At 55.5% G+C, this 55,335-nt stretch carries 28 protein-coding genes; 21 read left to right on the top strand and 7 right to left on the bottom strand.

Annotation, left to right across the window (positions count from 1 at the left end):
- Positions 1–875 precede the first annotated feature (875 nt).
- From SALLO_RS0114115 to SALLO_RS18330, 11 genes are all read left to right on the top strand, one after another.
- Positions 876–2,357, top strand: a complete 1,482-nt coding sequence (locus tag SALLO_RS0114115; RefSeq protein ID WP_022836946.1) for a hypothetical protein — start codon at positions 876–878, stop codon at positions 2,355–2,357.
- Positions 2,358–2,416: 59 nt separating this feature from the next.
- Positions 2,417–4,594, top strand: coding sequence for a BREX-5 system phosphatase PglZ (pglZ, locus tag SALLO_RS0114110; RefSeq protein ID WP_022836945.1), 2,178 nt, complete (start codon positions 2,417–2,419; stop codon positions 4,592–4,594).
- A gap of 59 nt (positions 4,595–4,653) precedes the next feature.
- Positions 4,654–7,551, top strand: coding sequence for a helicase-related protein (locus SALLO_RS0114105; RefSeq protein ID WP_022836944.1), 2,898 nt, complete (start codon positions 4,654–4,656; stop codon positions 7,549–7,551).
- A gap of 27 nt (positions 7,552–7,578) precedes the next feature.
- Entirely contained in the window at positions 7,579–8,868 is a 1,290-nt protein-coding gene (locus SALLO_RS17475) for a metallophosphoesterase family protein (RefSeq protein WP_022836943.1), read from the top strand.
- A 59-nt stretch (positions 8,869–8,927) separates the two neighbouring features.
- Positions 8,928–12,473, top strand: coding sequence for an ATP-binding protein (locus tag SALLO_RS0114090; protein ID WP_157621538.1), 3,546 nt, complete (start codon positions 8,928–8,930; stop codon positions 12,471–12,473).
- A gap of 2,004 nt (positions 12,474–14,477) precedes the next feature.
- Positions 14,478–14,783, top strand: coding sequence for a hypothetical protein (locus SALLO_RS18570; RefSeq protein WP_157621536.1), 306 nt, complete (start codon positions 14,478–14,480; stop codon positions 14,781–14,783).
- A 422-nt stretch (positions 14,784–15,205) separates the two neighbouring features.
- Positions 15,206–15,457, top strand: a complete 252-nt coding sequence (locus tag SALLO_RS18565) for a hypothetical protein (RefSeq protein ID WP_157621534.1) — start codon at positions 15,206–15,208, stop codon at positions 15,455–15,457.
- Positions 15,458–15,652: 195 nt separating this feature from the next.
- On the top strand, positions 15,653–17,041 hold the full coding sequence (locus SALLO_RS17470; RefSeq protein ID WP_169577943.1) for a GTPase family protein: 1,389 nt from the start codon (positions 15,653–15,655) through the stop codon (positions 17,039–17,041).
- Between the two features lie 549 nt (positions 17,042–17,590).
- On the top strand, positions 17,591–18,262 hold the full coding sequence (gene parA, locus SALLO_RS0114070) for a ParA family partition ATPase (protein ID WP_022836937.1): 672 nt from the start codon (positions 17,591–17,593) through the stop codon (positions 18,260–18,262).
- Positions 18,228–18,458 (top strand): plasmid partition protein ParG, encoded by a 231-nt coding sequence (locus SALLO_RS17465; protein WP_022836936.1) that lies wholly within the window; start codon positions 18,228–18,230, stop codon positions 18,456–18,458. Before parA ends, SALLO_RS17465 begins: the two co-directional genes overlap by 35 nt.
- 1,050 nt (positions 18,459–19,508) lie before the next feature.
- Entirely contained in the window at positions 19,509–21,605 is a 2,097-nt protein-coding gene (locus SALLO_RS18330) for a competence protein CoiA (protein ID WP_084696350.1), read from the top strand.
- Between the two features lie 49 nt (positions 21,606–21,654).
- Here SALLO_RS18330 and SALLO_RS0114045 read toward each other — a convergent pair whose 3' ends face one another.
- Positions 21,655–22,752, bottom strand: coding sequence for a tyrosine-type recombinase/integrase (locus tag SALLO_RS0114045; RefSeq protein WP_022836935.1), 1,098 nt, complete (start codon positions 22,750–22,752; stop codon positions 21,655–21,657).
- Between the two features lie 680 nt (positions 22,753–23,432).
- On the opposite strand from SALLO_RS0114045, the gene SALLO_RS0114040 reads away from it, so the two are divergent.
- Positions 23,433–25,448 carry a hypothetical protein gene (locus SALLO_RS0114040; protein WP_022836934.1) on the top strand — a complete coding sequence of 672 codons (2,016 nt, stop codon included), beginning with the start codon at positions 23,433–23,435 and terminating at the stop codon, positions 25,446–25,448.
- A gap of 98 nt (positions 25,449–25,546) precedes the next feature.
- On the opposite strand, the gene SALLO_RS0114035 is transcribed toward SALLO_RS0114040, so the two are convergent.
- From SALLO_RS0114035 to SALLO_RS0114015, 5 genes are all read right to left on the bottom strand, one after another.
- Positions 25,547–26,767: a macro domain-containing protein gene (locus tag SALLO_RS0114035; RefSeq protein WP_022836933.1), complete on the bottom strand. Its 1,221-nt coding sequence runs from the start codon at positions 26,765–26,767 to the stop codon at positions 25,547–25,549.
- Positions 26,768–26,851: 84 nt separating this feature from the next.
- The gene (locus SALLO_RS0114030) at positions 26,852–32,290 is read right to left on the bottom strand and encodes an ATP-binding protein (protein ID WP_022836932.1); all 5,439 of its coding nucleotides are present in this window, start codon (positions 32,288–32,290) and stop codon (positions 26,852–26,854) included.
- Positions 32,291–32,725: 435 nt separating this feature from the next.
- Positions 32,726–33,763: a helix-turn-helix domain-containing protein gene (locus tag SALLO_RS0114025; RefSeq protein WP_022836931.1), complete on the bottom strand. Its 1,038-nt coding sequence runs from the start codon at positions 33,761–33,763 to the stop codon at positions 32,726–32,728.
- Complete coding sequence (locus tag SALLO_RS18560) at positions 33,747–34,346, bottom strand: DUF6036 family nucleotidyltransferase (RefSeq protein ID WP_157621532.1); 600 nt, start codon at positions 34,344–34,346, stop codon at positions 33,747–33,749. The genes SALLO_RS0114025 and SALLO_RS18560 overlap by 17 nt, the downstream gene beginning before the upstream one ends.
- A gap of 2,229 nt (positions 34,347–36,575) precedes the next feature.
- Entirely contained in the window at positions 36,576–37,067 is a 492-nt protein-coding gene (locus SALLO_RS0114015; RefSeq protein WP_022836929.1) for a hypothetical protein, read from the bottom strand.
- A 386-nt stretch (positions 37,068–37,453) separates the two neighbouring features.
- On the opposite strand from SALLO_RS0114015, the gene SALLO_RS0114010 reads away from it, so the two are divergent.
- Entirely contained in the window at positions 37,454–38,227 is a 774-nt protein-coding gene (locus tag SALLO_RS0114010) for a hypothetical protein (protein WP_022836928.1), read from the top strand.
- A 1,051-nt stretch (positions 38,228–39,278) separates the two neighbouring features.
- Here the strand turns inward: SALLO_RS0114010 and SALLO_RS0114005 are convergent.
- Complete coding sequence (locus tag SALLO_RS0114005) at positions 39,279–40,898, bottom strand: hypothetical protein (protein ID WP_022836927.1); 1,620 nt, start codon at positions 40,896–40,898, stop codon at positions 39,279–39,281.
- Between the two features lie 1,401 nt (positions 40,899–42,299).
- Here SALLO_RS0114005 and SALLO_RS0114000 point away from each other — a divergent pair.
- From SALLO_RS0114000 to SALLO_RS0113965, 8 genes are all read left to right on the top strand, one after another.
- Positions 42,300–43,778 carry a hypothetical protein gene (locus SALLO_RS0114000; RefSeq protein ID WP_022836926.1) on the top strand — a complete coding sequence of 493 codons (1,479 nt, stop codon included), beginning with the start codon at positions 42,300–42,302 and terminating at the stop codon, positions 43,776–43,778.
- 209 nt (positions 43,779–43,987) lie between these two features.
- Positions 43,988–44,176, top strand: coding sequence for a hypothetical protein (locus SALLO_RS18555; RefSeq protein ID WP_028567288.1), 189 nt, complete (start codon positions 43,988–43,990; stop codon positions 44,174–44,176).
- Between the two features lie 6 nt (positions 44,177–44,182).
- Positions 44,183–44,383, top strand: a complete 201-nt coding sequence (locus SALLO_RS18020; protein ID WP_028567287.1) for a hypothetical protein — start codon at positions 44,183–44,185, stop codon at positions 44,381–44,383.
- A gap of 151 nt (positions 44,384–44,534) precedes the next feature.
- Positions 44,535–45,344 carry a BrxA family protein gene (locus tag SALLO_RS18325; RefSeq protein WP_084696349.1) on the top strand — a complete coding sequence of 270 codons (810 nt, stop codon included), beginning with the start codon at positions 44,535–44,537 and terminating at the stop codon, positions 45,342–45,344.
- Positions 45,345–45,428: 84 nt separating this feature from the next.
- The gene (locus SALLO_RS0113980) at positions 45,429–49,172 is read left to right on the top strand and encodes a hypothetical protein (protein ID WP_040606398.1); all 3,744 of its coding nucleotides are present in this window, start codon (positions 45,429–45,431) and stop codon (positions 49,170–49,172) included.
- A complete protein-coding gene (locus tag SALLO_RS0113975; protein ID WP_022836923.1) occupies positions 49,169–49,774 on the top strand; it encodes a BREX protein BrxB domain-containing protein in 606 nt (201 codons plus the stop codon). Before SALLO_RS0113980 ends, SALLO_RS0113975 begins: the two co-directional genes overlap by 4 nt.
- A gap of 58 nt (positions 49,775–49,832) precedes the next feature.
- Positions 49,833–53,186, top strand: coding sequence for a hypothetical protein (locus SALLO_RS0113970; RefSeq protein WP_157621530.1), 3,354 nt, complete (start codon positions 49,833–49,835; stop codon positions 53,184–53,186).
- A 166-nt stretch (positions 53,187–53,352) separates the two neighbouring features.
- Positions 53,353–55,335 (top strand): Eco57I restriction-modification methylase domain-containing protein (locus SALLO_RS0113965; protein WP_028567286.1); only part of this gene is annotated, 1,983 nt, incomplete at its 3' end.

Genomic DNA, 55,335 nt, shown 5'->3' with positions numbered 1-55,335 from the left:
CGAAGGAGCGCTCCTTTCTCCATGCAGCTTACGTGGATGCCTTCGAGAACGATATTCAGCGGAGGTATGTGCGTCCTCTGAGCGAATTTGAAATGATTCCAGGTGCGTCGCTGTCGTATTGGGTGCCGCTGGATCTTCGAAAACTGTATCAGACTGAGTTCTGCATTGAGGCACGGGAAGGTGACGACCGAAAATCTGTTGGCGTAGTCCGGCAGGGAATAGCTACTGGTAAGGACGACCGATACGTACATCTTTTCTGGGAGCATAGCAACGAAGGTTGGACACCCTTTTCCAAAGGTGGCGAGGATTCTTGGGTCTTACCACGAGTGCAGCGAGTTTTGCGATGGGGCAGGGACGGTGATGAAATAAAGAGGTTCAGTGGTGGTAATGGGACACCAAGCGAACAACATTACTTCAAACCAGCCATCACGTACAGCACCGTCAAATCGAAGCATGGACGGCGGTTCGGTTTGTTGCAGGATGGCTCCATCTTCGGTCATATCGGCTCAGTAATAATCCCAGATCGCGATGTGATGGAGCTACTGGCATATGCCAACAGCTTAATTGGCACGTATCTGATGCTTGCGCAGAAAACCGAGCGTATATGGGAGGTTGGCGAGGTGTCAAAACTTCCATGGTTTGATCGCCTTGCAGATTCTTCGTTGAAGAATGCGTCGCAGGAAATTATCGCGCTGTTGGCCTCCCTTCGGCAGTTCGAGTTCAACTCGCCCTATTACAGCGGTCCTGTTTTACTTAAATTGCTGGGTCATGCTGACAGTATACCAAGCCATCGCCATCATGCGCATCGTGCCCTGTTAGAGGATGCACGCCTGTCCAAGCCAGCAGAGCTGGCTCCTTCCGCGTCGCTATTTGAGATGGTACAGGCAGCGAAGAGCTTTTGGGAGGAAACCAAGACGAACATCCAAACGCGGGCAGACGGCATCAATCACCGGGTGTTTGATCTGTTAGATCTCGACGAGGGCCAGCAGCACCTCATCAAACAGGAAATACGCATTCGGTACGGAGAGGCCGGACTGCGCCCCTTCTGGAATGAAGAGGACGATGGCCAGGAGGATGAGGGAGAAAGCGACAATCCATTTGATGTTGATAAACTTGTAGAACGCATGCTCCTCCACCTCGTCTTCGAGATATTGGAGGAAGATGACGACGGCATCGTGCTCCTCCGTGCCGTCTCCGACGACGAGGAGGCCGACCTTGTGGTGAAGATGACCCGCAAGTTCGAAGCCATCTGGGGCGAATACGCCACCGACCGCCTGCAGGAAGTCGACCAGGTGCTCGGCAACCGCGCCCCGACCGACGAGCCCTATCCCAACCTGCGCCACTGGCTCGAACACAAACTCTTCGCCTTCCACTGCAGCGAATTCGAGAACACGCCCATCCTCTGGCAGCTCAGCACCGAGCGCCTCGGCGACGGCGATGCGGGCATCACCGGCTTCGCCTGCCTCATCGACTACCACCAGCTCGGCGCCGACGTCTTCGACCGTCTCAGCACGCGCTACCTGGAGACGCGCAAAGCCGCCCTCCGCGAGCGCCAAACCGCCGCTCGCCGCACCGCGGACGACGACAGCGTCGACGCCGCCACGCGCCGCGCGTCTCGCCAAGAGGCTGAGCGCACAGATGCCGCCCTCCGGCAAATCAGCGCGCTGGAAACGAAGATCGCCGAACTCAGCCAGACCCAGCCCCGCCCGTGGGCCGAGGCCGTGCAAGACGACGCCCGCGAACTCGCGCCCAAAGTTCGCCGCTTTCGCGAGCGCCTCGAAGAGCGCCTCCAAACGCTCGACGCCCTCCACGAGGAAGCACCCACGTCGTGGTTCAAAGACCACTTCAGTCCCAAGTTTATGGCGTCGGTCAACGACAACCGCGACGAGTGGATCGACGCGCTGGAGGACCTGGAAGCCGCCTGCGAGCAGTTCGCCCGCCCGGCGGACGAGCCCGTCGAGGCGCACCTGTACGACCTGCTGCCGTACTTCAACAAACTCACCGGCTCCACGCACTACAGCAGCAACGGCATCTTCTTCTTGAACTACTACTTCTCGAAGGGGAAAGACCTCGCCGCCAAGATCGACCAGGGCCAGACGAACGGCGTAACGCGCCGCCAAAAGCTCGTCGCCGCCCTCGCCCGCGAAACCGATGAAGACATCGAGCTGGGCGAAGCCATCAACGTCGCCTGCCAGCGCATGAAAAAACACATGGACAGTGAGTGGCGAAAACGCGCGCTGGAGGAGGTCACGACCGCCGGGTACCGCCCCGTCAAAAAGCACGGCGTAGCCATCAACATCACCCCGTGGGCCGAGAAGAAGATCGTCCCCGAGCTCGTCGACAAGAAGGTGATCTGAGACGGAGGCCGCCCCCCATCTTCACTTGAATTCGCCGCTCCAACCCCTCCCCTAACCGTATGCCTGCACCCAAACACGCTCAACAGTCCCTTCAGGAAGAAGCGGAGGCGCTGCTCCAGGCCGCCTTCAACGATGCCCCCGGCCCGCGGCGTCGTGTACTCTGGTGGGATGCTGGCGGATACCTTCGAAGCGTGGTGGAACGCGCGTGTGAGGCGTTGGGGGTGCCGTTTATCCCGCGCGAGCATCCGCTGGCCTTTCGGGCGTGGGTGGCCGAGCAAGGCGCTACGCCGGAAGACGAGCCCGAGCGCGTCGTCTGGTACGTGCCCGAAGCACAAAACGGCCGCGACTGGTTTCGCGACGTAGCGCACATGGGCAAGGTGATCAAGAAGGGTATCGAAGACCTTGCTGCCGATCTGTATGGTATTTACCCATGGCAGCTCCGTTCATGGGAAGGCGAAGGTGCCGTCAGCCAAAGCATCGCCAACATTCTCAAGGATCAGCTCAGCCGCCGCGATCGGCCCACATTGCAGCGGCTCCAAGCCAGCCTTCTTACCGGCGACGACAGCCTGCCGGTTGAGTACATCTTGCGTGACGGATGGGGCCGCCTGCCCGATGACCCGGATGTCGTTGAGAAAGTCCGTGCACTCCTAAACGATGAACACGTGCCCAACCTGCGCCCGAGCAGTCAGCCCGCAGCCATCGTCAAGGCTGTGCGCCGCTGGGCCGTGGCGGGGTGGCTTCACCACGAAGGCGTACCCCGCGATGCGTTTCCCCGATTCATTGCAACGAGCGATCTTGGCTACGCCCACCGCCGCCTCAAATCGGTGCTTGAAACCGATCAGCAAACGGAGGTCTTGTCCACGTATCAAAAAGCGTACTGGCCGGATGCCATCAAGCAACTCGACGATCCCTGGGTCGCGAGCGCATGCCCGGTAGACGGTGCCCTGGAAGCGTATCTGTGGAAGGTGTGGCTTCAGGATTTCGATGCAGGAGCATTTGCACAGTGTCAGGAGCGAGCCCGCGAACGCACCGAAGCGCTCCGTGCCGCCACCAAGCGAGACGGCGAAGACGTGGGCAAAGCGCGCCCGCCCTGGATTCGCGCGTGGCGCCAGGCCGCTTCACTCGCCGAGCTTGCGCACCGCTACGACACGTGGGCCGACCGCGATGCGCCGGTTCACGCCTTGTACGCCGATCGGGAAGAAGGAAGCTGGCACATCGATGCAGCCGTTCGTCGCATCATCGTCTCCGGCACGCCCGAAGAGGACTTGTCCACCGACCATCCAGCCCGCGAGGCACTGGCCACCTGCCGCGACGCCCTGGTGGGCGATCGGTATCTCGAATACCTGCAAACGCTGGCCGGTAAAATGGAGGCCGCCCTTCAACGCGGCACGCTCCTCGACGACACCTTGCGCCCCAGCGTCACGTTCTGGTCCGATCACAGCGAGGCGCTCAGCGCGGGCAAGGAAGCGGTCTTGTTTTATATCGACGCCCTTCGCCTCGATTTGGCCCGTGCCCTGGCCGACCGCTTGCAGGAACGCTCCGACGATGCTGCAGGCGTACACCTCACGGTTCGCGAGTCGACGCGCCTCGGGGTGCTGCCGTCGGAGACGGCGTTTGGCATGGCGGCCGTACTGCCCGGGCGCGTTCGCGCCTACGAGGTAAAGATGAACGGTGGAAAGCTGCGCGCGCATCGAAGCGGGCGCGCCCTCAATACCACGCGCCGTCACGAGCTGCTCAGGAACGAAGGATGGACCGTGGCTCCGCACGACGCGTCGGCATGGTCCGGCACGCGTGTGGCGTACATGGACACGGAGCTGGACGACATTGGAGAAAACGACCTGGACCAAATCGAAAAGAAACTGGCCGCGCGCATTGACGAACTCGTCCGTCTGATCTTTCAAAAGATGCGCAGTGGCAACTGGAGCCGTGCCTACGTCGTCACCGATCACGGCTTTGTGCTCCTTCCTGAACGAACCACCTTCGAAGCGCTCGCGCCGCCGGAGGGTGACATCAAGCGCCGCCGCGTCGCTGCCGCCGACGCACCCGACAAGGGGCCAGGAGTACGCTTAACGCGCGAACGCATCCCCGATCTGTCGTACCTGGCCTCGCCGGTCCGCATCCTCGTAGATCCTTTGCAACGATTCAAAAAGCAGGGGCTCGCCGACACGCGTTTTTACCACGGCGGCGCCCTTCCGCAAGAGTGCATCTTGAGCTTTTTGACCATCGAGGCCGAGTAGTACCGAACGTGTAGGCTAATCTGCAACATCCTGTATCCTTTCATCACACACTGTCTCAAATGATTGATACGCTAAATCCAGGCGACAAAATTCTTCTCGATGGCCAGCCAGCCGAGGTGATCACAATCACCCAAATGGGAGAGCTGCCCTATCTACGTGTGTACGTAGAAGGGGAAGGCGTCAAGTCCGTTTGCGTTGAGGATGTGAACATTGATCACCGGGGGAGCGACGGATCGGCGGCCGACACGGACGATCTGGACGACCTATCGGCTGATCGGTTTGACCTTCGAACCCAGGCAATGCGCTTTCGCCTGGCGCATCAGCGCGGCCAGCTTTTAAGCATTTCAAATTCGCTGGTACGCTTAGAGCCGTACCAGCTTGCCTGCGTGAACCAAGTCATGCAGCGACTACGGCAGCGCGCGCTCATCGCCGACGATGTGGGGTTGGGAAAGACGATTGAGGCTGGGCTCATCCTAAAAGAGCTCGATGCCCGGCGCCGTGCAGATCGCGTCTTGTTTGTAGTACCGGCCCACCTGCAGAAAAAGTGGGTGCGCGAGATGAAGCGCTTCTTTGACATTCAGCTCAGCGTCGCAGACCGGTACTGGGTAGAAGGGGAGCAGCGTCGTCTTGGGGAAGAAGCCAACGTTTGGAATCAGGACCAGCAACGACTCATTACGAGCCAGGCCTTCATTAGGCAAGGACGATTTGAGGCACCGCTGCAGGAAGCTTTTTGGGATGTTGTTATCGTCGACGAGGCCCACAAAGCCAGTCGGAAAGGAAAAACGCCGAGCAAAACAGCGCGGCGCGTAGAGCAGATCACCAGCCAGTCCGACGCCCTGCTATTGCTCAGTGCAACGCCACATACGGGCAAGGAGCAAAGCTTCCGATCGCTTATCTCGTATGTCGACCCGCTCAAGGTTGCACAAGATCAAGAGCTCACCCGTGAAATCGTCGACGAGGTGATGATTCGCCGCGGAAAGGAAACGATTTTCGATGACGATGGCGAGCGGATTTTTCCGAACCGCGATGTGCAGACGGTCGGCGTTTCCATGACCACTGCAGAGAAAAACTTCTACGAAGCGGTTACCGAGTACGTACGCACCGTTTACAACCGGTCGGAGGTGCTTAATGCCCCGGTGGTTGGCTTTGCCATGGCGCTGATGCAGAAGCGGCTCGTAAGTAGCATCGGGGCCATCCGTTCGACCCTTGAGCGTCGGCTACAGGGATTGCTTGCGCACGATGATCTCGATCTATCGCGCGATGCACGAAGCTATCTCGAAGGAGAGGACCTGGAGGAAGATGAGCAAATTGAGGCCGAGAAAGAGCTGGAGCGCGTGACGGTAACGGCCGATGAAGAGCTGCGAGACGAACTTGAAGCGCTTCGGTCGCTTCTCGAACGAGCCAACGAAATTGCAGTCGACAGCAAAGCCCGAAAGGTTCAGCAGTACATCCAAACCCTTCTTGAGAGAGAACCCAACGAAAAGGTTCTCCTCTTTACCGAGTACCGAGATACGTTGGAATACTTGCTCACGCTTTTTGAGGATGAGCCGTGGTTCGACGAGATCTTGCTGATTCACGGCGATGTGGGGAAAGACGAGCGGGCAAGCATCGAAGACGAATTCAACTATGGCAAGAGCCGACTGCTCTTTGCCACCGACGCAGCTAGTGAAGGGATCGACCTTCAAAAGAGCTGCCATATCATGATCAACTATGAGCTGCCCTGGAACCCCAACCGTCTTGAGCAGCGCATTGGGCGCATCCATCGGTACGGGCAGGAGCGTGAGGTAAAGGTATGGAACTTCCAGTTTGATGGCACCCGTGAAGCCGAAATCTTTGAGCTCCTGCAGGAGAAAGTGGAGGCCATTCGGGCGCGCGTAGGGGCAACAGCGGATGTCTTGGGAATGATCGAGGATCTCAACATCGAGAAATTGATCATGCGCTCCATTCGTGACAATGAGCCTCCATCCGTCACCCAGGAGGAGCTGGAGCGCGAAATCGAGAAGCGACAGCAGACCCTGATGGACTGGTACGAGCGAAGCCTGATTGATTGCTCGACATTCGATGCCGAGAGTCGGCGCCGGATCCAGCAGGTCGTGGACGATTCTGAAGACGTATTCGGCTCATCGCAGGATGTCCAAGGCTTTGTGATTGCAGGTCTTCGAGCATTGGGAGGAACGGTTGAGCAGGTCTCCACCCGTCAGTTCCGTGTAACCGTGCCGGATGTTTTGGCCGCTTCGGTCGACGAGACCTTCGAAGAACAGATGATCACGTTCGATCGCGATCTAGCCATGCGGTTCGAGGGCAAGGTAACGTACCTATCGCCCGATCATCCGCTTGTAGGCGCGCTCGTCGATCATGTGTTTGATGACGAGGATGTCTTTGGCGGAAGAAATGGAGCCAAGGTTTTGCCCTTTGTTCAGGATCCGGGGATCGTCTTCAATTATCGGATTGCATTCGAGGATGGCACAGGAGAAGTTCTCCGTGAGGAGCTTTTCCCCGTCTTTGTGGACGAATTGAATGGCCAGGCACAGCACAACATGGGCGAGCGTATTATCGATGGTGAGTCGCTCTCCGTTTCGCCCGATGCGTCGCTGCTGAAGACGCTACAGGCGCGTAGCGAGGCGCTCAAAGATGCAGCCGAGGCGTATCTGAGTCGCACGGTTCGGCGCATCCGAAAAGAACTGGCCGAAGAGCGTGAGGTGAAGACAGAACAAGAGCTGCAGCGGCTCGACGACTACGCAGCGTCGGAGCGAAAGCGGCTTCAAGCATTTATTAAGCGCTACCGCCGCGAACAAGAAACGGGCAAAGATATGGAGATTGCCATTCGTGGACAAGAGAAGCGGCTGGAAAACCTAAAGGCACGGATCGAAAAGCGAAAAGAAAACGTGCGCGCAAAATCGCGCGTGGTTTCTCTGGCTCCAGACCTCGTGAATCTGTGTTACGCGCTGCCTGCTTAACGTCCTCAATGCCAACAACCGTTCTCTATGCCGTCTCGCTTTCGGATCATCTGCACCGGTGATGTTCATCTTGGGCGTCGCCCGGCCCGTGCGCCGCGCCGCCCCAACGAGCTGTCGGTGCAGCACGTATGGGCACAATGCATCGAAGAGGCGCTCAACCGGAGCGTTGATGCCTTTGTGTTGACGGGTGACATCGTCGACAACGAAAACAAAATGTACGAGGCGTTTGGGCCTCTAGAGCGTGGTATCCGTCGCCTCCTTGAGGCAGGCATCAACGTGGTAGCTGTCGCCGGCAACCACGACTACGATACTTTTCCCCGCTTGGTGCGCAGCATCAACGACGATCGCTTTCATCTGCTGGGGCAGGGCGGAAATTGGGAGGCCGTGATCCTCGAAAACAGCGACGGTGCCCGCGTTCGCTTCATCGGATGGTCGTTCCCAAGCCGGTATGTGCCGCGGTCGCCTCTCGAAGACGGCCATTTGGAGGCCACGTCAATGCCAACCGTTGGCGTGTTGCACTGTGACGCGGGACAAGCGGAAGGGCGGTACGCCCCCGTACGTCGTGAGGCACTGGCCCGTGCTCCTGTCGATGCGTGGTTGCTTGGCCATATTCATGCCCCTAATGAGCATCGCCAAGGTGGGCAGCTTCAGCTCTACACCGGATCGCTACAACCCCTCGATCCCGGTGAAACCGGTACGCATGGGGCGTGGCTGGTGAACGTCGGGCCATCGGATGTAAATGAAGAACGCATTCCGCTTGCAACGCTTCGCTACGACAGGGCCTCGGTTGACGTGTCGGGATTCGATACCGCAGACGACGTCGAGCACGCCGTTATTGAAACGATCCAGGACGGCATGGCGCATGCTGCCCGTACATGGCCCAACGTACGGCATGTTGTCTATCGGCTCGTGTACGATGGCCGCACGGCGCTCCATACGGAAATTGAGCGACAGGCGAAAGACGTCGTTGCTGATCTTGCACCGTCAGCGGGCGAGGTCCACGGATCGATTTACGACTACGAGATTCAAACGCGCCCCGACTACGACCTCGGTGAACTTGCCCGTGGCAACGATCCGGTAGGTGTGCTAGCGGAACTGCTCCTCGATCTTGAAGCAGGGCGCGACACCGATGCTGTTCGAAACGTGATGCAGCAAGCAAAGAAAAACGTCCAGCCGCTCTATCGGTCAACACGCTATGACCCGCTTCAGCGCGACCCTGAGCGAGGAAACGCCCCGTCGTCAGGTGAGATACGCCAATGGGCTATCCGTCAGGGGTACCGGCTCCTTGATGCCATACACACGCCGGCAGATCGGTAGCAAAGAGCCCGTCTTCGCACCTCCCGCTTACTTTCGTTTGCACAGACTGTCTGCTTCTCATGTCTACCCACCCTGAACGGCTTAACGCTGCACCGTTTTCAACCGACGATTCAACGCCGGTGTTGGCTTTTTCTCATATTCAGGTGCACCGCCTCTACGGGCTCAATCACAACCTAAAGGTCGAGGATCTGACAGACGGCGTAAACATCATCTATGGCTCGAATGCTTCGGGAAAAACAACGTTGGCTCGGGCGATCCAGATGATGATCTGGGCGAAGCGTGGAAGCGACGATAGGCCCGTTCTTTCTGGCACGTTCCGCATGGGGGCTTCAGCATGGCACGTTGAGCGTGATGGCAACCGAGTTAAGTATCAGAAAGACGCCCAGGCAGCGCCTCCTCCTTCCGTCCCCCCAGCCTCCTACCACGCGCGGTACCACCTGTACCTCCCAGATCTCCTTGCAGCCACCGACGGAGCCGACGCCTTTGCCAAGCATATCTTAGAAGAAGCGCAAGGCGGCATCGACCTCGAAGGGGCGGGGCGCAACCTGGGCTTTGGTGTTCCGACGCGAAATAAGAACAAGACCGCTCGTGCGGTTGAGGACGCGCGCAGCCAAGTTAGGAAAACGAAAGCAAAGCAGGAAAAGCTGCGTGAAAAGGAGCGTTCGCTCAACGACCTGCGTCGGCAGCACAAAAAAGCGCAGGAGGCTGGCTTGCAGGTCCGTGCGCTCGAACAGGCGATGACCGTTGCTGACGCCCGGAAAAAGCATCGTGAAGCTGTCGATCGCCTCGAAACGTTCTCGGAGGCCCACGAGCATCTGCGCGGTGATGAGGATGAGCAGCTTGATGCGCATCTGGCGACCATCGAAAAAGCCAGGGACGTCGTTGAGCAGCACGAGCGCATCATCGATAAGGCACAAAAGACGCTCGGCGAAAGCATACTGCCTGATGGAGGACTGTCGGCCAGCGAGGTTGAAGCGCTCCGGGCGTTGAAAGATGCGCTCAAAGAGGCTGAGAAACGTGTTGAAGATGCCAAGACGCAGGTTGCCAAAGCGAAAAAGAGGGAGCAAGAAACCTGGAATCGGCTCGATGCCGGCATGGATCGCGAGAAAGCCGCAGCTGTAGGCCTGCCTCAGATCCAGACGGTTGAAACGCACGTTGAGAAGGCGGAGGACCTACGTGGCTCGCAGGAGGCACTGAAGGTAGTTCAGCGTCTGCTAGAGGCAGACGCGCCAACCCCCTCCGCAGAAACGCTGCAGGACGGAGTCCGGGCGCTGCATCGGTGGTTGCAGCAGCCGAACCCCGCGGAAGATAACCGAGGTGTACGCTGGGTCGTCATTGGGAGTGCGGCAGGAGTGGTGTTGCTGGGAAGTTTCGCCTATATCGCTCACGGAGTCTCGCTCTGGATCGCCACAATTGCCGTCGTGCTTGGCCTCCTCATCATCGGGGCAGACGTGCTGCGCGCTCGCGTATCGAACGCAGAAGCAGCAGCGCGCGACGACCGATCTGCCTACGAGCGCAACTTTGAGCGGACCGGGTTGGCAACGCCGCAGTGGACGCGCGCGGCGGTCGAGAAAGCGGCCGACCGTCTGCTCGACGCATTGCGCGGGGCAGCCGTAGAAACAGCAAAAATCGAAGAATGGGAGCGGTTAGCGCCCGAATATAAGAAGCTAGCTAACCGTGAAGAGAAGCTCAAAAGGGAACGCGAACGGCTTTCTGAACGGCTGGGATTCAACGTCGGTATGCGTTCGCTGGCCTGGCTCGTTGAACGCCTATCGGAGTGGCAGACGGCGCGCGAAGAGGCGGAAGCCGCCGAGGCAGCGCGTGATGAAGCCCGTCGCCTTGCCCAAAACGCACTGAACAACCTAAACGAGACGCTTGACGCGCTTAAGCTGGGAGACGCGGCTTCGGCCGCAGAAGCGGCGGGTGCGCTGAAAACGCTGGAGCAGGAGCGCGAGGTGTTTCGGCAAGCCAAGCAAGACCTCGATGGTGCGGAGGCTGAGAAAACGCGTGCCGAGAAAGATATCAAAGAAGCGCAGGACGCGATCAACGAGATCTATGCGTCCACCGGCGTGGAAGTGGGCAACGAGAGTACGCTGCGTGACCTGTGCGATCGGCATGAGGACTACAAGGAGACACAACAAGCCGAATCGAGAGCACAAATGGAGCTGGAAACCGAACGCCGGCAGCTTCATCGCTTGGATGGTCACGAAGCTTGGATGGATGAGGACGTTCGGTCTGAGTTAGCGAAACGTCTTGAAAGCGCCCGCACCTGTGCACGTCGTGAGGAAGAGCTGCGAGAAAAAATTGGTACGATTGAACGTGGTATCGAAGAAGCGAAAGAAGAAGGGACGCTGGAAGAAGCGCGGGCGGCGTACCGGGAAACGGTCGACGCGCTAGCTCGCGAGAGGCATGAAGACTATAACCGTGCCGTCGGTGCTGCCCTATTAAAGTGCGTACAAGCGAAGACACGAGACCAGGGATTGCCGCCGGTTTTCGACCGAGCGCGCGAGCTGTTCGCTGCGATTACGAATCACCGCTACGAGCTCATCCTTGACCGCGACGCAGGCGTGTTTAGGGCACGTGACCGAATCGAAAGCCGAGGATTCGATCTCGATAAGCTATCGAGTGGCACAAAAGTCCAACTTCTTTTAGCTGTGCGGGTGGCATTTGTCGAATCGCAAGAAGAGACGTGTAGGCTCCCGCTCGTGCTAGATGAAACGCTCGCGAACAGCGACGAGGAGAAAGCTACTGCGATCATCGATGCCATACAGGCTGTGTGTGCGTCGGGTCGTCAAGTGTTCTACCTCACGGCGCAGAAGGATGAAGTAATGAAATGGCGTGAGCATATCAGCACGACCAACGTGCCCTGTAAAGTTGTGACGCTTGGAGACATCGCTCCCATTGCGGAGGACTCGCGAGAGAATGATGTAGTAATTCCTGTACCGCCACTTCGCACTGCCCCTATTGAGCTGAAAGGTAAGAGCCATACAGCGCTCCGCGACATACTAAAAGTTCCCGCGTGGACGCCACGTCAGCCGGTATCGAAGCTTCACCTCTGGTATCTAATAGAAGATCCAAAGGGCCTTGCCGACCTCGTACGTCGCGGGACAGAAACCTGGGGGCAGCTTGCATTCCAGTATGAACGTACGGGCAATGCTGCTACGGGGCTTTCATCTGACAAAGATGACTGCATCCGGGCTCGCGCGAAAGCTGTTGAAAGCTGGCAAGACGCTTGGCGGGTCGGCCGAGGCAAGGCGATTGGGCCGGAAGCCCTAAAGGATTGTGGAGCGGTATCGAGTAACTACCTTGAAGACCTCGTCGAGCTCGCCAAAGCGTTGAAGGGCGATGCTGAAAAACTTCTACGTGAGCTTAGGGAGCGCAATGACGAACGCACGAAAGGATTTCATAGCACTAAGGCTGACGAGTTCGAAGACTATTGCTATGAGCATGGCTACATCGACATGCAGGAGACAAACACGCCAACCGAGATGTGGCAGTACGTAACAGCGGATTTAGCACAGGAGCTAAGAGACGGATTAATCACGCGAAGTAACCTGGAGCGGCTTTTTAGAGGCTTTGCAGACGACGCGCCGCACCCTGACTGAGGTGAGCGTTCCACTAGACAGAGTGTGCATCTCAGTGTAGCTTTGGCCCTTGTAAAAATACAGAATGCTAGTCAGTAGCACCTGGGTAAAAGGCGAAGACGCCCGCTTCTCCGTTTAGGTCGCCCAGGATGAGGCATGTCTCGTGCGAGACACGCGAGGAATTTGCTTCACCAGCCGCCTTTGTTGCCGCTTTTTAGCCTCTGCCCATCAATCATCTCAGACTTGAACTGTTACACGGCCCGAAGTGCCGGCCGCCGCTCGTCAAATCGCTGTTTGCGCCACTTGTAGACGCTTGTAAACACTTTATTGAGTTCTTGCAGCGGAAGTCGCGGGCTGTTCTGCTTGTTCCAGCTCCACAGGCGCGTTCGGGCACGCATCGTGGAGGGGGCTTCATCGAGCATCTTATGCGACCAAAACACCGCAGCCCAGTGTCGCCCAACGCACTCGGGGCGCTCAATGTCGCTTCCCCACGGTTCGCCCTCTGCTACGCCCTCTGCAATGCGCCGCAAGACCCCTTTGGGGCGTCGCCTGGCTCCTTCCGCTGGCGCACGATCTGAAGCCAATGTCTCACAGTCGTGATCGGGTGTATGCTGCGTGTCATAGCTGGGTGTAAGGGTCAGGTGTTTGATGAGGTCGGTTGAAGCATCGGTCCCCCGGGGGTGTGGCATGTCGAGGGGAGCGTACTGAAACTGCGGTTCTGAGAGGTACCATAGGTAGTAACAGGGCTTGTCTAAGAACTCATCTCCCGTAGCGCCGACGGTGCGACGGCCAGTGTCTTCGTGAATCCCGCCTATCGCGCGAATTAGCTGGCCTGGGCGAAAGCACGCGTCATCAATGGCTCGCCGAAGTTCTAAGTCATCGCCGCAGAGACGATCGAAAAGAGCCGAAAGGGCATTTATTGCAGCACGGGATGACCGATAGATCGGGCACCCCAAGAGACTGTGAGGGATGCGAACGTGAACTGAGGCATTCCCTGAATACGATACGACTACGTCTTCCAGATCAACGCCGGTGTCTTTCAGCAAATGTAGGAGGCGACGCGCGAGGCGATCCGAAACGCGTTTGCACTTCTCTCCTCCGTCGTTTCGGCCATCAATTTCGGCAATGACCCACGGTACTGTAACCGCGCATTTTGAACGATCGTGGCGTTGTACCTCATCTTTCCGCCAGCGACCAATCGTTAAGTACCGAGGTGACGCCGCTTCGCGGTCTCCGACCCTAGCATGTTTGCGTTCGTAGCGCCGGCCGTGAGCGGTGTAGCGGTTTCCGTAAAGGGAAGAGCACGTCACCGCATGGGTAAAGCGCCTGTGGAGCTTCTGTGAGCGCGCAACGTGCTGTGCTGCCTGTTGCCACACGTCGATATACTCGCTACTGCCACTTGGCGCAAGGCTAAGGCTATCAGCGTCGTTTTCTGCCGGAGGCGTACAGAGAACGAACGGTCGCGGCTCGGCATAGCAATTAGCACCAGCTCGTTTGAGGTTCTCCGACGGCCGCCAGCGACGGCCAAAGCGGTCGGCGTCTCTTTTCCGAACATTCGGAACGGTAGGCCCAATGTTGAACGTCTCGCTCCCGCGCTGCACTGCTTTTTGAAGCCTACGGTACAGACGGTGAAAGTCCTCGTGCGCTAATGGGTTGCCTTGCGGCACTGCCCGTCTGTAGATCCGCGTCCAGATGTCTTCGGTAAACGACTGAATCGACTTGAAGAATTCCCCGCGTCTTCGGTTGACACGCTCGCCGCTATGCATCTCAAAGACCCGGCAGGAGGCGTTGTCGGACTTTCGTGTCAGATGGACGGCCCGACTGTCGAAGAGAAGGTCTAACCGCGGGGTGCTTTGGCGAGTGAGAATGCCGCTGCGACGTTCCACGTAGCCTGCGCGCAGCGGAACGGACCGCGTGAAGGCACTTCGGTAGGCACGATCTGGGCTTCGATCAGGTGCTGTTCTGGAAAAATCCGGAAAAGGAAGCGTTCCCTGCCCCCTTTTTGACGGGATATCCGAAAAAGATTTGATCTTTTCCACTCCAGTGCCGTATGTAGATATTGAATGGCGGTCTTCCGTACCGCTGTTTGACGCATGTGCGTTGCGCATGTGGTTTTTCCTCTGCATCGGCGGTGCCCTGTCAAAAGCAGCCGATTGCAATTTGGGATTTTGCCCGTCCTGGCCACGTGCCGGGACGGGTTTTTTATGTCAAAGCGCCCCGGTGGCCATCGAGGCGATGCTGCATTGCATATTTACTGAACCGCATAAACTCAATATGGAGACAATGGCACCCATTATCAAGGTGTTCTGCCTTCATTTTCAGCATTATTGAAAAGCCGCGCATGTTTGTCTTCGATCCGCCACGGCTAATCCACCACGGCTAAAACGACTTTTCCTTCCGAATGACGGAAGGGCGCAGGCTTAAGCAGATCGCAGCAAGCCAACACGAGAAGAGCTAATCCTTGTACATACGGGGCGGCATGCGAGGAGAGGCAACCCAGTCAGAAACTTGCGACTTATGCAGTGCCGTGCTACGTTGTAATCCAATACCGGGCGACACACGGGCATAGACACCGTCGCCGTGTCGCTCATAATGTGCTATGCCCACTTTGTTGATATAGCAGCGGGCCCGATACACCCGTTGCATTGACCTTCAGGCGTTTGCGCGAAATTATGGATACGTGCTATGTCAAGTGTGTTGATGTAAGTATAGGTTATGAATCCTTTCCACTGAGAAAGTGAGCATCAGTGCAAATGGAAAAAGAAAGCAAATGGAAGTTCGTTCTTTATCATGGCGTTCTCCTCTGGGGTTATCCCTCGGGGCTGTTTGCCAAATCAATAGAGCTATCTCCGCTTGGTGTACACCTTCCGACATTTGACTCGCTGGTGGAAGGTGCAATCTTCTTGGTCGTTTGGACAGTTTCCGGAATTGCGTTTGGCAGTTGGATGTGGTACCACAGAGAGAAAAACCGTAAGTTCGATGGGAAGGCGTCTGAAGCTTCATGATACAGTGTTGCACCTGACAATGAATGCGGGCGACTTAGTTCGCTCGCGCTGCCCGAAAACGCTTTGTCTGTCTGGAGAGTGCCCAAGCTATATCTCCGCAGGTGAACTTAACCGTTATGTGGTGCATGCGCCACATAAATTATTCTCAATAAACGTTGCAAAGACATGAACAATAGTAGGTCCCAGAATGGACGCATGAGAAAAAGCATCAATGATGTTATTGGAGATCTCTTCAACCTCGCAAGTGTCAAAGATGTTTTTGAGCTTGGAGAGGCTATCCTTGAACATTTGAATGAGCGCCTGGATACAGAGCAAGTTGAACATGACTCAGACACTGTCGCCAAGACCCTGCATCGCATCCAGTCGGGACGTCCTCCACGTGTCGCTCTCGCCGGGATGACCTCAGCCGGCAAGACAAGTCTTATTAATTCACTGTTTGGCGATCCAGTTGCTCTTGCTAAGCGCACGCCAGATACCACAAGTGCCGTTCTCCGCGTCACCTTCAGCAGTGGGTTGATAGTTTATGATACACCGGGGGTTGGAGGTGACGAGGAATATGAGAACGTCACACGGCAATTTTTGGGCATACCTCAAGATCCAGACTTGGATGCGGTTGAATCTGTGCCATTCCAGAGCTCACCCGAGGCCGCCGTACGGCATCTCACGCCTCATCAAATCGAACAAGAGGCGCCTGTGGATGCAGTTTTATTCGTGATTGATGCGTCGCGCACGATGACGCGCCCGGACAGAGCCTTGCTCCGCAATATTCTCCTTGAGCTACGTGAGCAATACGGCGATCATGTAATCGTTGCAGCCACCCACATTGATGTCCTCAATCGTCTCTCAGCTGACGAGCGCGACAAGATGCTCCAGTACGTCAGCAATGTGTCGGATGGTGACGCTGTACCCGTCTCTGTAGGAGATGACGGAACGGGAGAAGGACTGGATGATCTGGTCCTGCGGCTTTCTCGCAGTATGCCCTCTGATGTAAGATTATCTAAGCTCCAGGAATCTCTGGTCGAAGAGCGCAAGCTGGAACGTTTGTCGTTCGTCGTTACAGAGGCAAGCAGTCTTCTAGCAGCAATTATGTTGCTTGATGGCGGCAGCGATGAGGAAATTCAAATCCTTACACTTACGCTCTATGCCTTGGTGAGCCAACACTATGCAGTAGATGAGTCAACATGGCTTAGGTGCAATGGCGATGCCGAGAAGCTAAGCGAACATGTCAGGAGCAAAGGTGTCTCAGAGCAAAATAAACCACGAAAGCCGCGTGGATTTTGGGAGAACGTACGGGCGGCCTTCTTTGGCGAGGAGTTCTATACCACCGTCCGAGTGAACAAGCCGGTCGGCGTTGATGGTCTTCTAGTGTTGCTTCCATCCTACTATCACTTTCTCTACACCCAGTCGTCGCCAGCAACGAGCAGGCTGGGTGAACCAGAAATAGAACAAGCGATCAATGAACGCAGCAGCAAAATGCAAAAGCTAGTTGCGAAGCGGTTGACGAGTAAGCTGAGTTCTGAACTGACGCAACTGATGGCCGACTTGTACAAAATATCCGAGTACGACACTAACCATCCGATCTAGCTAGCAGACGCACGGCTTTGGCGTTCCACCCGTGGTGGTGGCTCACATGGTTAGTATCAGGTGCCACTGTGTTAGTATCAGGTGCCACTGTGGTAGCAGACGCGATCACGGTAGCAGGCGCGGCCATAGCAGCATACAGCCGGCGCATCGGAGGTCTGACTCCCGGTTATCCAGCATTATTGAAAAGCCGCGCATGTTTGTCTTCGATCCGCCACGGCTAAAGGAACTTTGCCTTCCGAGCCACGGAAGGGCCCAGGTTTAATTAGATCGCAGCAAGCCAACATGAGAAGAGCCAGCTCATTAGCGCAACACGGCTCTTGCCTCCGACGACAGCAGATCGTACCCCACGGCCCCTTCACCTGATCAAGCAGACGTACTTGCACTCAAAAGCTCAAATGATCATTTGAGCAAACGTGTATTTGCGTAAGTGATCAAAAAAATCGCATCGAAGATAAGCCTCTTCAGAGCCAAGGGAGCAGGCTTTACACTCTCATCGGCCTGTCGTATCTTGATGATCAGATCCCCAAAAACTCAAATGATCATTTTATCATGGCGACAGTCATCGCTGTTCTAAACAGCAAGGGTGGTAGCGGTAAGAGCACCATAAGCACCAATCTTGCTGGTGCGCTGCAGCTCGATGGATACTCCGTTATCATTGCGGACTCAGACCCGCAAGGGACGGCACGAGATTGGCGCCGGGTTCAAGAAGAAGACAGCAATCTTCCGGGCGTGGTTGGTATCGATCGTCCGACGCTGAAGAAAGATACGAAAGAAATCGAGCACGCCTTCGATTTCATTGTGATCGACGGAGCGGCCAAGCTACAAGAGATGATTGTCTCGGCCGTCAAGGCAGCTGATGTAGTTCTCATTCCGATCCAACCCAGTGCAGCCGATATCTGGGCTGTCTCAGAAATGGTTGAACTCATTAAGACGCGCCAAGAAATAACCGACGGCCGTCCGAAGGCTTGTTTCGTGATCAACCGTGCAATCGTGGGGACGAACGTCGCCAGTGAGGTAGACGAGGCGGTTGAAGCCTACGGCATTCCAATTCTGGATGCACGCACGCATCAGCGAATAGCGTTTGTTGAGGCCCTAGCTGAAGGGGCGACTGTTGTTCATAATGCGAAGGGAAGTAAAGCTGCAAACGAAATCACCACGATCAAGAATCAATTATTGGAGTTCATCCATGGCGAAGAAGAACACGCTGTCGAACGCCGCTAAAGCAAAATCGGGAGGTTACTCAGCAAGTATCGAGGAGCTAAAGAAGAAAGTGGCCGGCGATGACGAGCGCCGTAAGCGGCTAAACGTCGAAATTCCCGAGTCCCTGCACACAGAGTTGAAGGTATACGCTACGCGCCACGGTGCGAGCATGACCGATATTGTGGAGGGGTTGCTGCGTGAGTATTTGGGTGAATAATCAAATGGGTAAATGCACAAACACTCAAATGATCATTTGAGAAGGTGATGACTGGTAATAGTGGGGGCTGCATGGTTATCTCACTTGATGTGTACACAAAGGCGACTAAATTAAAAGCCCCTTCAATCCCGCTCAAGCTGCTCATCTCACCTTCGTAGAGCGCCTCGTCATTGAGGCTCTTTGTTCATTTGGACTCAAGCTACTTGGCGAAGATTAGGTTGTTGACTCGGAAAGCCAACATCCGAGGAACCGGCCGGGATATGCCCGAAGAGGTTTTGCAGCACTTCCTTGGCGATAGGCATCCACAGACTGCAGCCGCCTACTACATACGCGTAGACCGACATTGTGAAGGAAGCACTTCTTCATCATTTAGGTAAATCATCAAATGAGTAAATGCACAAACACTCAAATGATCATTCAAAAATATGCCCTGTAAGGGTCGAAGCATGCAGGCATGCCTGAGATACGGCTGCATGGATGGTTCTGGATCCAGCAGCCACCGGGTATGTGCGAAGGGCACGCACGAGCCCTCTAAGGTGATCGCAAAGTGCAGCGCGGCCATTATTCTTTCTGCAACTAGCACCGTCGGGTACCATCCTGATGAGATGCCCGGAGATTTTCTGAGCCACTTCCTTGGTCATAAGCTTCTGAAGATCACACAGGTCCACTAGACCCTCAAGCGCAGACCAATATTGTGGAGAGGGGCTTCTTGATCGTTTGGGCAAATCATCAAGTGAATAAACACTCAAGTACTCAAATGATCATTTGAGGACGTGTGCTACAGAGATTCGGTGCATTCGGACGTGCTTGAGATGCGACTGAACGGATGGTTCTGGGTCTGACCGTTCGGCATCCGCGACAGGTCGGCTTTTCTCGCACGTGCTCCCTCAATACGCTTAAGCAGCCGTTCTATGCCTAGGTTATACATCCTGTACTGTCAAGACCATATGGGAGAGAACTACGTATTTTTGTTGAGCTTGTGACGACAGAAGTATATATGGCGGCTCATGTGGTCGAAACAATCACTACAGCAAATGTCTCTTCTCGCACATGCTTAGCGCCCTTCACGGCACCACTTCAATATTTGCTCCAGAGGCTTCACTCGACAAAGTTCGTCTGCTCAGTAAGCGACGTGCTCTCCGTTGTCCAGCCTGTGATCAGCCCGTCTACTTCAAGGGACGGGAAGGGGGCACTGTGACTTGGCATTTCGCTCACTATGATGGGGCAGATTGCTCTCTCGATGATCCCGACTATGGACCAGAAAGCCGTGAGCACAAGCTGCTCAAGTGGGCAATCTATCAGTGGCTGATGAACTCATTTGGTGGATCTTGCGTGCACGTCGAAAAGAAAATTGAGACCGGCCAAGTTGCCGATGTGCTCCTCATTACAAACAAACGCCGCATTGCGTTTGAAGTACAGCGCTCTCCCATCAGTGCAGAAGCCTGGCAGGAACGGCGCGACAAGTATCGGGAAGCCTCAGTCCATGACGTATGGATGCTTGTAGGAGATCGCCATTTTGATTTGATATGTTCTGATCCGTCTAGCGAAGACTTCTCAACAGAACACAACTCTCCAGGAAAGGAGACTGTCCGCAAAAGCCTTTCTCACGACACAATCAGTCAAGCGGTCGATTGTAAGTCAACTCCTGCCTGTGAACGCACCATCGCATTAAAACCTGGTCATCTGGCGCGTGGACTCTTCGCGGCTGATGGGCGTCTTCTCTGGGTTCCAGAAGACGCCGTTGACCATCTAAAGGAAAAAACCTCAGGAGTAGCTCCTCCTAGCCCTTCCGAGGTGAATCTGAGAGAGATTGACGGCATTGGTTATGTTTATAGCAGTGCGGAGGGTGACCCTACAGAGACTATCGAACAGCTCAAGCGTCGACCGTTTTCTAAACAACCCCAGCATCTCGTAGCCCCCAACACCTGGAGAGCCATATCAAAAACTAAGGAGATTGACTGTGTTCTATCTTCTATCATGTCAATTACTAAATTTAACCTTTGTGTTGAGTCCGTAAACAAAGATATCTCAGGTTCTGAGGCTAATACCTCAGGACTAGCTGGCTCCTCAATTGCGTTTGAGAGCCCGTATCGCTCTGCCAAGTCTTACTCCGACGCATGGACCTGGGAGCAGGCATCACACCAATGGAACATGGGTTGGGAGCGCCGAAGACAGGCATACGAGGAGCGTGAGCGTCGCGCTCGGGATAAGGCTTGGAGAGTACTTGATACTAAGATCGGCCAAGTGGTTTATGATAAGTTGCCCGAGATTCTTGAGGGATGCCGCACCTTGTTCAAGTCTGCTCGCGACATGAAGAAGGGCGCTATATGCAACCATATAGGCCTTGAGAGCGGCATACAAAAATGGCCAGTTGAGAACTGGACTCCTTTGGCTGACTTGGATACAGAACTGGATTGGGTTTTCGGTGTCGACCGACGTTTATGGCAGACCGTCGCTTATTCTACGCAGTTCTACCACCCCTACGCAAAGAGGTACAGGGAGCGCGTGGATTTAGGTCACCTCAGAGGGTATAAGGATGTGAGATCTGGCTATCTGCTGAAGGCCCTTCACGAAGCTCAACTGTTGAAGCCACCTTCGCTTGAAAAAACGCTGGAGGATACAAGTGAAAAAGTACAGAAAGTAATTCAACAGGCAACAAACAAGATCACGGGTAAATCCTCATCTGAAAACAAATACGATTACCCCAATCCGACACGCATTAGGAGCCAGATCACATTCCATGGGATTCGCCACATAGCAGCAGAAAGCTACTTGGCCCAATTAGCTCGCCTCGGATTTCTGTATGGGAATGGGCCTTTCCATGGCAACCCTGTGCACGGTAAGGGCCTGCTCTGGTACTTGAAGAGTGCACGACGTCTAGTGGAGAAGAGCCACGTTACATCTCGTGAATTTGCTCTGATTGGGCGCACCTGGCTGGATGTTGCCGTGCTTTGTGCAGACGTACAAGAATACGAATTACAATCTTTTTTTATTAAATCTCCGCACTATCCACCCTACTTCAAAGATGACGAACGAGCACGATTAGGCTGTGCCATTCAAGAGGATAGGATACCGTTCCATGTTGGTGATGCGGAATTATGCGACCGGGATGGATGTGTGCTCGTTTCTCTTGACTGGAAGCGATAGTATAATATAGCGTGCTAGAGGAAAAAGAATCTGGAGGCACGGGGCTCAGTCAAATTCTGATCCGCTCGATTTCCTCGCGGCTGGCCTGTTGGCGGCGGCGGTCATAGAGCCGGGTGGTCTCAGGAGAGGCGTGCCCGGCGATGTGCTGCGCCATTTCGAGGTCGCCGCCGTTTTCGAGGTAGGTGGTAATGCCGGTGCCACGAAAGGTGTGGCAGCAGACCTGCTCCGGGTCGAAGCCTGCTTCTTTCGCACGGCGCTTGACCATGTGGAGAATGTTAGCCGGGAGAATGCGTTTGCCAGTGAGCGTGCCACTGCGTCCCTGGAGCGATTGAAAGAGCGGCGCGTTCTTCTTTTTGCGGATGCCGGCGGCATCGAGATAGGCCTCTAGGTAGTCTTGCATCTTATGATGGGCGGGAATGGAGCGCTCTTGCCCGCCTTTTTCGCGCAGGCGTAAAAAGCGCCGGTGGCCCGCGCGGTAGTAGTCGCCGACGCTAAGACGCGCGACGGCCGAGACGCGGGCGAAGGTGTAGATCATAACGCCGATGATGGCCCGGTCGCGAAGACGCCCGACACCTACGCCCTTGGCACTTTGGGCAGCAACAGAATCCTTCCCAACGATTGAATCGTCGCCACCGCTTAGACCCGGTTTGGCATCTGTACCTTGCTCGTCGCTCGTGCGCTGACTATCCGTCGGTTGACCACCCGGTCCTGGGCCTCCCGCGGTGTGTACAATCGCATCTAAAAGGTCACGGGTTTCGCCGGCGGTAAGCACTGGGGTCGTGCCCTCGCGCCGCACGAGCTTCGGCGGGCGTACGGGTGCTGCCGGATTGGATTCGACGACTTGACCGGTAACGAGCCAATCGTAGAGCCGGGAGATAGCTGAGAGATGCTGCTTGATGGTGGCCGGGGCGCGAGTGTCTTGCTCCACGTAGGCTGCCACGTGAACCGGCTCAATGGTATTAAGCGTTAGGCCGTGGCCCGCCGCCCAGTCAAAAAATTGGCGGACGGCGCGGCCATAAGCATCACGCGTATTTTTGTTGCGGATCTCGGCGGTAAAGAACTCGATGATGCGCCGTGCGGCATTGTCGCCTGCATCATCTAGTATAGCCGGCAGATCTGCGCGCAGCTGCGGAATGAGATTGGGCATTGAAGAGAACCCTTAGAGGGTTCGTCTTTTGTTGGATAACTCGCTTTATATTATACTGCTTGCCATCATGGTACGCCCTGCCAGCACACAAACGCAAGCGCTTACGGGAGCGCCGCGCTCTTGCAAGTACCGGCTTTACACTGCAGTGCCTAAACGACGCTAGTCACTTTTCTTCGCGTGGCCCTTCCTGCCTCACGTCTCCTATGTCACTACCCTCATTTTGCGCCTCTTTGTCTCGCGCGAGACATGGCAAAAACTCCCTTTAACTGCACCAGCAGTACATGGATAGAGCCAGACGCATCTAAAAAGATCAACAGGCTTTGCGGTTAGCAGCGCGGGGATCATGTCATTTGCGATTTGTTTGTCAACCCCAGCCCGTTCATTATGCAGTTCATTATGCAGTGTGTAGGCCCAAATACAAACGTTCTCTCGGATCATCTCGACCGGTATCGGCCGTATCGAGTGAAGCCCGGCTAAGTATCCGTAAATGTCTTTACCGTCGGGGGGGCATCGGGGCATCTTCTTTCCAATTGCGTAGATCGTCTTGCCTGCAGGAGACGATTATGGGGGAGGAGTTGGCCAAGGTCGTAGAGCGGCTTTTTTGCAGCGGTCGACTCGGACTCTCCATCAGGTGATCGCAATCGACCGCGAGTTTATCGCTACATATAGCCTCAACCGTGATGAAATACAGTCTCTTCGTTGACGAATCAGGTCATTTCGGCTACGATGATAAAAAAGAAGCCTGGGTCGTTGGAGGCGTGCTTTGTCCGATGGGTCGGAATTCCGCGGAGAAGACAATCGGCAACCGGCTGAATCCAATTCCTAGCCAGTATGGGCTGAGCGGTCGTGATGCAATGCATCGAACAGATCTCCTGCGAGCTGCTCTGTCGGGGACTGCTGAATGGACTATTCCCAGGATAGACGACCTGACAGAGACAATTTTCCAAACTGTCCACAAGACAGCACCGAGAGCTCAGCTTCTCGCTGTGCGTAATCCTGATCAGCGCAGCTTATCGCATCCCGAGGAGACGTACCGCTTGATGCTCCTCGACTTGATCGGGTTGGCCGATGCAACGCTTCCGGCCGATCAGCCTCTAGATCGTCTTGAGCTGTGCATCGCCTCCCGGACTCGAAGGGGTGAGGGTCGAATGTCTACCAGAGACGACCTGTCTAGCGTGCTTAAGCGCATCGAAGACGCGATCGAGGTGGACCTGGCTTCACGGGGCCTGCTGGGCGTTTTGGATGACGATATCTCCCTTCAGCAACAGAAGACGTCCTGGATGCTCACCGTGGCAGACTTCTGGTGCAACACCGTCTATAACCAGCGCCATGAGGGGCCACAACGAATCGTCAATAGCATTGTCCAAAATGGTCGCGGACGAGTCTTCACGACCGGAGGCGATGACGCCCGGATCCGCCGCGCCCAGGTTGCCGAACGCGACGGCATGTTTGGACTGGCCCTCTACCGGTGGGCCTCGTTGCCCTTGGAGGGTGACGAGGCGCATCGGCAGCGCGAGGCTCTGAGGCGCCTCTGTCAACAGGTGACCGGCCTTTCGACACGAAGCCCACGTCCGACGTTCGAGGTGGTCATTGAAATGCTTTGGCGAGACTTTGGCGAAACCGAGCGACACGATACGTTTCTGGCGAGCCTAAGCCGGGTTATCGACGCCTTGGAGAGCATCGCTGAAGACGAATCGCGCTCAACGCTACAACCCATCCTTTTCCGCATGCGCAACATGTTACAGCTTGCGGCCAACCGGGATGGACAAACGGAACGGGCCAAAGCCGTCGGCGCACAGCAGAAAGCAGTAGAGCGCCAGTTGGTCCAAGACCCCGCGAACTTCTCGCTCGTGCTTGATAGCCAGCTCATCCGCATTCACACGCTTCAGCATACGCTCCGCTTTGACCAGGCGCTGGAGGTTGCCACGAAGCACCGCGACCGGGTGACGATGTATGGCGATTTGTGGGACCTTTACGAGGATGACACCTACGAGGAGGATGCTGATGCATTTGAAGCGTCTCGCATGAACCTCAAGGCAACCATGACATGGATCCTGGCGAGGATCCAGGCCGCAACAGTCGATGAACCTTTGGATGACGTACTGGCCGCCATTGAGCGGCTTCGGAAGGTTGACATGGCGTCCTATGATCGTGGGCGACTTCTCAACTACAGTATCTTGGCTCGCTTGAAACGCGGATGGTTTGAGGGGGCACTGAGCGAGAGTAAGACAGCCCTGCGGGAAGCAGCTGAGCAAGAACCGCCCAGCCCATACGCGATTGCGCATGCGATGCGTGCGGCGGCAACTACTGCTCTTGCTGACAAGGCAACCCACCACTCTGTGATCATGACCGTCTACGAGACGGCATTGGACTTCATAGAGGACGAGGCACGAGGCGTGTTTTGGGCTCTTACCAAACGGGACCGTGCACTCTTGGAGATGCTAATGAATAGCGACACCAAGGCGTCACGAAAGGCTCTAGGACAGGGGAAGGCGGCTCTTACCTGGAATACGGGAACAGCAAAGACAGCAATTCGCCAGTGGGTGGAATGGACATTCGACGTGACGGGGCAGTGCATCAGCAAAGAAAATGCATTCCGCATGCACGTCCCCGAGAGGTTCCAAGAGGTCGTGGGCCAAGCTACGCTTGAGGGGCACTCTGGCCTGCTCCGCGTACGCCGCGTGAGTCCGTACTGAGCAGACGCCTTCGCATCAGCGGGACGCACATGTCCTGATGTCGGAGGCATCCCAGCGTGCAAACGTCGTGCATCCAGCTAGCGTCTGACGCCAACCTCTCACGCGCCATTCTCACGTGGGAGACGGAAGACCTCACCCGAGTGGGGAATGACATACCGCCAGTGTTCGGGGCTCCATCGCTCCAGAATGCCTGTACGATCTCCGGAACGTCCCAGCCATGGCGCGAGCAAAGACAAATCTGGACTGCCTCGCTCTCCTCGCAGAGACTTCCACGTCGAGACGTCTACGAAAGCTTCGACGTCTTCGCGGATTGCGTCCGCCGGACGAAAACTGCGTCCGTGCGCAATCGCATTTCGGTCTTGATTGATACGCAGCAGGCGTTCCCTCGTCTCGCAGTCATGAAGCATGCGATGGGCGAGAAACCGCGTCCATTCGTCCGCAGCGGCCATCGCGACACCCTCTGATCGCTCGCACGCTTTCCGTCGCAGATATCCGAACGAGGTCATCGTTCCGGAGGCAATCACGTCTTCTGGTCGTAGCGGGACGGAATGCCGCGCGGCCAGATGGGAAAACATGTAGTGGATCAGAAGCTCCACGTATCGAACCATCGTCCAAGCGCCCCACTTCGGACTGTTTGTCTGAACCGCCTCCTCTTCAAAACGGTCGAGGTGCGGAATACCGAGTCGCAGCGGCTCCCATTGAAATCCTTCGGTCTGTTGATCAATGACCGACTGAACCACAGAATTTAGAACGGGACCAACCAGCGGAGCATCGTACACCACCAGCCAGATGTCCCGAACATTGGAAAAGGAGGCAGAGCGGGCAAACCGCATGAGGGTGTTCATGAACTCATAGGCCAGCAGGGCCGGATCGAGACGGAAGAGACCGCACCCGATCATTGGAAAGGCAATCGACGACGTCTCTGAGGCCGCAAACCGCTCTAGCACTTCTCGAATTCCACTGGTGATGATGCGGACAAACTCTGACTCTTCGTCCTCTTCGCTCGCTTCTGGGTCAAGCCACTCATGCGAATGATGAAACCCAATGTGGTAGATGGACTCGTACGTGTCTGGGGCTTTTGTCTTTAGCACCGTGCCACGAGGAAGAGCACGGCCTTGCGTCTTCGCGTTCAACTGATCTTGTACAGCGTCCCCGTATCGGAGATAGATCTGCCCTCGAACGGTATGAGAATCCGAATGAGGATAGAAATCGGTCTGGTCGCTACTGACGATGGCGCGGGCGGGCACTTCAAAGATGTCGTCGTGGACGAGGTGGAAGCGGATGTTGCCGAACGTCCAGGTTTGAGGAAGCGCAGACATTGGATATGAGTGGTTGACATCTTCGGGGCAGGAGCGCTCACGTTCGAGGGGCAGGTACCGACTTCGTGCTCCGGTAGTCCGCAGCTATAGGGCGGCCATCTCAAAGATCACTTCTGCTTTGGCAGTGAACGTAGCGTCGTCCATCTCGCCATTCGCATGAGCCGCAACGAGCGAATCAAACTTGGCGCGGAATGAGTCGGGCAACGTTTCGGGATCGCAGTCGTCAGGCAGCGGTGGCCTCTCTGACTCTGTCACAAGCACATCCAACTGCAGCTCCGGACACGCCGCCGCGATCGCCCCTGCAGTGTCCAGGTCGTCCGCTTGCACATGCCCTTGCACCAGCGCATAAACGCCCTCAACGGCTGACTTTTGGTCGAACGGGTACAGTGTTAGGCTTTCACGAAGCAGAGAGCGGGGATCGGCGACATGCTCTAATAGTCCCTCGCGCCAGCTGTGTAGGACATTCGTCCAACCGTCTTTCGTCAGGTCCAGGGTCGGTAGATGCGTCGCTAGTGTCTCGGGCGATCCGGACTGGAAGTTCTGGTTGACAACCGACTGAATCGTATCCGCTCGCCCAGATAAGTCAGCGATAGACATTGTCACCACAACTGCTTGTTCTGCATATCCAGCCTTCGCGAACGCTGTTGCAAGGGCTTCCAATGCTTTCGCACGCCGCTGGGATGTTCTGATCGTCTGAACAGTAGCTTGGGCTTCGTTGAGGACTAGACGGGCTTGCTTGTCGTCTCCTGTTTTTATCCGAGCGGTAGAAATATCGCTCAGCGCTTCTGCACGCGTCAAGTCATCTTGAATCGACTTTGCGGTGGACCGCGCCTCATCAAACAGACCTGCTTTTGCTAGAGCCGTGGCAAGTTTGCCTAACGCCGTATCCGGATAAGATTCACTTTCAATTATCTTTGCAGTGGTGCGAGCTTTGTCTAAGACGGATTGAGCATGCTCATCGTCTCCAGCCTCTACAAGAGCTTCTGCGAGGACTGCTAGCACCCTTGTACGCGTCAAGCTGTCTTCAAACGAATTTACGGTGCTCAGAGCTTCGTCTAAAACGGACTGAGCATGCGCATCGTCCCCAACCTGTACAACAGCCCCTGCAAGCACTACCAGCATCTTAGCACGCATCCAGTTGTGTTTAACTGCTTTTGCAGTGGTTAAGGCTTCGTTGAAGACGGCCTGAGCATGCTCATGGTCTCCAGCCTCCACAAAGGTCTTTGCGAGAACTACCAGCACTCTGGCACGCGTCAAGTCGTCTTCAATTGTGTTTGCGGTGGTCAGAGTTTCATCAAAGACGGACTGAGCATGCTCATGGTCTTCAGCCTCTACAAGAGCTTCTGCGAGGACTGCTAGCACCCTTGCACGCGTCAAGTCATCTTGAATCGACTTTGCGGTGGACCGCGCTTCATCAAACAGACCTGCTTTTGCTAGAGCCGTGGCAAGTTTGCCTAACGCTGTAGCCAGATAAGAGTCACTTTCAATTATTTTTGCAGTGGTGCGAGCATTGTCTAAGACGGACTGAGCATGCTCGTAGTCTCCAGCCTCGACAAGATTCTCTATAAGGGCTGCCAGTACCTCGGCTCGCATCCAGTCGCGTTTAATTTCTTTTGAAGTGCTCAGAGCCTCAACAAAGATCACTTGAGCTTGTTCATGGTTTTCATGTACGAGAGCCCCTGCAAGGGCTGTCAGCACCTTAGAACGCGCGCATTCCCTTTTAATTGCCCGAGCAGTGTTGAGAGCTTCGCCAAGTCGTCTTGCCTTTACTTGAGCATACGCAATACCTTCTATCACATTGGTAGACATCCAGTTGGACCTCATCATCAGAAGGGTAGCGCCCGCTTCTTCAAGTACTGATTTTGCTCTTTCAATATGTCCCGCTTCTGACAAAATGGTTGCTAGCCTTGTCAGTGTCCGGGCACGCTCCTCGTTGCTTCTTATTGCTCGGACAGTGAGATGGATTTGGTCAAACACTAATTGTGATTGTCGAGTATACCCGGCCTCTGCCAAATCACTTGCGAGGTTGCTCAGCTCGATAGTACGGACCTCGTCGCTCACAATTGTCGAAGCGGCGGTGCGAGCTTTTTCGAACGTCGACCGGGACTGTTGTTCGTATCTACCTTTAGCTAAGCCGGTAGCGAGTTTGCTCAGCGCAATAGCATATCCAATCTCGCCTTCGATCTCCTGAGTAGTTGCATAAGCCTCATCGATGTTGCCTTCTTTTGCTTGTGCAAACGCAAGATTTCCATGAGCTATAGCACTCATCCAGTCGCTATCAATCATCTTTATGATAGCGCTAACCGTATCAAGTTGACCTGCTTTTGCCAAAGCGCTGGAAAGGGACTCAAATGATTCATCACGTGCTTTACTGTCTTCAATAGTTTGAGTAATAGTATAGGCATCTTCAAAAAATAATTGCGATTCTTTTTTATATCCTATTTTAAATAATGATAGTGCAATAATTGAGGCAGATTTACAATATACAAGTTTATTTTTTATGTTTTGTATTATATATAGCAAAAAATTAATTAAACCAAGTACATATACATAATATTTTATGTTTAATAATATTGAGTCTATAAAATTATTATTTAATTTTCGTTTATGGTTCGAGTCGTTAATTATTTTTTCACATATTTGTTTGACAACTTTCCCACAGCTATAGTCATCTGTTCTTGATAATATGCCTGATATACCTAGATCTGGAAAAGTAGCCAATACGCGTTCGACCCACCACGTAATGAAGTCTGGATGAGCGAACTTGCTCCAGTTGATTGCTTCAGTGCCAGAGGGAATACGGTCATCAAGCGCATCAAGTACATCGATCGCCTTCTCAGAGACTTGCTCCGCCTCCGGCCGCTTGGCTTGCCGGTCCGCTTCGATCCACAGAAGGCGAAGGATTGCCAAGAAGTATTTCTCTTCTCCCAGGACTTCGATTCGTTGGAGTGCATCGTTCATGCGTCCGGCCTCGGCCCATCGGAACGCCTGGGTCACGTCCTCTTGTGCCTCCTGTGATACAATACCTGCGTCCAGCGTGAGGCGGGCGAGACGAACATCCGACTCAGGCGTGGCGCCGTTCTGCGTGGCATAGACGTCCAACCCATGCTGCATCGCATCGTAGGTGGCATCGTACTGCTTAAACGCGTTTACTTGCGCGTTGCGATACGTAGGATCGCTTAGCAACTTCCAGAGCGCGTCCGGGCGCTCCGCAGTGCGTTGATGCACCGCACCGTAGCGCAGCGCATATCGCCGGGCGGTCTCGTTTTGGCGTTTGTCCCATTCTGCCGTCATTTTGGCCAGATGGTCTCGCATGGCTTGGCAGCCCGCAGCATGTGCTTCCTGCAACCACTCTCTCAGGCTATCGTGAAAGAGCTGAACGGCCTCCTCGGGCGCGTCCTCGCTTGTCGGATAGAGCGTTTCCGGTGGTGCCTCGCGTAGCAGTTCCTTCGTGGCGTGAACGGCTGCGTCGGCGCGCATCGAATTGATTCCCAGCAGCTCGCCGAGGGCGTCAGGCGGGAGAGGCGCCTTCGCTGCAGCCAGCAGGTGCAGCAGGTCCACGGCGTCCTGGTTGGTCCCTCCATCGGTGACGCGGCGAACTGCCGTGCGGTACATCGTTCCCATCTCGCTGGGCAGTGCGCTCACGTCGCCCACTGTCATTTCTCCCTGAAAGAGCGCTTCCACGAGAAGCTTCAGGTACAGCGGGTTCCCTTCGGAACGCTCGGCGACCGCTTCCACATAGGCCTCAGTGAAGTCCGGGTCGTACTTGCTAACCCCATCGTAGAGCATTGCGCGTACGTCGGCTGTCCCCATCGGGCCCAGGGTCATCCGGGAGCGCGTTTCGCGGTGGCGGCTTTCGTAGAACGACTCCGCTTCGGGCGTCTCTCGGCTGGCTACAATTACCGGCAGCCAGCCGCGGGCGGCAGGGATGTGCTGCCCGAGGTCAGTAGCCTCGTCCAGGCCGTCGATCAGCAAAACCGTGCGTTCGGGTGTGCCGCTCGCCTGATCTTGGATGGCCTGCAGGCGAGCACGGAGGTTCTCTTGCAGCGTCACAGACTCATTGCCCATTCCGATGCCCTGTACGCCATAGCGCCGGTCGAACTGGCGACACAGTGACCGCAAGAGGGTCACCGGGTTGTCGCTTCCTTCAGCGCGGCGGATGAAGTACGCGATGACTGGTGGCGGGTCGATCGACTTCCCGTCGTTGCCCGTCAACGGACGTCCGTCGGCGTCTATGCCAGCCTCAACCTCTTTCACGACCTGGGCCAGCAGTGTGCTTTTCCCAATGCCCGGCGCACCGAACACCATCAGGGTGCCTTCTCCATTGGCCACAAAACCGCGCAGGCGAGCACGCTCCTCGCGGCGTCCCTTGAACGTGTCGGTCAGCGCCTCCACCTGCTCGGTGACATCATCAAGGTCTGGTCCGGCCGCCTGCCTCCAGGCGCGAAGCGGAAGGCGTTGCAGAAACGGGTCGTAGAGCGACGAGTCGCGATAGTGGAGCGGTCCCTCGTAATTGAGTTGGTCGACTTCGTTGTGCTTCAGCGCGTTAAAGAAGAAAAACTGTGTCTCCCCTTTTTGCACTGGTCCGGTGTCTGCGTCAGAGAGGCGGGCGATCCCCAAAGGCCAGAGGTCAATTATCGAACGTTCGGCGACCTCGGGGAGCAGGGCTACGGCATGACCTGGCGGCACATTGGCGTCCACGGGCGTGCGCTTCGGCCCTCTCAAAACGTGTGGCGCGGCATCCCCCTCGCTCCGCACCGCCAGGCGAATGCCTGTGAACAGCGGCGAGTGCACTAGCTCTCGTAGTACCGGCAGAAACTGCTCAACATCGCGCTGGCATTCGTCGTCGTTGGGGGTGGCGCCGTGGGCGTACTTGTTGCGGAAGTTCACGAGGTTGTGCTCGTCCTCCAGTCCGGTCAAACGCTCGAAGCGGTTCCATGAGAGTGCAGGCGTCGTCTCGACCGCATCAAACGCCGCAACCGCTTCTCGGAAGAACCGATGCCACGTGCCCAGTGAGGGGGTCTGGAGACTACGTGCGAGCAGCAGCTTCACCGACTTGGGGATGTCGCCCTGGGCTAGCAGGTCGCTAAGGGCAAGTGTGGTATGCCACTTTACGGCCCACTCGATGGCGTCAATCAGACGATGAACCTGTCGAAAGGGCGACGATTCGGCACCGATCAGACGCAACAAATGGTACATTGGGCCTGGCAGGTCCACATCGCGCTCTTCCGAGAGAGGACCCTCGCCCGGATCCAGGCGATCCCATTTGCTTCTGGGTGAGGGCGGCGCTTGGTCTTTCGCCTCCTGCATGAGCGCTCCAATGAGACGTCCCGCCACACTTGCAGCGGCATCTTCCGGCACCCCAGCCTCTTCTGCCTGCTGCTGGAAATCGGCCTTGATGTCTGGAATGCGGCTGTTTTTGTAGCCTTCATCGTGGAACCGATCGCCCAGTTCAGTTGCCAGATCGGCAAACACATCAGAGGAGCGTATCTCACGAAAGAGGGAATCGGGAGAAGCGGACATAAGACTCTTTGCCTGTCAGAAAAGAGCAGTTTGTAGAAGTTATCTTATGCAACATCCTAGGCCTGGTGGTGATGCAAACTTACCAAAGTCAGATCCTGGCGAATGAAGAGCACACGCTCAGGTTGAACACGCGAAGCTTGGCAACTCAATTTTCATTACCCGTGCTATTGGCAATAATTTGAGTGTAAGCCGTCGTTCAATGATTGGTTTTCATGCAATAGGAAGGGGTATTCAGTGACATTCGATGAGGCGTCTTCGTCGAGGGCATCCGCATCCATATACGTTCCGTGTGTCTTTACTACCACTCGTCTTCAGTTCTAGACGCGACGCTTGCTGCATTAGGCGGCGTTTGGCATGTGACAGAGCAGCAGGTAACGAACGGGAGATGCTCTGCCAAGTCCTCTTGTGGTGTTCTATCGATGCTCTAGAGATGCTCTACGGATGCGCCGAAAGCCACTGCACGACGCGGCGTAGCGTATCTGCAAAACCCTCCAGGTACGCTGGGCCGCGATAGGATTTCGGGGAAGGCACGCGAATCTGGTTGTTCTCCAAGGCTGCACGGTGACGCCCGAATACGTCGCGGGCGCTGGAACTGCGCAGGTAATCGCTTGCCGCTGCAGTGTCGCGTATCCACTGGTCGGCGTCGGCCAAAAAGGCAAAAAGCCCGGCCCAGTACCTCCAGACAGGAGCCTCATCGGCTGCAGAAGACGTGTTAGCGGCAGAAGATACGCCGGGGGGCGACTGCGGCCCATTCAAAATGGGAGCCCACTGGTCGAATACGGCGACGTACTCTGCCACTGCACCAGTGGTCTTCTGGATAAATCCCGCATCGCACAAGTCCTTGAGCGCATTTGCGACTGTCGCCCGTGAGTAGTGGGTGGCATCGGCAATCGCTCGCGTGCGGGCTGATCGCTCTTCAATTCCCAAGAGGTAGGCGAGCACGTCTGCCTTGGCACTGATCCCGAACCCCGCCCGCAGGCGCAAGACGAGAGCAGGCAGAAGATCCAGGCGGGGACGGTCGCTTCCTTTGCCCGGCCGGGGACCTGTGCCGCGTAGCGATTCCTTACTTTTATCGGTCGGGCTTGGCGCGTCGCTGCCTGCGTGCCGTTTCCACCGGTTGTCGCCCGCAGCGACCGCCCACGTGGCAAAGTCCGAGAGCCGCGTTTCGGTCACAGATGGAAAATGCTGGAGTAGCGTCTTTGTACGCTGAACGCTTAAGAGGTGCGCCCCGACCTGCGCCCACCAATACGCGAAGTCGCGAAGCCGCCGCTCTTGTGGCTCCAGGTATAGCGTAAACAAAAGAAGCGCCTCGGGATCGATGATCGACCGTCGCGGCTTAGAGGAGGCTCCCACGGCATGCGCGCCGAGGCAAGCCCACTGTCCCCATACCGCCTGAATGATGGCATCACGAAGTGCAGCCTCGTCGAACGATGCCTTGGAACCGTCGCGGGATGGATTAGGCGTGTTGGACATGGCGGATGACAGCGTCGATCATAGAAGCGAATTCTGGTGATGCGTCTTGGCTGCGCACCCATTCAGCAGCACGGTGAAGCTCGTCTGGGGTTGGCTCCAGCGCTACGAGGTCTTGCACGTGAACGCTTTCGGGTCCTTGATCGACGGACGCAAAGAGCTTCAGTGCGATGAGCGTACGGCGCCCCACAAGGCCAACGCGGAGCCCCCCGTAGGTCCGCCACGAAATGTCTTCTTTCAGCCCCGGCGGAAGTCCAAGATCCCATTGCGGACCGATGGCCGTGTTCATCCAGTCGGAAGGCAGTCCATAATCACGCGCCACGGTTTGGATCGCCCGTCTTAGCGGAGGAGGCAGTGGGTCCGGAGGCGTGAGCGTTTCTTCGCCCGATGAGTCGGGTCCCGATGGGTCAGGCGTTGCAGCGGCAATCACGTCCACATCACTAGTTGTGCGCTTCACGAGACCTAAGAGACTCAAACTAGCTCCGCCCACGACGACAATCCCCATGCGTTCACCTTCTGCCTCCAAAAGGTCGCCAACGGCTGTCAGAAGGTCTTCCAGTTGCTCCGGTCCGAATGCACTGCCCATAAGCATGCTAGATTATTTGACGTTTTCCGACAGATAATCTAACAAAAGACGCTCGGGTTTGCAAACGAGGTTGAAAATCCCCAGACCCCTATTCGAGCGGCTAACCAGTACATTGGGCTATGCCGCATGAAGATAAAGTCGAGCTTAGAACCTGTATTCAAAAGGAAACGAGTCAGTTTTGCGGAGTCAATCCCGAAATTTCTTCCTCCAATGCGCAGCTATTAAGCTGTAACGCGCAGCGAAAAGTTGAAAAAACAGCACAGTGGAGGAAGTGTCGCTATAAATTAAAATAAATATAATGTTGGCAGCAATGTTGTGTTATAGCAAAGCGATATAGTGTAGATCCAAAGTTTTTAACTGATTGGTTCAATTCCACTGTAGTCACAAGTAGCGCAGCGTCTAACTACATGCCCACCATCGAGTGAAGTGATTTTATGGAGTGTTTGATTGTTGCAGTTAGGACACTTATTTCCCTTGCCCTTTCCTACATCTTTGATCGGCTGTCGCCACGACCAGCCTACGTAGTTACAATTTGAGCATTTTCGGTAGCTTCCCTCATCATGGTAAGATTGTCTATTACAGTGAGGACAACATTTTCCTTTAGCCATGAGACTGAATGTGTTTTATCTTTGAGAGTGGTGCTTCCTCAGTTCTATCAGAAATTGACCTGATAGTTTTGGAGTTTTTTATAGGATGGATATTCACCTGAACTAGGTACCAGAAAAGGGTTGCGTTGATCCCGGCTGCCCGTACGACTCCACACGACGAAGTTTCCATCCGTTCATGCTGTCACTTCCGGCCGAGAGAAACGAGCCGCCCTGCGATAAGCGAGCAGAAACGGCGCTTGCCTAAGGTCAGTGCAACCGTTACAGTTAAACAGAGCGCCCGTCGTGTCTCGCGCGAGACAAACGAAAACGAGACCCTATTACCAGATGAGCATCTGCATCCGAAGGGCTGGAAAAGTTTCGAAGATCGGCAGCAGAGGCACTACCTCTCGAATTCAACTCCAGCCCTTCGTTGGCAGCAGTGCTGTGCTATGGAGCGCTGCCACTGGGATTTCAACGGCTTAAGGTAGCCAATTTACTTCCACTCCGGACCGGGCTCAAGCACAACTGTAATGCGTGACTCACGTCTCTTGGTGAGAATATGAGACACAGCGAATACTTCAAGATGCCACTGATACCGTCCATTTCAAGGCATGGTTATGCAGATCTAACCCTCTAGAGCATGTTGTCCTCAAAATGGTCATCATCTTCAAACCCGAGTAGGTCATTGCTGCTCTCATAACCTATACACTCTTTATATCGGTATCCATCTTCATCTTCATAAATGGCAAATATGTGAGTACCTCGGAAGTCATATTCTGTCCATTCTTCTACGATAGTGTCTGATCCACTTTTGGGCATGAGTCTTCGGCACTTTGTGTAATTTTTATCGACGGCAGTATAAAAAAGACGACCTTAATATTGTTCCGAGTTATCGTATTTTATCAGCTTAATTTCGGATTATTGAATCGATATAAGAGCAATAGAATCAAAATGTTTCACCAATAGATCTGATTTTGTCTATGGATACTTGAGCTCAGGCCCAAAAATAAATATTTATGAGATTAACTAAGTGTACGCACGCCACTCAAAAAATATATGAGCAACATAAATTTGGCATTCCATAGTCTGCTATTTAGTCAGACAGTAAAGAGAAAATAGAATCTCACACTAGCAACATAGTCGGAAAGAAAAGCGTAATTTAAGTCAGTGAAGCACCCATTCAAGCTCCACTCGATTGAGGACAATGCTCTTAACTCACACTAAAAGTCCCATCGCGAGACAGATCAAGTACGTAAAATATCAATTGCGCTGGTTTTACAGATACAATTTTTTCAATTATAGGCATCAATCCGCTCTTATATCGTACCCGTTCGTGGCAAATTGTGAAGCACTTGAAATGTATATCGGCTACAGATTAAAATGTAAGCTCAATATAATGTAATAGGTGCGAGAGGGCAATCTAAGGGGAAGGGGTGCAAAACTTTGCACCCCCCACTATTTGTCCCATACCCTTGTTTTAATAAAAAATAATTTTCATTACAAAAATAAAGGTAACAAAGTAAAGCTTTTTATATGTATAATGGATCCTGCCAATCTATCAATTGTTTTGCAACATTGGTTGTCTCGCAAGCAAAAAAAGAGAAGCTGCTGTGAGCAGCCTCCCTTCATCGCGAAGCAGGACTTAGTCCTCAGTAGATTCTGACCGAATCGCCCCGATGCTGGCAAGATCGTTTAGGATATCCTCAGCATTCAGGATCTGTCCTCCAGAAGCGCGCTCGACATAAATATCGGGCGGTCCGTGTAGCCCTACGCCGATCCCGAAGAGCAACATCGCTTTCCGGACTGCAGAAAGGCAGGCTTCGAGGGGGTCGATGGCACGGGCCATTCCGTCGCGATGGGCTGTACCGATGGTCAGTCTGCAACGATAGATGTTTTCAGTCTCGTGAGAAAAACTGAGGCTCCAGTTCTCTGGTCCAAGAACAGTATTGAACCGATCAAAGAGTGCGAACTCGTCAATGACCGGTCGGCATAGGCCACGGCCGACGCTGCTGTCAATTTGCATATCACGAAAGACGACATCGTCCCTTTTGAAGGGCGCTTGCAGGAGCTTCCAAACACCGGGGGGCAACAGGTCGTCGTCAATCTGGTGCTGATTCTTATTTTGAGAGTCCATGCGGCTGTGTGACTGGTAAACGGAAGTAAGCAGTTGCCACAGCACCCAGGCAAGAGGGATATATCCATGAACAAGAGGAGTCGACGAACGAGAGCCGCCGACGTCTCACATGCTTTCACCATCGCGTGCCTGTAGGCGTGAGGCTGGCACTGCTATTGTGCACAGAAAGCCGCGGAAATTGCAGGCATGACAGTAGCTACTCCATTCGGGCTGGGGCCTTACGCTGAAGAAAGGATCTGAAGAGGACATGGGCGGCTTCAGGCGGACGTCGCCGCAAGGTTTGGCAAGGTGCTGCAAAGTGCTGGGCACGCCGGAAGACCGACAACAACGACAGCATCCTTGATAAGCTCGATGAGTGTTCCGAGCGCCGTTTTGTAAATGAGGTTATGGGCCTGCCCTTCGAATCGGGGGACCTACCCATCACTGAGAAGGACATCCGCGCGTGTTGCGACGCCTACAGGCTCCCACGTACCGAGAATGAGGAGATCGCCATAGCGAAGGAGCATAGGTCCAATTTGGTGTTCGGCGGCTTAGACTGGGCCATGAGCAGCGATGAGTCCACCTCGTCCTACACCAAGATGGGAATCTTCGCCTACTACAACGGAAAACTGAAGCTCATACACGCTGAACAGTTCTCGGGGACTATTGGGACAGACCCGGATTTGCGGCTCAGGCGCATCGTGGAGCTCATTGAGCGCTATAACGTCACCGTGCTGGGTTGTGACTACGGCATGGGCTACAACGAGAATCAGCGCCTGAAGAAAGTCTACCCCAACCGGGTCATCACATTTCACTACTACGGGAGCTCAACAGGCACGGTGCGCACGAAGTACGACCCGCAAGGCGAAAAGTACGCACTCCCCAAAACGCCCAGCATCAATGAGTTTATTCGCGACCTAAAGGCGCGGCGGTTTGTTTTTCCGGAGTGGTCTGACGAGCGCGCGAAGCAGCACCTCCAGGATTACATGCGCGTCACCAGGGAGGTAAACGACAAGACTCGTACGATCCAGTTTCAAAAGACGGGCACGGATGACTTTTTGCAGGTGAGCAACTACGCAAACATGGCCCGGCGCATGTACTTCGGTGGGGAGATGGTTGAAGATGCACCGGGCAAGGCGGCGGCCAGCGGGTGGCATGACGATGGAATCTATGGCTTATAATGCTTAGCCTGATAAAAATCAACCCCCTCAAAAATTGTTAGGTGTTTCTTCATCAAGTTGTTAACAATTCCTTTGCAGAAAGTGCGCTCAACAGAATTAAAGGCAGGCGGCATCTTCCGAATGCAATTAATTCCGAAAAATCGCCACTGTAATACTGCTGCGCTGGGGGAATTTACCTAACAAAGGATAGAATAGAGGTAAGCATAGAGGTAAAGGGATAAGAGTATAAGAGTAGAGGTATAGAGGTAACCCTAAGGAGTAAGGGTACAGAGGTGTATAAAATCTAACCGCGATTTCCGATTTGATTTTTGAGCCGCCCCTGCCTCCAGCCTGCTCTTTTTTTGATTACTGAAGGGCAGCCCCCACCTTGGGTATGGTGATGGGCAACAGAGGCTACTCCTCGCCCCCCCTCAGCGTTTTACTTTTTGATCTTCCCTGCCTTTGATGTTTTGTGCTGTGTCTCGCGCGAGACACGGACGCAAGGCAAAGGGCTTTGTATTAACCGCCTCAGACCACGTGGAACGCGCCACGTACGCAATCGACGATCTCATCAGCGTCCTCGCCAGACAAAGCACTACGTAAGGCTTCAGGCGCGTTCTTCTCGGCCGGCGCTGCATGCAAGTCCCCTGGCAGAAGGCTGAGCAAGCCGCGTTCACCCCGTAGTCTATTTTGCGCACTTCGTGCTTTGCAAGCCTCGCGTTGGCGGCCGCGGCAGCGTAAGGCTCCTACTTAAGGCTGGCAGGAGGTCTGGCGCTTAGCAACCGACGCTGTGTCTTCGCAAACAGCATATAGTGAAAAGACCTCCGGCGCGCAGCTGAGCTATCCAAAACGAGCCAGCCTCCTGAAGGGTGCTCAGAGGCTCCAGGCGCTTCTGTAAATCTTGCGAAGGGTTGTCCGTGGGTTTCGCATGCAAAGCGCTTGAGGGGCCCACGGGAGCTTCTGTGGGCCCGAGGGGCTCTTGAAGCTGCTTCGGTGTGTGTGAATCGATCCCTTCTTCAAGCCTTGCAGGTGGCCTGCTGTTTATATCGGCGCTAGACAAAAGCCACGATTATCAAAGAAGGTTGTCTAGAGCAAAGTCTACCAACTCGAAGTGACCAAAATCATCAACCAGTGCGTTGGGTGGGGCTACATCCATTGTTTCAAGGTGCTCGGCCCACTCAACATCCATTAACTCTTCAGGTTGATTGGCATCGTATTGTGCTTCTAGTTTTTCCTCGTCACCTGATTCGAGTGCTTTTTGAAAATTACCAAGTCGAAAGCTTGGCACACTCGCAGCCCCCTTTGCTGTTTTGAGCGCGTTTGTCATCAAGTCTTTCTTTTCTTCTACAGCGCGCCGGATATCTGCGCCTGTGCTGCCCATCAAGGAGAGTGGTGAAGAATCCGAATCCGTTTGTTCAAGGTTTTGACTTAACGCTGCCTCATTGTCTCCATCATTGTTTTGGGTGTCCTTGGTTGCCTTCCATGAATTTGACATACTGCCCTTCAATCCCCCAATCCAACTTCCTTGCGTTAGCTTTTGGGAGGTGTCTTTTTCGGCCGACTTCTTTTTAGCCGCGCTCTCTTCGGGTTGGTTATCTTTTGACCGGTCGTTCTTCGAAGGGCTACTTTCTTCAGAGGGGCTGCTCGGGTTGGGAGGGGACGGTTCCTCGCTCTCTCCCAGCGCTTCGGTCGCCAAGTTTTCAGTTGCCTCTTCTTTACCGAAGGTCTTGGCGAAGGGTATGTCTTCGAACCACTGGGTTGATTGCTCTTCTGTCTCACGCGAGACTGCCTCAGGCTTAGTTTCGTCCGCGTCATTCTCCGCCTTTGTGTCTTGCGAGGCATCCCATTTGTCTATCCACTGCCGAGGATTCAGCGCAAGGTTGTTCGAAAGGGCCGTGTTCTCCGGCAGCATACTTCTCGGACTGAATTCCGTCAACCTGATCAGCTCGTCGCGCACAGCATCTCCGCCTGCAATCGCTAGCGCACCGATCTCGCTTGCGATGCTACTGGGGTAAAGCTTCTGAGCCATCTGCGCAATGAGAGGATTAATTCCCAATTGTACTCTCATCTCATCGTCTTCCAGCATGAGGCGCCGTACGATAATAACATCGCCAAACAAAGCACCTCTGCCAATCCAGGGGATTTCCACTGGCGTGAATGCAGGGTGGTTGTTGAACAGCTCTTCGTTAAAGGCCAAGGTCCAGCGATCTCCATCGAGATAAAACCCCTGGGCATCCAGGTACTCCTTCACCTTACCATCGACAATGCGTTCTGCTAGTTTGTCGATAAGGCACTTCCCAATGTAGTTTATAGCGAGAGACGCCCCAGGCGCAATCAGGCCAACAGAAAGCAGCCGCGGTGTCCATCGCAGCGCCTTCGCACCAAAGCTCGCAGCTTTCACGCTCATTTTAGGAGATGGCTCGAACGCGAGATACTTGGTCTCTCCGTTTAGGTCTGCGCCACGTAGAGCGAAACTGTTTGCCCATTGGTAGCGCATTCCTGAGGTGCTTACCTCGGCATTTATGATGCTGTGCTGGTCGCGAAACCGAATGTCTAGTTGCTGAAGCGCTTCCTGCTGCGACGTTGCGATACGGCTTTTGATGTACTCTGCCGATATCGAGACAACCCCCTTGTGCAGATCTTCGCTTTGGCGAATGATGTAGAGGGCTTCCTTCAGTGAAACGAGCGTCATATGTTGAGTAGCCTTTTCGCGGACAGGTGTCCACGTGGATTAGGGGGTAAGCGATTTGAGAGCAGTCCGGTGCCTTACAGGTATCCGAATTAAAAAGAGGATTCAGATGATGCGCAGGTAATAAAACAAACGGATTCGTCTACCGCAAGAGACACTCCTGATGTTCACCGGGACCGTTGGACCGTCTGTCATATTTGGCGTTTGATGCGACGCTATCTTTTGCAACGCTGCGTCTCGCAATGAGACAGATTTGCAACCTAGGTGCTGGGGGGCTCAGCCCGTGAGTGCTTGGCGGGACAGTTTAAGATAGTTTAGTCACCAATCGGTGTATTCCCAATCCTGCAATATCAGGATGCCGTTTCCAAATCTCGCGAGTGGGACTCCTTGTCTCGCCGGCGAGACATTTCGCACTGTGGGAACTCTTTGTCACTGAATCTAAGCAGTCCCCATACCCCGCAAGTATCCTTCTGCGTCAGTTCAGGGCAGAATTATAAGCCATAAGAGAAAAGGCTTGTAAGAAATAGCAGCGTGCATAATGGGGGCTTCCGTTCCATCCTATCTTGCTGTCTGCTCTTCTATCTTCTTTTTTTTCTGTTAATAATATATAATGCTAATACAGTAGTAAAGACTAGTAAGTGTATCAGTATTATAATAAGAACATAGTATAAGTAAGTACAATAACAACAAAGCCCTGTAAAATCGGGCCATCATATTTAATTGACCAATCGCTCCTTGAGGGCTGTCGGCGCACCTTCCGTTTTTGCATTTCCAGTTTTCCCCTTATGCTGCCTGTTGTGCGCCCTCGCCACCTGCTTTAGACGTGTGCTTGTTAAGCACACACTTCGTTCGGTCCACTCGTTCGGTCCACACGAAAGGCTTTTTTTGGTGCTATGGGCTGCTCGCTCTAAGTTAGGTCTTGGATACGATTCGTTTGGCACTTACGCCCAAGTCCGCACCTAAAGGACAGCGACAAAGGGCCTGATGGCCAGCACGATTGGTATCCCAATCACTCACCCCGAAAAAAGCCTCTAGCATAATATGGATAGTAACATGGATTACTGCGACTCAGAGAGAAGAATTATCCAGAGCACAAAGGGCATTCCGGTAAAGCACAGAACAAAAGATATCCCATTAGGAAAGCCCATACCAAAAGCGGCAACTGGGCTGAAGGAAGATGCAAGCGAGTCCTCTGTAGATTTAGCGTCCTCCTGCACGGCAAGTAACAAAAGAAAGGGAGAAAGCAGTGTAAAAAGGGAAAGATGCATATCGGGGGCTCCGCCAAAACGAAGCTCTCCTCTGAGGTTTGAATCTCTCGTTACGCCTGAGCTGTGGGCAGCGCTTAGGGATCATCTCCCAAGTCCTATTTTCTCAAGCGAATTCTCACGCTTAGCTATCATATGTATGCGGCTTTATTCCGCGATTGACCCCCGAGGCGAGGGTGAATTCATTTGCTTTGGAGAGCAAGAAGCCGCCCTGGTGCTTGGTGATCTCACCTTGGCAAAACACCACAAAACCAGAGTCCAGGAGCGTCTAGCGGAAATAGAGAAACATATCCCCATGGAGATTGAACCAGCTGCACCTAAGCGAAATAAGACGCTAATCAAGAACCTCAAATTGGCTCCAGATCTCGAAACAGCCTTCGATAAAGAGAAAATACGTGCTCTGAAAATGGACGACGCTGATCTGATCGATGCTCGAACCGGTCGGCGATTAGGCAAAAGTGGCTTGGCAAAGAAGCGCCAAGAGAAGAAAGCAAAAGCGTCAGAAAGCGATTCTGCGCGAACGCACGACATTGAGGATATTCACTCGTTCAAGCGTCAACTTAACGATCTGAGCCCAAATCGATTTACGAAGCGGATTAAACGAACTGTAAATAAGGTAGGGCGCCATTGCCTGGAAAGTAGAAAAAGTGGCCATAAAGCGTGTTCAGGGGTGCCGGAGCATGTAGTTCAAGTACTGGAGCACACCCAGCGGCATCCCGTGCCCCTGTATAAGGCAACGGACCGAACCCTTCGCCTATCACCGTTCGGCCTCTCGCTTGCGCAATTGCCCAAAGCGTGGCGTCGTCATCTTTTCGAGGATTGCTTGGAGATCGATGCCGACTCGATACAGCTTGCACTTGCAGCAGCTTTATGGGATTTGCCTACGTTGCAAGGAATCTTGTCAACGTGCACCGCCTCTGAGCAGACGTGGTGGGACGTGCTGCATGATTATCTTGAACAGGCGTTCCCGCAAGCTGATCTAGGTAACAATCGGGCGCCTACCAAGGCGATCTGCAAGACAATGACCTACTCAATGGTTTTCGGAATGTCGGAGAGGAACCTTCGCAGGCTGACAATAACAAGGGGGTCGAAGGCTGGAAAGGCAAGGTTTAAAAGCTTACGAACCGATGTGCGCAAGCACTTTGGCGTAGAGAACGTGGAAACTGTCACCAATCGGATACTTGCCCATCCTGCCTTTCAGGAGTTGCTCAAAGCTCGGAAAGAGCTGTTTCGCGCCATCAGACGCGACCGCGGCATCAGAGATGGATTCGGACGCTGGATCCCCCTGCGGACTCAAAACGCGGACGAGCCCAGGAACGTGAGTTCGATGCTTTCCGATTACATGCAGGCTGCCGAGATGATGGCCATGCTCCCTGTTGGCAAAGAGGCGCTCGGCAACAGCACTATGCTGCTCTACCTCTGGCAGCACGACGGAATTACCGTTCGTCCGAAGAAAACGGATCGGCCGAGTCGTTATCGAAAAACCCTTACCACGCTTCAAAGCGCCTTTCAAAAGGGGCTTAAGGACGTCGAGGATGCCTTTGGGTGTAAAACATCAATTCAGACGCAACTCTCGGTCGATTATTGCCCGTCTGCTGTCAGCGACGCGTTCGGCTAGGCTGCCGACTTTGAGGGAGCTGCGCCACTGAAAGGTGGGATTATGTCTCGCGCGAGACATGGCGAGGGAGAGGACGCAGTGGTGGGCAAGTTAGAGGCCTCTGCTGGAGTAAGCCCGCAAGGAGCGGGCCGGAGTGGGTGTGCTCTACTTGCTGAGCGAACCGCTGGGCGCGCGGCGCGAGGTACTTCTGGAGCCCAGGCAAGACCGCCTTGCCTGGGCGTACCCACCTCGCCGAGACGGTGTATCCGGAGGCCGAGCGGATTACGCTGGTGCAGGACAACCTGTCGCCGCACAAGCTCTTGGTGCTCTACGAGGTCTTTGCCCCTGAGCGGGCACGCGCGATTACCTGGTGCCTCGACATCGTAAACACGCCCCGGCATGGCAGTTGGCTCGCGTAGAAATTTATGGGGATAGCCGAAATCGAACTGAGTCTTCTCGTGCGGCAGGGGCTTTCCGAGCGGGTGCCGAACCTACAGACCCTCAAGGCCGAGAGCACGGCCTGGACTGCAACACAGACGACGAATCAGCACGGAGTGGACTGGCAGTTTGCCACCGGCGATGCCCGTGTGAAGCTGAAGCGCCTCTACCCGACATACATCCCGTGACGAAGCACTACTCAATGAACGGATACACCTGAGATCAAATGCACCACCGGTAGCGCTTTGGTTTCCTCGGTGCACAATCTGCGTCGAACAACAAAACGGCTCGAAGGTAAACAGAAATGTTTCATATCAACTTTGATCGCCACTCTCCCGGATGGCTGGTTCTGACGAGCAAAACACCCTTCTGCGTAGCGCTGCGCCCGCTGTAGACGACGTTTCCGTGTCGCTGACGGAAGCAGGGCTTCTTACGAAGAGAACCGCAGAGGTTGCAGCGCTCTATGCCAGGTATCGTAACTGGAGCGAAGTAAAGAGGCATTGGCACGACAACCGAGTCCACGAGCGGGGCTCGCGATCGAGTGCGCAAAAAATCTTCAGGATCATCAAGCGCCGCCTGCTTGCTGGGGCGTCAGTACTGCCCCCAGTTACACGTCTTGCAGAACTGGTCGATGAGTGCCCAACGGAGCAGGCTAAAGCACAGCTTTTCTACTTCTATCTCATTCAAGAAGACAACCTGTTTCGGTTTGTTCTTCATGAGCTTCTTCGTCGACAGGGCGTTGATCGAGCGGAATGGGACGTGTCGCCCAAAATAGTTCGGGAAGTGCTATCTTCGTTTCGATATGACAACGGCTCGGAAATTGAATATGCCGATTCGACGCTCCATCGTTGGGCACAGGGCTTTCGATCCGTTTTACGTGACATCGGAGTCCTCAAGAGGCCATACGATGATAAAGGAACCACCCCTACGATCGACTTTCCACCGTTGCACCTAGGGGCTCTCTATTCGTGGCGTACAAAGGGCCGAGCATGGCCCAGTCACCCCATCGGATGGATGTATCTGTTTCAGCCCCAATCTGCCAAGAACGTTTTGCTCGATCGTGTGCGCGCCAGCGATCGGTGGTCCGTGTCACAGCTGCGTGGTCAAGCTGTGTTAACGCCTGTTGGCACCCAAAACCAGGTCAAATAACGCCGCTTCAGCGTTTGATGCGTGGGGCAAGTGCTGAAGCCCCGTCCCATTCTCGTTGTCTAACCAACTCAATTGTTTGACGTAGTGGAACCAGAAGCACTGTTTCAACCCTTTTCGCAGGACTTTGAGGAGTCCATACGTGTTGACCGAGAACCCGCGGGAGATAGTGAGCAGGACAAAATCGGTCTCTTAAAGCGTTTCTACGTCACGGCATCTGCTGCATCCTATCTCGACGACATGCTCGCGAGGGTGTTGGGCGAGGCGCAGGGAGATCGAAAAGGCTCAAACCACTGGCTATACGGCTACTATGGAAGTGGAAAAAGTCACCTGCTCGCAGTCACCGGATGCCTTCTAGACTCTGCCTGGGTTGGTAAGGTCGGGCGAGAAAGAGTCTGGGCAGCTCTCAGTGAGGACGCTGACCACCTTGATAGGCTAAAATCACGGTGGATGCGGTGTTTAGATAATTATGTGCTACGTCCACTACTTATTAATCTGCTCAAAGAGCAAGGGCGAGAGGATCGAGGCTTCGGAAGCGTCATCCTGCGCCGCCTGTACGAAGAACAAGGATACTCGCCTCACCTCAAGATTGCTTTTTTTGAGCGTTGGTACCTGTCGCGCAACGGCCGTAACCGTGAGACGCTGGAGCAAGATGCTGCGCAAGTACTCAAGCGCGCGGACGTTGATCTTGGAGTCACTAGCACCTGGGATCGTGTAAAACGCTATCCGGTGCTTGCAGACGGCGTGATGCCCGAACTGTTTGCGCAAGAAACAGGTGTACGTGAGGGGCTCACTGACGTTATCGATCGCAATCTGGACGCGGAGGCTGTTGCCAAGCAGTTAGAACAGGCACGTGAGGCTATAGCGCAAGAAACGGGCCGCCCGGTGCGTCTTTTCTTGCTCTTGGATGAGATCACACTCTTCATTGGAACCCAATACGGACTCCTAACGGAACTGAATGCACTTGCTGAAGCCATTGATGATGAAGGGGCAGGGCGCATTTTAACCGTTGGTACTGCGCAAGAGGATCCTTCTCGCGTTCAGACGGATTATACAGCCCGGGAAGTAGATTTTAGCATCTTGGACGATCGGTTTCCGCATCAATACAGTCTTCCGTCGAGTCATGTGGGCGATATCGTCCAAAATCGCCTGCTTCGGAAGCGCGATGCGGGAAAGAAGGTGTTTGACGAAGCGTTGCGCACGGCCGCGCTCGATCCCGTAAATTCATTGGTCTACCGGGGCGTAAAGCAAAACACCGAACCTCGCCTCGACCACATGGACAGCCAAGAGGTCAGTGACTACCTTCCACTTCTGCCCTATCAGCCGCCGCTCTTCCTTGAAATTTTAGCTCGCCTGCGTGCACAGAACACCGATCGGGCCAAGTCTATCTTCTCTGGAACTGCACGCGCCGTGCTCGCCATCGTAAAAGGGCTATTAGAGCGCTGGGCTGCATCTTCGGAAGAGCAGGAATGGGGAAAAGACGCTGGCCTTAAGCGCGTAATATCGCTGGTCGATTTCTTTGAGGTCATTCGGCCGGAGCTTGAGGACACGATCAAGCAAGAAGTCAAGACAATTGATGAGGTTGAGAAGCAGGTAAAACAAGGCCACTTGCAGCCCATCGACGCGATGGTATGTAAAGTAGTCTTGCTGCTGCAGTACATCCCGGATATGATTCCGTTAGATGAGACGAAGAACGTTGCTGTCGCATTGATGGACAATCTCGATGGCGATACGCTCATGAACCGGACGAATGCTGTCGAAGAATCGCTCACGCGTCTTGGCAAATACATCCGAAGCGACGATGAGCATGACTCCTACCTCCGGTTCACCACGCAGGAGGAGCAGGTTGTGCTTGAGGAGGCTGAAAAGCGAGAAGCTGAGTTCGGAAAAGCGGAAGTAGCGCGCGAGTTGTCTGCACGGGTGGATGTGTTTGCGGAAGGCACAGACACCTCGTTATGGCATCAAGTCCTTAAGCAGCTCGATCTTCCTGCACGGGTCCCGTACATGGACGGTGAGGATACCTATGCAGTGAACTACACATTTGATGTTGATGGTCATGCTCTTGACGTTGCGTTTGCCGATGCAGAGGGGCTGAATGTAACGGTTCATGTCGAAGGGCTCATCTCAGATGAGGAACGCTCATCGGCGGATCATGCAAAGGCGTTCTTGTGGAAGATAAGAGCCGAGGGCCGGACTGCGTTATGGAACGACCTGAAGCGCTGGGCGGCGTTATCGGCCGCATGCCGTGAGCACTATGCACCGCCAGCGATCGAGCAACAGCTTCGGCAGGAGAGTCAACGATTGCCTTCACGAATTGCGGCCCGCATCAAGAACGGAGAACTGAAGGTTCGTTCTCACGAGCCGCGCACGGTTGCCCAAGGCGTCGAACAGTACGTTCGAGTGTCTTATCCGAGATCGTTTCACCCAGAAATGCTCCGGGTCGATCATGAGCGCCTACGCGAACTGAAGAGGGTTCGCCAGTCTGCGGAATTGCCAAGTTGGGCGCAAAAGATGGAAGTCGTGTGTGATGCTCAGGATGAGCTCAGGGGCAACATTGTCACGACCGTTCGAGGAATCATAGGAAGAAAGCTAAAGCGCATTGAGACGGTCAGCATAACGCAGGCGCTGGCTGAACTTCGCAAGAGAGAGGAGGCATACAGCGGAGTAGAGCCGGCCCTTGTGGCTATTCTTTGGGGGCTTTGCCAACAGGGCACATTTCAGTCCATCAGTGAAGATGGAGAGCCGCTGAACGCGGATCGACTCCTCAACCCCGACCGCTGGCACGAGATTCGACTGCGAATCGGACATGCCGAGTCGTTCCGGAAGCAGCTTGGTCCGTTTGTTGGACCCAACGATACGGCCAACGACGCGGTCGTTCAATTCCGGCACTTTCTGGTTGAGCAGCGTCAAAAGACCGATACGCTGCGTAAGCAGGTTGGCATTGTCGCTCAGAATGCAGCAACGAATCCTGTTTGCGACCTGCTGGAAGAATTTGGGAAGTGGCTCGACGAGATGTATAAAGCGCTGACTGAATGGCGTATCGAAACGCGACATCAGCAGCCACAGTGGGGGGAAATTGTTTCTGATGCCCTACAAGCAGAGCAGGAGATTAAGGAGGCCACGGCCCAGTGGGATACCCGAGAGCCGTACATCCTTCAGCTCGACGCCCTCTTAGTCCTCCAGTGTCAGTATGCACATGCGATCGGCGAACCTGTGCACCGTGCCCTTAGCAACCTGCAGGAGCAAGCACAGGCGGCGGCTGCAATCCAGTGGTGGACGAAGAAGGGATGGACGGAATACGTCGATACGCTTGTTAGTTACAACGAGGCGCTGTCTACACTCAAAACGTGGTGGCGCGAGACGGTGCAGGAAGAGCATAGAAAGCAACTGATGGACGATACCGCCGATCATCCCTGGCTGGTAAACCCCAATGCCCCGGCCCTCGCCCACATCGGGCAGACCTTTCGGCGACAGTATCTCGATGGCCCGCGCGCCTTTCGGCAATCGATGCGCCGAACAGAAGAAATCCTTGCACCGATGATGCGTGATGCACATGGCCTAGACACGGCAAAGGTCCGGCGCGCCTTAGGACGTTTGCAGGAGGGCATGGGGCCAAGCGTGCCCTCGGTGGAAGAAGCTGAAGCGTGCCTGCATGCGCTGCGCACCCTCGACGCGGTAACCGCGGGCGCAACGCCTTCGGATGTCGATAGCATTGGGATGTGGCCAGCAGATCGAAAGGAACTGACAGATCCACTTCGTAAGCTAGCCCATAAACGTAGCTTTGCTGTGGAAGAGCGCACGCACGCAGTCATCATTAGCACGAGCGAATGACAAAAACGCCTTTGCAAAAGTTTAAGGATCGGCTCGGTGACTTCGCCACCGGCACCAGGCGCGGCATCCGCAATCCGTTTGTCATCGTGCCGGTGGCGCCTGTCTGCGAGCAGAGGGCTGCCCAAGACCTTGCCCGATGGGCCCATAGCGATATGCCGCCAACCGAAGTGACGACAATCTATCTCGATCGGGTGATGGCCCAAACCGAAGTTGTCAAAACCCTGCTCAAGATCCCTGCATCGTTTTACGACAAGCGTTACGACAAGCGCGCGCCCGAGGAACGTACCGCACAAGAGGCGGACACGCTTCGCGACAATCTCGCTGTAGAGATGGTGCAATGCATCGTCGAGCGTTACAAGGATGCGTGTCGTGCGTCAGAGCATATAGTGTTGCTGCTCCACCTGGGCGCCTTGTATCCATTTGCACGCGCCTCCGAGCTGCTCGATGAAATGGATCGGCAGCGCGTGCAGGCGACCGTCGGCATTCCATTTCCTGGCAAGGTCATCGGTGGAAAGCTGAGCTTCTTCGGGGAGCGCGCCCAGCACTACTACCCGGCGCATCGCATTGAGGAGCGAATCACAACGGCCCACCTGCAGGCATAACTGTATCCTTTAGCGGCCTCCGCCCCGTTCCCCCACTCATTGTTTTGATACGAAGCGCATGTCTGACGCTCCTTCCCTGCGATCACTTTTTCTCCGCGACCCGACCCGCCCGCTGGAGGAAGTGCAAAAAGTTAATGCCACCGAAGAAGCGAAGCGCGATGTAGAGGAGTTCTGTGAGACGGATAGCGCGCGTCGCGTTCTAGAACGTCTCTCCGAAATCGTAGCGCGTGATGCACGTCTTCCAGATCCTCGGTTCCTCTATCTGCATGCGACGTTTGGGTCTGGAAAGACGCATCTCTTGAAGCTGATTGGCTACGCGACGGGGCAGGCTGAAATCCCGGACGCTGTCGTGAGCGAACTGAGTACGCGGTTCGAGGGCTTTCGGACGCTTCGTGCTGCGATGGACGGCGCGCCTGCTGATCGGTTCGTGCCGGTCTTCCTCAATCTTCTGAATCGTGACGCGTCGAAGGAGCCGCCAATCCCCATCCTTATCTACGAGGCGATTGGGCGTCGCCTAGGGTACCCAACGGACCCGCGGTGGCTCATCGAGTTTCTGCTTCGCCTTGAAGAAAAGTCACCTGGCGCGCGCGTCTGGACCCAGCTGGCGGAGTACGAGGGGCAGAACGGTACGCTGCTTAATGATGAGGGGCAAATTCTCGAAATGCGACGTGGCGACATTCGCACCTGGTTGTACCAGGCCGTCCCTGTCGTTATGAAATCTTTTGGTGTGGCCTGCACCCGAAGCGATGTTGAGCATTGGGTCGCGCAGGCTGAAGCAAACATTGCAGAAGAGACGTTTCGCCCCAAAGCCCTGCGCGACCGCATCAAGACCGTCCAAGACCTCCTGTCAGAGCGTAGCGGTCAGGCGACGGAGCTGCTGATCGGGCTCGACGAGATTGCGTTGTTCATTGGGGACGACCGCAGCCGATACGATGAGCTGCGAGCCACGATGCAGGTTCTGTTGGAGGACCCTAACCCCATCGTGTTGGGAACGGGACAGTGGGGGCTAAACGAGGTTCACAGCGACTTTGTGGGGACGCCCAACCCCAGTGCGTGGTACAGCCAGGAGGTCAAGCTGGAAGGCGCCGATACGGAGGTCATTGTACAAGCGCGCTGGCTGCAGAAGAAAGGAGACGTCAAGTCGCAGATCCGAGCGACCTTGCAGAGCATGCCAGCGCCTCCCAAATCACTGAATGGCAGCGTCTCGTCAGCAACAGATGCCGTAGCGGCCTATCCTTTTCGGCCGAGGGATCTGCACTACGTTCGCGAAGCAATGCAGTCGCTCCTGACGCGCGATCGGGTGGCGGCAACCGAGCATATCCAAGGGCGCGCGCTCCTGGTGCTCGTGCGTTCGCTCTTCGTGCGGCAGCACTGGGCCGATGCGCAGCACCTGGGGGCTGTCGTCCCATGGTCGGATATCTTTGAGGTGCTGCGCACTGAGACCAACCTCATTCCGATGTGGGCAGAAGAGCTGCTGAGCCGGCTCAAACCGGTTGCTCAAGCCGTCGAGTGCCCTGTAATGGAGGTTGCACAGACCGTCTTTCTACTAAACCGAATTGCGGCGGTCCCAGCTACTGCACCCGTCATCACGCACCTGCTTCTCCGAGACGTGGAGGCGCCCACCGAGAAGCTTCATGCTGCCGTCAGCGACGCGCTCAGCGTGCTACAGGACAAAAACTACGTCTTCAAGGATACGAGCGAACCTCCTGCCCAGTACCGCCTGCTCACCGAGGAGGAAGTGTCGCTGGCCGAAAAGATTGAAAGACGGGCCGATACCGTGTCGTACCCGCGCCTGCGATCGGTGCTGCTGGCGTGGATGACGGAATATTCGCCGCTTTTGGCGAGCGAGGGCAACCGCCGCGAGGTCAAAATCCGGGACGAGCGGGGCGTGCCGCTGACGGTGTACTACTCCGTGCTGCAGTCTATTCCCGACGCCTCCGATCATGCGGACACGGTAGCGTTGCGCGTGTTCGTGACGTCGGGCGCAGCCGATGAGGAGGTGGATGCCTGGCAGGCGACCAATGGGCGAAGCACGACGCTGGAAGACGGGCTTGTCGTCGTGAACTTGCCTTCCAACTTCGAGGAGCGCCTGCGGCGGTATGTGGCGACGGGCGACGTGCTGCGCAACGAGGCCCGTCATTTTACGGAGCTTCAGTCGGATCACGTGCGCGAAGAGCGCGAGCTGCGCAACCAACTGCGCGACGCGCTCGACCGGGCCCGTGTGATCGATGCCGAGAGCAAACAGAAGCGGGGGACCTTCGCCAACGGCCTGAAGGCGTTCATCGTGCAGGAGGTCGTGAAGCGGAAGTTTCCGAAGCGGCGCACGCTCTCGCAACCGCTGCAGCCCATCGACGACGGGCCCAAACTCGCTGCCTTTTTCCGCGGCGAAGCCAACTGGCCGCTGGCGGCGCAAGACGCCGACGTGCTCGGCGTAAGCCTCGACGAACGAGCGCTGCGCGACGATCCCGGCGCGTGGCCCCGGGCCTTTGAGGAGGCGGCGCAACAGGTGTCTAGCGGAACAATGCTCACGGGCGAGCAGGTCATAGGCATGATTGCATCACGCAGCGGGGCCTTCCGCGGAACGCCCGTAGAGGCGATGGGGGCGCTCCTGCTCGTCTTGGCTACCAAGCCGGCGCTGCAGCTCCGACGCGAAGGCACGCTGATCCGCGATCCGGCCGAGATGGGCCGCGTGGTGCGCACGAAAACGGAACTGCAGCACCTAACGATTCGGTTGGAGCCGCCCACCGACCGCGATGCCATCGAACGGCTGCGCACCGTGCATCGCCAGGTCACCAGGGCCACGACAACGCCCAACGATGCAGCTGAGATCGTGCAGGGGCTGGCTGAGTGGGCACAGCAGCACATCGGCGAGGTGCTGCAGGTGCATCAGTTCGTCGAGCAATCCTTCGATCGCGTCTCGGTTAAGACGCTCGTGCAGCGGCTGCAGGCGGCCAGCGCGGACCCGTCGTCGGTGACGGCCGACCCCTTCTCGGATCCGGACGTGCAGCGCGAAGCGCAGGCGTTCCAGCGCGCGTGGATGTTGACGCTGGGCGAGGCTTCTGCGCTGTGGACACGGTTTGTGGAGGCGCGGCGTGACCTGCGCAGCAAGACCACCTGGGCGCCCATCCTACAGCGGCTTGACGACGCGACGGCTGGCACCGAGGTGCCATCGCCTGCACGGCTGAAAGACCTCGCCGAACGGGCAGAAAATTTCCAACCGAGCGGAACGGTTGAAGAACATGATGCCGACACTCCCAAAACTACGGACACACCGGCGTCTACGTTTGACGACTTCTTTAACGCATTTGAGGCCCCCGACGACGATGAGACGCACGAACGACTGAAAGCACTGACCGAGCGCCTCGACCGCGAAGCACAGGGCCGCATTGTCGTCATTCAAGCGGGCGACTAACGCTGCTTAAAACCTCGCCGGCTGAGCACGCCCGCAAGCGTTTGCAGGGCCCGTTGCAACGGGCGGCTGTTGTTGGTCGCCGAAGGAACGAGTACCCGTTACGCAATTGAGCAAGCGGCTCCTACACGTACGCCTTAATCACCGTTCTCTAAACACTTGTATGGACATGGATCGCAGTACAGACGCACCAACTGGCATGCGGAAGGCGCAGCTCGATGAAGCCGAGCGCCGGCACTTGGAAGGCGTGGTGGGCCGGCTTCGGAAACGGGCAGAGGAGACCGTCGCCCACTGGATCAAGGCCGAGCTCAACCTGGCGAAGGAAGACGGGGACGTGGACGCGGTGGACCCGGACCTGTGGGACTTGCGCGAGCGGGTGCGGGCGGCCATCGAGCGCGAGCGGGCCGGCGGGCGGTCCTGGGCGAAGGCGCGCGACCTGTACATCAAGGGCGTGGGCTACACGCTCGTGAACCGCCTCGCCGCGCTCCGCTGCATGGAGGTGCGCGGCTTCGTGGACCGCAGCCCAACGCGCTTCCGGGAGGACGGCGTGACGCCGGCGGCGGACGTGATGATTGACGAGTACTTTCTGCCGCGGGAGGCCGGGATCTGGACGGCGTTTCTGGTGGCGTGCCGGGAGCGGAGCGAGGAGATCGAGCTGCTCTTTGACCTGACAGGCCCGTACAGCCTGCTCTACGGCGACCTCGCCGCGTGGGATGGCACGCCCGACGAGCTGGCGTGGACGGGCGCGCTGCAGGCAAGCCTCGTGGAACTCTTGCAGGACCTCGGCGCGCTGCTCGATGAGGTGGACGATGCCGTGTGGCGGGCCGATGATGTGCTGGGCTGGGTGTACGAGTATTACAACATGCCGGACCTCGACGCTGTGCGCAAGAAGGCGCGGGGGAAGGGTCTGGATCCGGAGGACGTGCCGGTTGCCAACCAGTTCTATACGCCACACTGGGTCGTGCGGATGCTGACCGACAACAGCCTCGGAAAGCTGTTTTTAGAGCACGAAGGCACGCTGCAAGAGACGATCCAGAACCAGGCCGCACGCTTCACACCTGAGGAGCGGAAGACCCGCGACGCGAGTGCGGCTGCGTCCGTCGAAGAGCTGTGTACGTACCTCGTGGCCACCGAGGAGGAGGGTGAGGCGACCGACTTCGAGCATCCCCGCGAGATCCGCGTGTTCGATCCGGCGTGCGGCAGCGGGCACTTTCTGCTCTACGCCTTCGATGTGCTGGAGCGCATCTGGTGGGCAATGGCGCCGGAGGTAGACCGCGCGGACGTTCCCACCAAGATCCTGCGGCACAACCTGTTTGGCGTGGACCTCGACCTGCGGGCGTGCCAGTTGGCGGCGTTTAATCTGTACCTGAAAGCCCGAGGTCGCGCTGAGGAGCACGAGGCGGACAACTTCGAAATGCCGCCCGTGGGCATTGTTTGTGCCGACGCGCACGTAGCCGACCTTGACCGGTCGCATCAGGTGTTCGATGAGGTGGCGGCTGGGGATGACGCGTTGCGCGATGCACTGGGCAGCATTCTCACGGCGTTCGAACAGGTGGAGGGCTTAGGGAGCCTGCTCGATGTGAAAGGCACGCTGGCCGAACTGGTGGATGAGGTTGATGGGCAACTGGACATCTTTGGGGATGCCGATGCGATTACGCTGCCTGAGTTGCTTGGCCGACTGCATGAGACCGTAGCCGAGCACACCAATGGCGCATCGTTTCGGGCAAAGGACCTGCGGAGCTTCTTGCGGCTACTTGTCATCCTCTCGCAAGATTACGACGTGGCCCTCATGAATCCGCCGTACGGCCGTGGCGGACGAATGCCGGATGCTGTGCAAGACTACGTGGAAGACCACTACGCGTACGGCACGCAGTACTATATCAACTTTTTCGAGCTGAACGAGCGACTGTCGAAATCGCATGGTCGTATCGGGATGCTGGTGCCGAAGTCGTTCATGTACAAAACGTCGTACAGCGCTTTCCGAGAGAATTTCGTGAGTGGCGAGGGCGCATTTGAGTTTCTGGCAGACTTCGGAAAGGGCATTTTGGATAAGGCCGCTGTGTCTACGGCCGGGACCATTGTGAATCTCAGCCAAGCGCAGGATCAAGAGGCTTCAGGCCGCTTCTTCCGGCTGCACGATGTGGAAAAGGAA

It is taken from the genome of Salisaeta longa DSM 21114, assembly GCF_000419585.1.
GTDB classification, from domain to species: domain Bacteria; phylum Bacteroidota; class Rhodothermia; order Rhodothermales; family Salinibacteraceae; genus Salisaeta; species Salisaeta longa.
The sequence above is the reverse complement of the archived record's forward strand: the minus strand, read 5'-3'. Positions and strand labels throughout refer to the sequence as shown.

What these genes read in the sequence shown, in the direction of transcription:
- SALLO_RS0113975 (WP_022836923.1), top strand. Translation starts at nt 49,169, where the DNA reads ATGACAAAAACGCCTTTGCAAAAGTTTAAGGATCGGCTCGGTGACTTC.
- SALLO_RS0114025 (WP_022836931.1), bottom strand. Translation starts at nt 33,763, where the DNA reads ATGTCCAACACGCCTAATCCATCCCGCGACGGTTCCAAGGCATCGTTC.
- SALLO_RS0114010 (WP_022836928.1), top strand. Translation starts at nt 37,454, where the DNA reads ATGGGCCTGCCCTTCGAATCGGGGGACCTACCCATCACTGAGAAGGAC.
- SALLO_RS0114035 (WP_022836933.1), bottom strand. Translation starts at nt 26,767, where the DNA reads ATGTCTGCGCTTCCTCAAACCTGGACGTTCGGCAACATCCGCTTCCAC.
- SALLO_RS18325 (WP_084696349.1), top strand. Translation starts at nt 44,535, where the DNA reads ATGGCTGGTTCTGACGAGCAAAACACCCTTCTGCGTAGCGCTGCGCCC.
- parA (WP_022836937.1), top strand. Translation starts at nt 17,591, where the DNA reads ATGGCGACAGTCATCGCTGTTCTAAACAGCAAGGGTGGTAGCGGTAAG.
- SALLO_RS0114105 (WP_022836944.1), top strand. Translation starts at nt 4,654, where the DNA reads ATGATTGATACGCTAAATCCAGGCGACAAAATTCTTCTCGATGGCCAG.
- SALLO_RS0113970 (WP_157621530.1), top strand. Translation starts at nt 49,833, where the DNA reads ATGTCTGACGCTCCTTCCCTGCGATCACTTTTTCTCCGCGACCCGACC.
- SALLO_RS0114030 (WP_022836932.1), bottom strand. Translation starts at nt 32,290, where the DNA reads ATGTCCGCTTCTCCCGATTCCCTCTTTCGTGAGATACGCTCCTCTGAT.
- SALLO_RS0114115 (WP_022836946.1), top strand. Translation starts at nt 876, where the DNA reads ATGGTACAGGCAGCGAAGAGCTTTTGGGAGGAAACCAAGACGAACATC.
- SALLO_RS17475 (WP_022836943.1), top strand. Translation starts at nt 7,579, where the DNA reads ATGCCGTCTCGCTTTCGGATCATCTGCACCGGTGATGTTCATCTTGGG.
- SALLO_RS17465 (WP_022836936.1), top strand. Translation starts at nt 18,228, where the DNA reads ATGGCGAAGAAGAACACGCTGTCGAACGCCGCTAAAGCAAAATCGGGA.
- SALLO_RS0114090 (WP_157621538.1), top strand. Translation starts at nt 8,928, where the DNA reads ATGTCTACCCACCCTGAACGGCTTAACGCTGCACCGTTTTCAACCGAC.
- pglZ (WP_022836945.1), top strand. Translation starts at nt 2,417, where the DNA reads ATGCCTGCACCCAAACACGCTCAACAGTCCCTTCAGGAAGAAGCGGAG.
- SALLO_RS0114040 (WP_022836934.1), top strand. Translation starts at nt 23,433, where the DNA reads ATGAAATACAGTCTCTTCGTTGACGAATCAGGTCATTTCGGCTACGAT.
- SALLO_RS0114015 (WP_022836929.1), bottom strand. Translation starts at nt 37,067, where the DNA reads ATGGACTCTCAAAATAAGAATCAGCACCAGATTGACGACGACCTGTTG.
- SALLO_RS0114000 (WP_022836926.1), top strand. Translation starts at nt 42,300, where the DNA reads ATGCGGCTTTATTCCGCGATTGACCCCCGAGGCGAGGGTGAATTCATT.
- SALLO_RS17470 (WP_169577943.1), top strand. Translation starts at nt 15,653, where the DNA reads ATGAGAAAAAGCATCAATGATGTTATTGGAGATCTCTTCAACCTCGCA.
- SALLO_RS18330 (WP_084696350.1), top strand. Translation starts at nt 19,509, where the DNA reads ATGCTTAGCGCCCTTCACGGCACCACTTCAATATTTGCTCCAGAGGCT.
- SALLO_RS18565 (WP_157621534.1), top strand. Translation starts at nt 15,206, where the DNA reads ATGGAAAAAGAAAGCAAATGGAAGTTCGTTCTTTATCATGGCGTTCTC.
- SALLO_RS0114005 (WP_022836927.1), bottom strand. Translation starts at nt 40,898, where the DNA reads ATGACGCTCGTTTCACTGAAGGAAGCCCTCTACATCATTCGCCAAAGC.
- SALLO_RS0114045 (WP_022836935.1), bottom strand. Translation starts at nt 22,752, where the DNA reads ATGCCCAATCTCATTCCGCAGCTGCGCGCAGATCTGCCGGCTATACTA.
- SALLO_RS18020 (WP_028567287.1), top strand. Translation starts at nt 44,183, where the DNA reads ATGGGGATAGCCGAAATCGAACTGAGTCTTCTCGTGCGGCAGGGGCTT.
- SALLO_RS18560 (WP_157621532.1), bottom strand. Translation starts at nt 34,346, where the DNA reads ATGGGCAGTGCATTCGGACCGGAGCAACTGGAAGACCTTCTGACAGCC.